A 57,671-nucleotide genomic window follows, 5' to 3' on the forward strand; every position below is an offset into this window, starting at 1 on the left:
AATTTAGTAAAAGAATAAATGTTGTACCTAACGTTGTACCTGAAACGAAAAAAGCCACCTAGCATTAAGCTAAGTGGCTGATTTTCAGTGTCGGGGTGGCAGGATTCGAACCTACGACCTCCTGCTCCCAAAGCAGGCGCGATACCGGGCTACGCTACACCCCGAAGGTTTACTCTTGTACTCAGCGGAGAGAGAGGGATTCGAACCCTCGGTACCGTTACCAGTACGACAGTTTAGCAAACTGTTCCTTTCGGCCACTCAGGCATCTCTCCGAAGCCAATCACTTCCTTCTTAAATGATTGGGACACAAAGGTAAGGCAATTAAATGCTTTAGTCAAGTAAAATCTCACAAAATCTTTTCTTAATCGCTAATTTTGCTCTGCCTAATGTGGTTACCCAGTGACTAAACTGGGTCAGCATCAGCCTGATACTTGCGCTAAATGAACTGGCTATATCCTTTTTCCCGCACCGATTTTTTTTTAATTACCCTGTTCGTCGGCCTTTATGCACTCTATATTTGGCGCACATTTCGATTGGCTCGTCAACTAAATACGTCGGCCTGGGGAGTGGTGCCTAAGTTTTTTCTTCGTGGTAGTTATTTGACTTTATTGATTATCGCATTACTTGGCCCCTCCTTCGGCGAAGTTGAAGGAGATCTCTCAACAACGGGCCATGACACGTTTCTGATTGTCGACATCTCGCGGTCGATGGATGCGAACGATGTCGTGCCAACCCGACTTGAACGGGTCAAATATGACATTCAACAACTTTGCGATACGCTCCCTTCCGGTCGATTTGGGCTTATATTGGCGTCTTCAGAATCATTTATTTTATCCCCTCTCACTGCCGATCAAGATGCCCTTAATCAATTCCTGCGAGAAGTGCATTCGAATATTACGCCGACAGGAGGAACAGACCTGTGTAGTGCAATCGAACTGGCCTATCAAAAACTAATTACAGACTCCTCGACTCACCAGAGTGTTCGGTCAATTGTATTGTTTAGCGATGGTGAAAATTTCGCCCCCTGTGAACGGACGACATTAACTCGCTTACGAGCCCAGGGAATTCCACTCATCACAGTTGGTGTCGGAACGGAAGCGGGATCGTCAATTCGAAAAGGACACGATTTTGTTCGAGATGAGGATCACCAGATTGTTCGTAGTCGACTGAATCGCCCATTCTTACAGGATCTAGCCCGCGACGGCCGTGGCCAATATATTGAAGCGGATGCTAATAATCGATATGTGAATGAGTTAGCAGATATTTTACGATCGCTGAAAGGGGGAATAATTAACCAGCATCATATAACAGTCTCCACCAATAAATACTATTATTTCCTACTGGCTGCATTAGGATTAATAGTAATCGACTTAATTCTGACGATCCGAACGTTTCGGCTGTGAGTTGGTCTCAAGGTTTCGTCTTATTTTTGGGCAGCCGTACGTTATGTCTTTATGATTTACTTAGTCATTGCTGCCTGGCTTTGGTTGAATGAACTGCTTCCGCTAAACCAGATTACTCAGAACAATCAAGCTCGACAGGAAGCCCAGATAGCTTATCAGGCTGGGCAGTATAATCGTGCTCTGGCTCTATATGTCTACCTAAGCAAAACAACGACAACGATTGATCCGGCAGTCCGCCTGAATCTCGGCCATACCTATTTTAAATTAAAGCAATACGCGAAAGCTAAACCACAATACGAAACGCTGCTTCGATCTGATCGATCTGATTTACGGACAGCAGCTGCTACGCAATTAGGGGTAATGGCCTGTCTGGAAGGAGACAGTGTAGTTGCTTTGACTTTATTTCAGCAGGCGCTACTTGAAAATGCCGATAATGAATCAGCACGTTATAATTTTGAATTAATTAAAACGCATTACTCAGGAAAAGTGCCTGCTAAAAATGCACATCACCAATCATCAACTCAAAAACCGAAGCTGGTCAATAAGCCTCGTCCTATGGGTGGCCAGCAGGTCGAACAGTCAGACCGGCAGGATGAGCTGTTGCGCCGTTTTCAACGCATGAACCTAAGTGAAGAACAGGCGTTGCAGCTCCTGGATGCTATGCGAAGCAATGACCTTCCGTATGCGCTGACGCGTTCAGCCCGACATGCAGAAACGAAGCCTAAAGAGGGCGAAAATCGATGGTAAGCATTACTAAAGTTTCAGGTTCAAGGGTCTGCTAACGTATTGGAACTTGAAACGTCGAACCTGAAACAACAAAAAGATGAACATGAATGAAGTCGTTATTATTTCTGCAGTTCGGACACCCATTGGTGGTTTTGGGGGCGTCTTATCAACTCTATCAGCTGTCGATCTGGGTGCAGCTGCCATTCGGGGGGCGCTAAGTCGTGCAGGAGTACAACCCGATCAGGTGCAGGAAGTGTATATGGGCAATGTCGTGTCTGCAAACGTTGGGCAGGCTCCCGCCAAGCAGGCTGCTCTTAAAGCAGGCCTACCCGCCAACATTCCCTGCACGACCATCAACAAAGTGTGCGCATCAGGCACAAAAGCTATTATGCTGGCGGCTCAGACAATTCAGCTCGGGCAGGCCGATATCATTGTGGCTGGGGGAATGGAAAGTATGTCGAATACGCCTTATTATGTCCCAAAAGCTCGTTTTGGCTATAAATACGGCAATGCCGAACTCGTCGATGGCCTCGCACGTGATGGACTTGTTGATGCCTACGACCAGTGTGCTATGGGCGTTTTTGCGGATCAGACTGCTCAAACGTATGCCATTAGCCGCGAGGAGCAGGATGCTTATACAGTTCAGTCATACCGCCGGGCCGAAGCCAGTACACAAAGCGGCCGGTTCAGGGCCGAAATCATCCCCATCGAAGTAGCTGGTCGGAAAGGTAGCGTGACGGTGAGCGAAGATGAAGAGTATAAGAACGTTATTTACGACAAAGTCCCAACCCTAAAAGCGGCTTTTACACCCGATGGAACAGTCACTCCTGCCAGTTCATCGCCCATCAGTGATGGCGCTTCTGCGCTGGTAGTCATGAGCCGACGAAAAGCCGACGAACTGGGACTGAAACCGATTGCCCGGATTCTGGCCTACGCCGACGCCGAACAGGAACCTCAGTGGTTTACGACAGCCCCAACCAAAGCGGTTCCCCTTGCTCTCGAACGAGCTGGCTTAACAGCTGAAGACATCGATTTTTTTGAAGTAAACGAAGCTTTTTCCGTTGTTCCGCTTGTATTCAGTAAAGTATTGAATGTGCCGCAGGAAAAACTAAACGCGTTCGGAGGGGCCGTATCAATTGGTCATCCGCTAGGTGCATCAGGCGCCCGAATTGTGACAACACTCACCAACGTATTGCAACAAAACGGCGGGCGCTATGGAGCGGTCGGTATTTGCAACGGGGGCGGGGGTGCTTCGGCAATTGTTATTGAAAAACTCTAATAGCTTCAGGTTTACTATTCAACGTTGCCATTTCTTGCACTGAGTTATTGAACAGTAAACCTGAAGTTTTGAACTTGAAATAGAATAAATGAACGCCATTCAAGAAACTAATTTTCAATTTCCCGGCCAGACGGGCTTTTATCGCGGTAAAGTTCGGGATGTGTACGCGTTTCCCGATAAACTTGTCATGATCGCATCAGACCGTATTTCGGCCTTCGACGTGGTACTGCCCCGCCCGATTCCGTTTAAAGGACAGGTACTGAATCAAACAGCCGAATACTTTCTTCGGGCCACATCGGACATAGTACCAAACTGGCTCCTGGCTGCCCCCGACCCTAATGTAAGCATCGGCCTGAAGTGCGAGCCCTATGCTGTCGAAATGGTTGTTCGGGGGTATTTGGCTGGTCACGCCTGGCGAGAATACCGCGATGGGCATCGAATACTCTGTGGTGTTGCCTTACCCGATGGATTGCACGAAAATGACCGGCTACCTACGCCCATTGTTACTCCGTCGACCAAAGCCCACGAGGGCCATGATGAAGACATTAGTCGCGACGAAATTCTGGAACGAGGTATTGTTCAGGAAAGTGATTACGTTCAATTAGAGCAGTATGCACTGGCTCTTTTTGCTCGTGGTACTGAAATGGCAGCCAGCCAAGGCCTGATTCTGGTCGATACGAAATATGAATTCGGCAATTTAAACGGCAAGGTGTATCTGATCGATGAGGTTCATACACCCGATTCCTCTCGGTATTTCTACGCGGATACCTACGAGCAGAAGCAGCAAGCCGGGGAATCGCAAAAACAATTATCGAAAGAATTCGTTAGAGAATGGCTTATCGCCAACGGTTTTCAGGGGAAAACCGGCCAGTCAGTACCTGTGATGTCTGATGAATGGGTGAATCAAATTTCCAAACGCTATATTGAACTATTCGAGACAGTTACGGGTCAGTCTTTTCAACCAGATAATGCTGCCGATCCGCTCGTACGCATCGAAAACAATATTTTACAGGCTTTAACTAATGTAGAATAAGTGAATGAGCAACTGATAGACTGAATGATTTTTGGCTCTATTCTCTCAGTCGCTCTTCGAAAATTAATTATACATGAATTACACAATCGAGAAAAACGAACAGTACGCTCTTATCCGATTAGCCGAAAATACGTTTGGCGACGAGGTACCCGCCAAGTTCGAAACCCTCAGTCGTGGATTATTCCGCGAAGGCTACAGTAATATCATTGTGGATATGGCCCCCGTTCAGTCAGTTGATCAGATGGGCGTTATGGCCCTTCGGAAAGTCAGTCGACAATGCACGAATGAGGAAGGGCTACTCGTTACCGTTACCAAAAACGATGATCTAATCGAGTTTCTAGACAAGGCTAATCTCACCGACCTAACGATTATGCCAACTGTTGAAGAAGCTGTAGATGCTGTTTTTATGAATGAATTGGAAAATGATTTTCGAAGCGAAGAAGACGATGAGTACGACGTCGGAGGGAGCGTCGAAGCCTAACGTGGCCACAATGACCCATCCCGAATCGGAACATCATCGTCCAACTCATTTACCATTTGCCCTCACCATTCTGGGGGCAGGCTCTGCTACACCTACCCTTCGGCTTCACCAAACCGCCCAGTTGCTAACTATTGGGAACGATTATGTGCTTATCGACTGTGGCGAAGGCACTCAGTTTCGGCTAATTGAGCAACGAATTCGACCGGGACGGTTACGCTATATATTTATTAGCCATCTACACGGTGATCATTACTTTGGGCTCGCACCTCTCCTATCATCACTAAATATGGCCGGGCGTACCGAAGATTTGTACCTGTTTGGACCGCGTGGGCTGGATGAGGTATTGACGACTATTTTTCGCGTGTCGGATTCTCGTTTAGGGTATAAACTGCATTTTCAGGTCGTTGAGCCTGACCAACCGGCATTTTTACTCGATCATCCACTCATGAGTGTACGGTCGATTCCGCTTCAGCATCGCATCGACTGTACGGGGTACCTGTTTCGGGAAAAACCGACTAAGCCCCATTTGTTACGTGAGAAGCTTCCCGACGATGTTCCGATAGCGTATCTGAAACAACTAAAAGACGGGCAGGATATTCTGGATGCCGACGGCCAGCTACTCTATGCTGCAGCCGATTATACTGAACCCGGCCCTGCTCCCCGCTCCTACGCCTTTTGTTCTGATACTCGCTATGTAGAAGAATTAATTCCACAACTACAGGGTGTCGATTTACTCTATCATGAAGCAACGTTTTTGCAGGATAATGCGATAAGAGCTGCCGAAGTTTACCATTCTACCGCCGAACAGGCAGCTACTATTGCCGCCAAAGCAGGTGTTGGACGTTTATTAATTGGTCATTTCTCGTCGCGCTATAAACAGTTTGAGCCATTTTTAGACGAAGCGCGGGCCGTTTTTCCCGAAACCTACCTGGCTATCGAAGGACAGACGACTGATATTTGACTTATCAGGGGACTTTAAATTCTGTGGATTCTAAGATTCTATTGATGTAAATTGGGAGGTTCAATCAAGTCTTAGAATCCACAGAATTTATTCCAAATGCGCCCTCTGGTTGATATTGCGAATCAAGTACATATCCTCGAAAAAAAGGCAGAAAAAGATAAACTGTCTGGTAACACTTACAGTCGCCCGCTGCAACGGATTCGCCAAGCGCTCCTGGAGCTTGGTATAAGCTACCACAGTCCCGATGGAGAACCCTACTCCGAAACTCGTACGGATGTCGAAGCCAGTGTAACCGGCGATTTGACAGATAATCTGGTCATTACGCAGGTTATTAAACCCATCGTTACCTATAATGGTCAAATTATTCAGACAGGAATTGTTATTGTAGAGAGCTTATAAATCAACCCTTTATGCAGACGATCAATTTCGGAATAGATTTAGGGACGACGAATTCGCTCATTGCCCGTTTTACAGGTACACAGGTAGAGGTTTTTAAGAATCCAATCGGTTTAAAAGAGACACTGCCCAGTTGTGTCGCTTTTCGTAAAGAGCGGGTGTTTGTCGGCGATAAAGCGCGCGAGTGGCTGTTGAAAGATCCACTGAACGTGTTTTCGAGCTTTAAACGCAAAATGGGCACCAGCGAAACTTACCACATTCAATCGCGTAACGAAGATATTAGTCCGATTGACCTGTCAGCACTTGTACTGAAAGAACTAAAAAACTTTATTCATACGGGCGATATACCCCAATCTATAGTCGTTACCATACCCGCCAGTTTCGATACTGTTCAAAGCAATGCGACCAAGCAGGCTGGGCTGGATGCGGGTTTCCAGGAGGTAGTTTTACTACAGGAGCCCATCGCGGCTTCGTTGGCTTACTTCAATAAATATACGACCGAAAAAGAGGCTGGTAAATGGCTGGTTTATGACCTTGGTGGCGGCACATTCGACGTAGCGTTGATTGGCATAGAGGATAATGAAATGCGCGTTCTAGATCATCAGGGCGACAATTATCTTGGTGGACTCGACTTCGATCATAGTCTGGTGATAGACGTTCTGATACCGGAACTAATCCGGCAAACTGGACTAACCGATCTAGCCAGTCAACTGCTGACCCGGAATGCCCGCTACGAAAAATTATACTACATTCTCCTGCTCAAAGCCGAAGAAGCAAAGAAAGAACTGAGCGCCCGCCTGACAACCGAAATCGAATTGACGATTGAAGGAGAAGATGGCGACGAAATCGACGTGTTAATCACGGTTGGGCGAGAAGCCTTTAACGCCATCATTTGCGACCGGATCGACGCAACGATTAAAATGCTGGAAACGATCATGGTGCGCAATAACCTGAGCGCCGATGACATTACGGAAATCATATTGATTGGCGGCAGTACCTATATTCCTTATGTACGAACAACGCTGGCCGAACAAACGGGTTTGCACGTCAATACCGAAGCCGACCCGACTACGGCGGTAGCTGTTGGTGCAGCCTACTTTGCTGGAAATACACCCAGTCGGCAAGTGACAACGCCTACCGATCAGACATCTGATCTGGCCACTTCATTGCAGATTCAAACGGGTTACAGCAAAACAACCAAAGATCTGGAAGAATACATTTCAGCGAATGTGATCAACTTTCGGGATGGACTCTTTTACCGAATTACGCGCCTTGACGGTGGTTTTGATACTGCGCTACGGCCACTTACTACTCGTTTCGGTGAGTTTGTAGGCTTACTCCCCAATCGGATTAACACGTTTACGATCAGCCTCTTCGATGCGTACAACAATCCTGTGCCTGTAGAGGTCGAACCGGTTTCGATTACGCACGGTTTATTCAGTCTCTACGGTCAGCCATTGCCTGAGGATATTTGTCTTGAGATTGATGATGTACACAATAATGCCACTCGTTGCGAATTAGTATTCAGCCGGAATAGTGTGCTGCCGCTGACGAAAACCATCTATCGGGAAATTAGTCGTACGATTCGTAAAGGTTCCGACGAAAGCCTGATTATCAATCTACTGGAAGGTGATGCGACTCAGCATCCGAGTACCAATAAGAATATTGGCGTTATTGAGGTTCGCGCTGTCGATCTGCCCACCGATTTGATAAAAGGATCGGATGTGGAGCTTAAAATTGAGATGAGTGAATCTCGGGATGTCAAGGTCAGTATGCACCTTGGCATGACCGATCAGCAATTTGGTGAGGTTTTCAGTCCTACCAAACGCTACGTTAGCCTGACCAAACTACGCGACGAATTAACCGAATTACGAACGCAACTCGAACTGGATTTAGAGAAGGCCCTGCAAAACGAAGATTATGAAGCCGCTGCCCGAATGCAGGAATTGACAGATCGGGCACGAACGCTTCAGGAACAGGCAAAGGCACTACAACCGGCAGCGCTTACCGACGAGAAATACCAACTCGACGAAGCCAAACGCAAACTGGCACGTCAGCTTTACGCCAATGGGCCAGTCAATAATCGGGTCCTGCGAACAAAAGAACGATATTATAACCTGATGGACTCGCTCCAGTATTGGACCGATACGTTACAGGATTTCTCACCCAAACTACGCCATGACTTTCAGCAGTTAAAAGCTGATGAACCAGAAGTCATGCGGGGCAATAATTACTTTCGCGTAGAAAGTCATCATGCCAAATGTCGCCGGATATACAATAATGCGGTGTTGTATACGCCAACACTTCTAGCCCATTTCTTCCATATATACGCCAATCAAACACCCGAAGAGTATACTGACTACCAACGGGCACAGGCCGAAATCAAACGGGGTGAAAAAGCGCTCGATCGGCAGAATAATGACGAATTGCGGGGTGTGTTGCTCAATTTGTTCGGTTTGACTAAAAACAGTGAAGCTATTGAAACTAAAATTAGAGGTACTGGACTGGGTTAACTGCTGCTTTCGACTATGTCTTATCAATCGCCTTTACATTTATTAGATAGCCTGCAGATTCAGCCTGATCAGCTAAACCCGGCTGGTCTGATTCAAATACGGAAAAAATTACTGGCGGAGTTCAATTTAACCGCTGCCATTACCATTTCGGTAGGTGATAAGCAGTACACGAAAGATGAAGCGCTAAAAGCTATTGATCAGCTAAAAGAAGTACAGTACCTGAATGATCATGCTGTTATTTTTCAGGATAAATCTTTACTCGCATGGCTTGAACACCCGACGACGGCAGCTTTCCCAGCTCAATCGATTAGTAAACTACGTTGGAGCGGCCAGCAAAATCCTTTTTTTGATGAAATTCTGGCAGAAGCACTAGAAACCTATTGTTCATTCCTACTGAAGCATCGACAGTTTTCAATGATTAAAGAGCCCTTGTCAGTAGCCATGTCGTTACCTGTTCAATGGCAATATGGCGTTCAGGAGATTATTTACAAGCAGATAAAAGATATAACAGCGCTCATTGACGAAGCCCAGAAAAGACCTGATCACAAACAGGATCGGGAAATCTTTGGCTTTATTGTGTACGGTAATTGGGCTGATTTATTAAATAGCCTGCCCGAAGAATCGTTTTGGCGCATCATCAATGACTACTGCGTTGCGGCAGTAAACTATACCGTTGTCGTTCAACACAATCAACGGCACTTTGTCTATGAAATTACGCATCAGCTCGTTCGAATCAATTGTGATTCAGGGCTTAAAACAACCATACAGAACAACTACCAGATATACAAAGAGAACTACCATACGAAGACTAAATCAAAAAATAAAAACTGGTCTTCCTGGTGGTTCTGGGCTTTGATTGTGCTTGCGCAAGCCCTGGCTAGATCTTGTGATAACTAACTCCCAATAATCCATAAACCAGTAAGTTCTGTTTATCTTTAGCCCCGAAACTTTCTTCTCGTATTCATGCTGGCATTTCGCCTGGGATTTTTAGACATTGGTTGGCTCGACCTGCTCGACATTGGGCTGGTCGCTCTGTTAATTTACCAAATTTACAACCTCGTTCGGGGGAGTGTTGCCAGTCGGGTATTTATAGGATATCTGCTCGTATACCTGGCTTATTTGCTGGTGAAGGCGCTCGGACTGAATCTGATGACGACCATTCTGGAGTATTTCATCAGTGTAGGCGCCCTGGCCTTAATCATTATCTTTCAACACGAAATTCGACGCTTTCTGCTGCTTATCGGCAAATCGACCAACCTAACGAACAGCCGTCTGTTTAGGCGCTGGCTGCTCCGTGATAATGAAACGGTAGAAACACAAACACCGCTAAAGCCCATTCTGGATACCTGCAAAGCGCTAAGTGGCGAATTTTCGGGCGGATTGCTTGTACTACAGAAGAACGACGATCTGGAAAAATTTGCGCAATCGGGCGAAGTTATTGATGCCGAAATATCAAAACCTCTTCTCCTCGCTATTTTCAGCCAGTATAGTCCGTTGCATGATGGTGCTGTTATTATTAGCGATGGGCGAATACGAGCCGCTCGCTGTATTCTGCCTGTATCTGAAGATGATGAATTGCCGCCCTCGCTGGGTTTCCGCCACCGAGCGGCTCTGGGCATGAGTGAAGCTACAGACGCAGCCGTCATTGCGGTTTCAGAAGAGAGTGGGCGTCTATCGCTGGCCCTTAATGGCGAGTTATTTACGAACCTGAGCCAACCTGAGTTAGAGAGCCGCCTGGAAAACTACCTGCGGGAGCCTGGCGTAAAAGCCATATAAATAAGAAAGGGGGCGTAAGCTTACACCCCCTTTCTTAATATTCCAGCATTCTGGGCAGACTTTTGGCCTGCTCCACAAAATCCCCAATTTGCTCAACTGAGGGTGGTCGTTGTGTAAACTGCCGAACACTGTTAATTTGAATCAGTTTAGCGTGCAGGTTTTCAGCTGATCGTTGAGCCAGTTCTTTTACGGTATCAACACCAGCTTCTTCCATAAGGTCGCTGTAGACCCGTCCAATGCCTTTGATACGGGCTAGATCAGCCCGGTTGGCCAGCTCCAAAATGATGGTTCCATCAACACCACTCGCAACAGATAGTTCTTTGCGATCTTTTGGTGTTTTGGTTGCTTCGAGCAGTGAGTCACCATCACTAATGCCTTGTGCCTTCAGGGCATTCAGAACGGCGTCGGTAATGCCACGTAGTTCTCCTAATGTAAGGCTCATGAAGAAAAGTTGAGGATTAGAATACAAAGGCAGTCTGACCTTCAGACCGACCGCTTAATACATTTTTAATGGACAAGGTACTTCCTTCGGATATCATTCAAAAGAAATTTCTTTTGAGCGGTAAAGCTTTCCGGATGCATGTAACTGAATTCACGCTTCCATTCACTAAACCGGGCTGACTCACTTTTCTGGAACAGTTCCGCGTCGATTTTCTTTTGACTTAAGTACGCTTCAAAGGTCATGTAGTGCTGCCATTTTAACCGAAAACAACACAAATAAAGTAATCAAACTACTCCTAAAAAACAGTTATCCTGCATAAAATGACAAAATGGCTGATAGACAACGGGGTTATCAGCTTAAAATTTCTCTGGAACAAATCGTGATAGCTACTTCAACTTTACGTAATAACTTATCTTATGGATACGCAATTTGTGACATTCTCCGACACGGCTTCGCAGCCAGGTGGGGCATCTGAGCAGGATGCAGCCTTACTGGATGCTTATTCGACTACCGTTGTAAGCGTAGCTAAAAAAGTCAGCCAGTCTGTTGTTCAGATAAAGGTTAGCGGGCGAACAACAGCGAATCAGGAAAGTCGGAATCCAGGCCCTCCGCAACGACGGGCACCCGGTGGGGGCGATGCAGACGGTGGTACAGGCTCTGGTTTTATTATCTCTACCGATGGCTATATCATTACCAATAACCATGTTGTGGCTGGGGCTACGAAAATTACGGTTTCCCTACCGGATTCCCGCGATTATGAGGCTACCCTCATTGGTCGTGACCCTTCTACCGATATAGCCGTTATTAAAATCTATGCTGATGGCCTAAAAGCCATTCGTTTTACCGACTCAAAGCAGGTGCAGGTAGGGCAAATTGCTATTGCTATCGGCAACCCATATGGGTTTCAATATTCGCTGACGGCGGGTGTTGTGAGTGCTCTCGGTAGAACGTTACGGTCTGAATCAGGGCGATTGATCGACGATGTAATCCAGACGGATGCGTCGTTAAATCCAGGCAATTCGGGTGGCCCTTTGGTCAACTCAAGCGGTGATGTTATTGGGGTAAACACAGCTGTCATTCTACCTGCGCAGGGGATTTGCTTTGCGGTATCGTCGAACCTGACGGCTTTAGTAGCTGGCAAGCTCATTATGCACGGTCGCGTACGACGAGGCTATCTCGGCATTGGTGGTCAGCTTATTAACCTTACTGAGCGCATCAAACAATACAACCAACTTACGGCAAAAACAGGCGTAATGGTTGCTAGTGTGGAGCCTGATGGTATAGCCGGTAATGGTGAACTGATGCAGGGCGATATTATTGTCAGTTTCAATGGGCACCCCGTGACAAGTGTTGATGACCTCCATCTGCTGCTAACGGATGATACCATTGGCCAGAAAATTCCCGTTACGATTCTTCGTCAAAATCGACAGAAAGCAATTACAGTAACGCCAGGTGAAATGAAGTGACTAGTAAAAAGGCTAAACGCAGAGATACGGAGAGTGTGGAGTTAATAATCTCTGTGCTCTCCGTATTTCTGCGTTTAATAACCTTTACTCTTTGGGTAGTATAAGCGGGTGAAATCGTAGTCCCTTTACACGGTTGAATTCCAGCGATGGGGCCGGAATTTTAAAAAACTGTGCCGTACCAATGAATCGTTGAAGCGATGGAGAGAATGTACCAATACGCGATAGATCAGCGTCGGGTGAGATAAAGAATTGGCGGTAGCGGGTGAATTTCACTTCGTTCCCATCTTTATCAAACGTCACAGGATTTTCGTGTCCACCCGTCATACCGCTCCCGCTATAGCCTAAATCCAGATTAAGCCAGCGTGGAAAATCCGGGCCAACCGGCAACACCGACGCTAGATTGACCGAGAACCAATACTGCTGCCCATTGTAATCTTTGAGCATTTGCTGCCCTGTCGTTTTACCCAATAAATTCGGGCGATAAGGCGGGAAAATCGTTTTCCGAAAACCGTATTTCATACTCACCACCTGCTGACCCGGCCCGAACTGCTGCCCCATAAACAGAGCCGTTCCGGCAACATTGGCCAACATATCCCCTTTCGAAAAACCCCAACCTTCAGCGTGGCCATCGTAGACTTCAAGGGTGGTTTGAAATAACAGCGCAAGCAAACCGCCCGTCAGGATACTGGCTCGTTCATCAACTCCACTCCAGCGCATCAATTCGTAGCCCCCCCGGCTCATGCAATAAGCCGTGGCCGCATGGCCAACTTTGTCCATCTGGAGCCACTCTCCATTATCGTTAAAGCTATGAAAAGGGACTTTTTTCTTATACCATTGCTTTCGCAGCATTAGCAATGTAATGGTATAAAAAGCCGCTGTACCTACTAAAACACCAATAAATCGACCCTGATTAATGCCCGATTGGTCGGGGATGACCGGCGGAGCGGGCATTGGCTGTGCCTGAATAGCCTGACAGAGCATAAGCCAACATAAGGCAATCCATCCTGCGCTCCGAATCTGGTTCTTCATCCGCCAAAAGTACCCAACACTGCTTATTTTTTGACAGGATTTACAGGATAAAACAGGATTTTTCTTCTAGTCTTACATCCTGTTTTATCCTGTAAATCCTGTCGAAAAGTCTTTTAGCTGTAGCTTTGCATCAAATTCATTACCTACTTCATGAACCTCGTTCCTTCTCCTCCCCTCACCCGCGCACAGGAATCGCGCGTGGCCATTGAGCGACTATATATTACTATGCGCCATTTGTTCAATCGGGGATTTTATAAACCATCAGGCGTATCTGGTGAAGAGATCCGACGGGCTCTACTTACCCTTCAACCCGAAATTTATGGGTTGGTCGGCGATCCGCAACGCGTTGAATTAGATGGTCTTGTCTATGTTATGGATCGACTTCCGAAAGGCATAGAAGCGTGTCGGGTTATTTCGCTGGCTTCGCGGGAAGGGTTTGAACATTCTCATTTTCCGGTGCTGGTACCCGCTAAACGTCGTCGAAACTGTTACCGTATCGACAGCGAACAAATGGTAATCGAAGTAACCAATGGCCGTAGCGAAATCTACGATATTCTGACCCACCTAACATTTATGTTTATGGAAGCCGATAAAATTCGGCGCAACGCTTTCCAGGAAAAAGGTGGTCGAATTCGTGAATGGGAGAAATTGGAAGCCATCATTCAGTCGGGAGGCACGGTAAACGACGATGAGCGTGAATTAGCGCTTACCTATCTGAGTTCTATTTTGGGCCGAACTTTTGAAGAAACTCAGCAGGCATATAGTCGATTTGAGGAAACAGCGGGGACAAACAATGGCTTGTTTCAGATCGTGTATGGATTAGGCAGCGTATCAATGCGTGAGGTTGGCGAACCGAAACTGGGTCGCGAAATTAACTTCACCCCCATGCTTCGGGAGCGCGTCGGTCAACACTTGTATGGCGAACGTTGGGCCACCCGTCTGAAGCAATACATTTGGGAGCATAATTTACAGGAACGCCCAATCCATATCATCAGTGCCAATCCGCACAGCGTTATGAATTGTCTGTATGCATCCGGTGCGTTGGCAGACACAACGACCTGGGATAATCTGTACGACCTGGCGTTAAAATTAAGTCAGCCCGCTCAGCGAGAACTTCGAAAGCGAGTCATTGAGTACGCCAAAGAACATGGTATGCACGTACTGGAAGATATAGCCGGTACTAGTTTGATGGTCCAATTAATTGATACAGCTCATCTGGACGCGACACAATTATCAACAGAAATTGCCCACGATCCAGAACATATTCGAGCTGCTCAACCGCTACTTCTAGTGATGGATTACGCGTTCGGTGAGCAGGCATTTGAAACAATGGACGAGCTGTTGAAACCCTACGAACACAATGAAAAATCGGCTCCCTTGAACGTAGCGTCGATATCAGTGGTCGGAAAAGCGGGTATCCTGACTGGTGAAAAAGGCGATCTGATGATTCCTACCTCACACATATTTGAAGGTACAGCCGACAATTATCCGCTGGATAATGATTTCAGCAAAGAGGATTTTGAGGGGCATGGCATCGACGTGTACGAAGGAGCTATGATTACAGTATTGGGCACCTCCCTGCAAAACAAAGATGTATTGAGTTATTTCCGAAATTCCTCCTGGAAAGCCATTGGCCTGGAAATGGAAGGGGCTCATTATCAGAAAGCCATTCAGGCTCAGTCGAAAATCAGGGGCAGCGTTCCGACTAACATCAAAGTACGTTATGCTTATTATGCGTCTGATAATCCGCTACTTACGGGTGCTACATTGGCATCAGGAAGCCTCGGTACTCTGGGTGTGAAACCTACGTATCTGATTACGATGAAATGCCTGGAGAAAATTTTCCAGGCAGAATAAATCGTTTTTCTGACCGGATTTGCCGGATGAACAGGATTTTTCTATAAATAATGATTCTGTTCATCCGGCAAATCCGGTCAGAAAATAGTTCAACAATTACGCCCCTAGGAGTTCATTCAACTGGTAAATATCCTATTTTATTGAAGCTTGCGGAACAACCTATCTATCAATTTTGTAGATATATACGAATACATACCTGCCTATTTATATCATGGCGAAACGAAAAAAATCTACCGAAAAAGGCCCCGATGTTGTTTTGATTGGAGCCGGTATTATGAGCGCTACGTTGGGCGTGTTGCTGAAAGAACTGCAACCCGACTTAACCATTGAAATCTATGAGCGTTTAGATAGCGCAGCCGCTGAGAGTTCCGACGCCTGGAACAACGCGGGAACGGGTCACTCGGCCTTCTGCGAACTGAACTACACACCCGAAAAAGAAGACGGCTCCATCGACCCATCGAAAGCGATTAAAATTGCAGAATCGTTTGAGCAGTCAAAGCAGTTCTGGTCGTACCTGATTCAGCAGGGTTTTCTGCACGATGCCCCTAATTTCATCCGGTCCATTCCGCACATGAGCTTTGTTTGGGGTGACGACAACGTAGAATACCTCCGCAAACGTTTCGATGCTCTCCAACAGAACTACCTCTTCCACGGCATGCAGTATTCCGAAGATCCAGCACAACTGGCCGGTTGGATGCCTCTCGTCATGGAAGATCGCGACCCAGATCAGCCTGTGGCCGCTACTCGCATGGACATTGGTACCGATGTGAACTTTGGGGCCTTAACCCGTGCTATGTTTCGGCGATTGTCCGATATGCCGGGAGTTCGGTTATACTTCGCCCATGAAGTTCGCGACCTTTGGCGATCTAAATCGCTCGGTGGCTGGAAACTAAAAGTTGAGAACGTAACGACGAATCAGGAGCGCGAAATTCAAACCGACTTCCTGTTTATTGGTGCCGGTGGCGGTTCGCTGCGCTTACTTGAAAAATCCGATATTCCCGAAAGCCGGGGATTTGGTGGCTTTCCCGTGAGTGGTCAATGGCTCAAATGCGTGAACCGGGAAGTAGTAGAACGGCATCAGGCAAAAGTGTATGGCAAAGCGTCGGTGGGTGCCCCGCCCATGTCGGTGCCGCATTTGGACACCCGTATGATTGATGGCAAGCGCGAATTGCTGTTTGGACCCTACGCTGGCTTTTCGACCAAATTCCTGAAAAGCGGCTCCTATATGGATCTGCCAAAGTCTATTCAGTTGAGCAATATGGCGCCCATGCTCATGGCGGGTCTGCACAATGTTCCGCTAACTAGATACCTCATCCAGCAGGTTATGCAATCGCCGGAAGATCGACTGAATGCCTTACGGGAATATTATCCTGATGCGAAACTAGAGGATTGGGAGCTGGAGATTGCCGGCCAACGGGTGCAGGTTATCAAAAAAGACGAACATGAAGGGGGCGTACTTGAATTTGGTACCGAAGTAGTTAGTGCTGCCGACGGCAGTATTGCGGCTCTTTTGGGTGCCTCGCCCGGTGCCTCAACTGCCGTTTCGATCATGCTCGATTTATTAAAGCGTTGCTACCCGGAAAAACTCGCAACCGAAGCGTGGCAAACTAAATTAAAGAAAATGATTCCGAGTTACGGTCAGGTTTTGGCCAACAATCCAGAACTCGGGAAGGAACTCCGGAAACAAACGAGTGAGGTACTAGGCTTAGGCACCTATGAATATACCTCTGAAGTTACGCAATAGCTTTAGCAATCTTTCCCGAAAGCGTTGAACCTCCGGAAAGGGTTAATTTATAATGACCCTGAAAGGGTCGAATGTTTATAGAAAGTGAGGTAGTGTGTGCGGGCATGCCGTAGGTATGCAACAAACATAGTCTAGGTCAAATAGCATACCTACGGCATGCCCGCACACACTACCTCACTTTCTATAAACATTCGATACCTAACGGCATCGTAAGCGTCATCTATCGCACCCTCAATTATACCGAAGCATTGTTGATGCCTGGCAAGCCTTGTCGGCTTTAAACCGAATCCAACGGGCCTGAAAATCCCTGGGAAATTCATAATTGGTGGTTTTTCCTGGCTCAACCGTAATTGTCTTATAGGCCATCCAGGGGCCATTGCCCACGGGATCGGCTTCAATAGTGAACGTTACCGGTACGGTTGACTTGTGAGAAAGCTGCAAACTCCGTCGGTCATAAAACCCAATTAAGTACGGATCGGAGACTTCATCAGCTTTCACGGCTGTGTTGTTCCAGGGGCCACCGTGACCCGTTGGCTTGCCTAGTTTCCACAAATCATCAATGGCTCCAGCCCAGACGGCTGCTTTTTTATCATCCGATACAATAATGTGCTCATTTTTTGCCGCCGATTGCAGATCAATGCCCGTCATAACCAGCAGACCACGGTAGGAAGCATAATCATTAATACGAAGGTTGTGAGAAGCGATTGGGCGTATCTTGGCGTATCCATCAGCATTTTCGGCAGGGAGTTCATAAAACGTACCGTGGCAGTTGAACATATCCCGCTCCGTGGCCACTTCCCGGCAAATCCGTAAGGCACCCTGATTTGTTAGATTGGTATACGTATCGTTGCCCAACGGTAGTCGCCAGCGTCGTCCTTTATCATCCACCACCAGAATACTCGCTTCATCGACTGTTACAGCTTTCTGCGGGATGGCGAATTTATCGTTAATGAACTTCAGCATGTCAGCATCGTCTTTCCGGCGTAAGTTCATGCTGCCATCCAGTTCATAATAGCCTACATCGGAAGGTTGGCCGCCTTTGTACGTCAGCGCGGCCATGCCCAACGCCCGTCTATTTTTGCCCAATCCGTATAGCAAACCGCCCGCTGTATTCGCCGTATTAACGCTGCTCAGGCCAGAAAAAAGCGAGTTGGTTGCGGAGGTTCGGGTATCAGTATCCGCGTAAAAGAAATGCGCCGATAGGTTAGCCGTTTTGCCAGGCTTAATACGAATCCACTCACCAGAAGCATCTGCCGCGAACGCAACATGGGCAGCACTTCGGGCACCAACAGTCGTTGTTTGCAATGGGACCCAGTTCCCTTTACCGGTTTTATCGACTTCAAACGTAACGACTACCTCGCCATCGCTGTTGTTTTGCACCCAGGCCGAGCGGTTGGACCAGCCGGCAAACAAAAATGGGTCTGAAGTTTCGTTGGCTTTGATTGCCTCATTCAACCAAACGGCACCTTCGGCGGTGTTAGGACCAAGTTGGTCGGGTAAGGTAAGAGAGGTAAACCATAGATTTGAATTCGATTGACCAGGGCCTTCGAGGTTGCCTTTGGCTTTTCGCTTGTTCAGAAATTCCTTTTGCGCCGAGTCGTCACAGCCAAACACCAGTTGTTCATTCCAGCGGGTGTAGTCGCCAATCACTTTCAGGTAGGCCGACCGGGGACGAATACCAGCCGTACTACTGGCCGTAAACGTTTCAGGGAATCGCCAGAACATACCGTGCATTGTCATCAGATAATCAGCCTTTTGTACTGTACCGACGTCTCGAATACGCGGCCATTCGGTATTCCAGCCGTGCGCGCCATCGTAGGAATGGCTGGCTTTGGGCAACCGAAAAAAATGCCAGCCCGTCTTCGCATCCCGAGTTCCCAATAGAACAGATTTATGATCCCAGCCAGTAGCCCAAATCGGGTCAGTTTCGGGGTTCTTATTGCCATAAATACCGCCGGGGCCAGTCACTTCGACAAACTGGTTTCGGCGTACGACTGTCCAGTCTTTACCATTCCACTCCGAGAGTGATCCAGAAGGAATATCGAACTGCTCAAGCGCTTTTTGACCTGGCTCTCCATTGTTTGAGTACACCGTTACACCCTGTCCCGAATAGAATCCTTTCCCATGAGCACCCGGCAATAGGGACGAGTGCTGATTATTCGACTCGTCAGTTCCTTTTGGATTCTTGACGTTATTATCCTCATAGAGCATCGTGGGAGTCAGGGTGTTTACGTCCACTTCGTAAAAACCCTCCTCCATGGTTGCATAATAAATTTTCCCCTTTGGATCGGTCAGATGGCGGGCATTGCCGGTATGGCGACCAGGCATTACTTTGTAAGGAATAACCCGCACATTCGCCTTACTATCAATGGCGTAGGGGCCAATAAAAAGCTGGTTGCTTTCCGGGTGAATCATCCGATTGGCAGGTGTACCGCCAATGCTTTCAGTCCGAACGATCTGCTTCAAATCCGGATTTATTTCGTACAATTTATCTGATGATCCGAAAGGTAAATGCGGGCCATACGTAACAACCCAGAGTTTGTTGGCCCAGGGAACAACGGCCCCCGTCCCACATTCTCCTTCGTTATTGTACATCGCCAGGTGCGGATAAATACCACTATAAGACGGCAACTTCGACTGGGCATTTACCGACTGATGAAGCCCCATAAGCCATCCCAAAACAGCGGCTAAACGAATATATTTTTTCATTGAAATCGAAAAGTTTCTTTCTCACAGGATTTACAGGATGAACAGGATTTCCTTTTTCTAAATAATAATCCTGTTCATCCTGTAAATCCTGTCAGAAAAGTTTGAATTAAATAAATAACTATTCCCAACCGGCATTCTGCGTCAATTTCGGGTTAGCCTGGATTTCTTCCAGCGGAATAGGGTAATAGCGGTGTTTGGCTTGCGGAGTGCGCGTTGGATAAACGTCGTTTACTGCTTTGGGAATAACCGTCAGGAACATATTGGTCCGGGTGAGATCGAACCAGCGGTCGGCTTCGGCGAAGAGCTCCCAGGAGCGTTCCTGAAGAACGGCAGCAATAAAGTCGTCTTTGCTGAGTCCCGGCGTCAGATCGGCCATACCCGCCCGTTTGCGAATGGTGTTGATGTAGCCATAAGCGGTGGCCGTTGCCCCATTCTGACGCGCTTCAGCCTCTGCAGCAATCAGATACACATCGGCCAGCCGAATGATCGGGAAGTTACAGTTGTTGGCTTCGGCAATCGAATTAGGGTCGCGGTACTTACGGATCAGAACACCTTTGGGCGTAATGGGCGTGACGTCTTTTTGGTGAACGATACTACCCGAAACATCCCGATAGGTCGTATCCAACAATTGGCGACGTTTATCTTTAGGATCGAAGGAATCGAAGAAAGCCTGATAGGCGAACCAGGAACCATACGATACTTTGGCATAATCGGGTCCACTACTGTTTTTGGGGCCCGCAATACCCATAACGGTTAACCAGCGGCTGGGCGTTACCCGATCAGCCTCAACAGCCCACATATTTTCGACACGGGCCGCATCCTCTTTGTCGACATCGAATACATCCAGCACGTTCGTCATCAGTGAATATTTACCCGAATTGATGACGGCCTGCGCCAGCTGCAACGACTTCGCCCAGTCTTCATTATACAGTGCAACTTTGGCGTAAAGCCCCTGAATCGCTTCTTTCGACGGGCGCCCTTTTACCAAACTGGCTGAGTAAGAAGGCAGTCCGGCAATCGCTTGATCCAAATCGTTGTAAATCTGCTTGTATACATCGGCACGTGGACTTTTAACAACGAGTGCTTCGGTTTCGCTCGTGCTGGCTTTTGTTTTTATAGGGACTTCGTTGAACGTCTTGGTCAGCGTCCAGTGATAAAGACCACGTAGCGCGTAAGCTTCGGCTACAATTTCCGTCCGGCGCTGTGCATCCATCTGAATCGAGGGCACTTTTTCGATTACCCAGTTGGCATTTTCAATACCCTTGTAACTGAATCGCCAGACACCCTGTGGCCCTTCCGTTTCATGGCGACCTGAATTTCGTTGCGCCGTGAAATAAGGATCGTACGTAAACAAGGTGATCGTATTGCGACCAACCACACCACGAGGATAAGCTTGATCGGCCGCAAAATCTGAAGCGGCCACTAACGGAAACCCATATAGGTTGATCAGCGAACCAGCGCTCGACGTAAGTCCGGCTTCCGCATCCGACGCCGTTTTATAAAAATTAGTCGTAAAAATGGACGAATACACCGATTCTTCCAGTTTGCTGCACGACAACGTCAGGCCCGACAAAGCCATCAGCAGCAGGGTTTGTTTTTTCATGGGAAAACAATGAGTGAAAGAGTGAATGAGCGAAAGAGTGCGTGAGTAAAAGGGCAGTTTAGTAGCCTATAACAGCTCTTCATCGCAATGGAGAAGCGCTCATTCACTCATTCGCTCTTTAAAAGGTTATCTGTAAACCGCCCAGATACGACCGGGCAATGGGGTATGTTCCGTTATCGATGAACTGCGTAGTCGCGTTGCCGAAATTGTTCACTTCCGGATCGTAGCCAGAATAATTCGTGATGGTAAATGCATTATTGGCACTTACGTAAATCCGAAGTTGACTAATGCCTTTGATTTTGGCCGGGCCGACGTTCGGGAATGTGTAACCCAGTGAAATGTTTTTCAACCGAACGAATGAAGCATCCTCAACGTATCGATCCGAAATGGGTAACCGGCCGCCCTGAAATCCACTGGCATATTCATTATTCGGATTCGTTGGTGACCAGCGATTCGCCAGACCCGCCAGCACATTCTGCTGGCCCAGCGCTGTTTCGAACGTATAGCGGAACAGATTCATGAGCTTGTTACCCTGCACACCCTGCACAAACAGGTTCAGGTCGAAGCCCCGATAGCGGAGGGACGATGAGAAGCCGAAAATGTATTTGGGTTGCGAATTGCCCACGATTAGTTGATCGGCTGCGGTAATGGTGCCATCGCCATTGATGTCCTTTACTTTTTGACCACCCAGACGTCCATCATAACCCGGCACAATCGCATCACCGGTTTGACTGATGCCATCGAATATATACGTCCGGTAAAGTCCCATTGGATACCCAACTTTGAGCAATGCATAAGCCGAACGCGGTAGTTCATCCAGAATCCCGTCGAGAGCCAGTACCTGATTTTTATTGAAGGTAATATTGGCCGACGCATCCCATTGTAGATTCCGGCCACCACCCGGCAGAATCCGGCCATTGACGGCTAGTTCAACGCCACGATTCTGAATTGAACCGAAGTTTCCGGTCAGTGCTGTGTAGCCTGATGACATAGGTAATACTTTCTGAAACAGCAGGTTATCAGTGCGTTTGTTGTAATAATCGGCAACAAGCGACAGGCGATTGTGGAACAGGCTAACATCCAGCCCAATATCGACCTGTGTTGATCGCTCCCACTTCAAATCCGGATTCGGAATGGCGGCAGGGTTGATGCCCGTAACGGGGTTATGATTGTAGTTGTAGTTCAAACCCGATGCGCTAACTGTAGCCAATGACTGATAGGGATCAATGGCTCCGGCATTCCCGGTAATCCCCCAGCTTCCACGCAGTTTTAAGTCAGAAATAACCGGCACCGATTTCATAAACGATTCTTCCACAATGCGCCACGCACCGGCTACTGCGGGGAAAAATCCGTACTTATTATTCTCGCCAAACTTGCTGGAGCCATCGGCACGAGCCGTCAAATCCAGAAAATATTTGTCCTTATAGCCATAGTTAATCCGGCCCAGGTACGAATCCAGCCTGGACTTACTTTTGTCACTATTAATACGTTGATTTACGGCCAACCCAACCGAATTATTCTCGGTTACATCGTTGGGAAAATTAGATGCGGTTTGATTATAGTTCTGATTTACATTGGCTTGTGTAGCTAACACAGCCGTAACCGTAAGGGTATGATGTTCAGCCAATCGGGTTCGGTACGTAAAAATGCTTTCGTGCAGCAGCGTCCGGCTATACGAACTGGTATTCGAGGCATTGCCACCACCCGATGCCAGTTGGGACTGACTCAGCAGCGATAAAGGCGAGTAATATTCCGAGAGTGTATTCCCCAGATCGGCGTTAAAGCTGGGGCGATACGTTAAGCCCTTCAGCAGTGAAAACTCAATATATACATTCGCCAGAATTCGCTGGGTCGTCTGCCGATTGATGGGCGTAATGTAGTTCAGTGGGTTTGAGACCTCCTGATACTGGCCATTCATCTGATCCTGAAAGGGAAACACGCTGCCATCTGCCCGATATGGTACCAGCGTTGGTGGAGCAGCAACGGCCGCCCCCAATACCCCCGCCCGGCTGCTGGTCACGTCGGAACCCGTTCCGCCTACGCCAACGCCGTTGTTCACCGAGTAGCCATAGTATAAACTGGTGCCAACCCGAACACGGTCTGACAGGCGGTGGTCGATGTTTGACCGGAATGAATATCGGGTAAAGTTTGAGTTTTTAATGATCCCGTCCTGATTGAAATAGTTCAATGAAAGGGCCAGTTGCGTTTTCTGATTACCGCCCGATACTGAGAGTTGGTGACTTTGCATAGCGGCTTTCCGGAAAATCAAATCCTGCCAGTTCGTCCCTTGCCCAAGCGTTGTGGGATCGGCATAAATGGCCCGTTTATAGACTTCATTTTCGAGTTGGGCAAATTGCTGGGCGTTCAACACATCCAGTGTTTTGTTAACCTGTTGCACACCACCGTAGCCATCGTAACTAACCCGCGTGCCTCCATCTTTACCACGTTTTGTCGTGATCAGCACGACACCATTTGCGCCCCGAGCGCCATAAATGGCTGTCGTTGAGGCATCTTTTAGTACTTCAATCGACTCAATATCATTGGGATTAATTTGCGAAAGCGGGCTCACGTCAGAAATACCGCCACTATTGGAAATCTGAATACCGTCAATCACATACAATGGTTCAGAGCTGCCGTTAATCGAGTTCGTTCCCCGAATTCGTACGCTGACATTGCCGCCCGGAGCACCTGAATTTTGGGTGATTTGTACCCCAGCTACGCGTGCCTGCAATCCCTGCGCTACGTTCGCAACGGGCGTTTGTAGTAGGTCAGCGGCTTTAACGGAAGCAATTGAGCCCGTTGTTTCAATTTTCCGTTGCGTACCATAGCCAACCACAATCACTTCTTCCAGGGCTTTTGTATCGGGCGTAAGTTGTATGTCGATAGTTGTACGGTTACCAACGGTTATTTCCTGACTCAGATAACCCACAAAACTGATTACGAAGACAGCTGTATTCGTTGGAACGGCCAGTTGAAACTGACCTTTGCTATCGGTAACCGTTCCGCGTTGTGTACCCTTAAGCAATACACTCACACCGGGTAGCGTCACTCCTTTTTCGTCGGTAATTGTTCCCGAAACGATTCGGTCATCAGCCAGGATTGTTTCGGCGGTGATGTTACCGATATGTGGGCTTCCCTGGGTAATAAGGGGCAAAAACCACCCGGAAAAAACAAGGCAGTACAGTAAAAGTTTTTGTCGCATAATATTCAGATATTTATAGTTTCTATGCCAATTGTTCTCGCAGATTGATTCAAGCCAAATGCGATGATGCAAAGGTAATTTTGGACTATATGGTGATTGGTACGTGAGGTTGCTCATTTTGTTGATCGAAATTATGGACAACTTAACTAGCTAAAGTACAGCGGATTAGCGCATATGATTACGGAGAATGGACAACAAGGCAAGGCCGAAATCTTTTATTATATAGAAGTTTGTTGTCAGCGGGTAAGCGAAACCTACGGGAAGCCCGACCGGGACAAGTGGATTAATAGCGACTACGTTAGCCTGAGCCACATCCTGTTTAAGAAAACGCACGTACGCATTAGCCCGAATACGTTGAAGCGTATTTTCGGAAAGATCAAGACCGATGTACGGTATTATCCTCAAAAAGCGACTCGGGATGCGCTGGCCATCTACCTCGGCCATCCCGACTGGGAACATTTTGTACAGGTTCAGGAATGGGCGGAACGACACCCTGAACAAAAATCCGAGGAACCAATCAGGGAGCCACTTCCTGTTATCCTGGAACACCATCCCCCAACAGTAGCCCCGACCAGAAAATGGCCATTGCCTGTTTTGACTGGTGTTGTTTTACTAGCAATCCTCGGCTTTTTCTTTTTCCGATCAACAGTTGAAACCGCTGAACCAGCAAAACTGACTTGCCTGAATCCGCTTGGCGAGAACCCACATTCGGCTGTTTTCAAACTCCAGCGCCCAACCCTCACGAACGACGAATCCGACCAGTATATGATTCAGTTTGGGGATGGTAAAAAGGAAATCATAAACTCAACCGATAGCCTGTATACGCACTATTATGAGCGGCCGGGTCGGTATTTCGCCATTCTGCAACGGAATGGTCAGTCAGTAGATACGGCCACAGTTTATTTGCAGACCAAAGGCTGGACTGTCACTGCCAATATGATGCATGACACGACACGGGTTTATCCAATTGAGGTCCGAAATCTTTTTGTCAATGGGCAACGAAGTGTCAGTACGCTTGAAGCGGCCCATGCCGGTGTCGATACCAATCGGACATTTTTTATGGAGTTCATTAACAGCCATCCAACCACCATAAACGGAGATAATTTTGAATTAACGACTCATGTTCAAACCTCACCTGACCGGGCGGGTGTTCGTTGTTCGCAGGTGGGGCTTACGGTTTGGGGCGAGTCGTCACAGCATTTGTTCGATGTCATGAAGCCCGGTTGTGTTCACTGGATTGACTTACAAACGTCCGACATCCATAAAAACGGGCATCGTGACGATCTGAGTTTTATGGGGGCCGACTTTCGGGCAGGTGGGATGCTAAAATTGCAAGTCGTCAATAAACGAGCCCGAATATTTATTGATGGTCGACAGGTTTACGAAGCGACCTACACCAAGCCACTGCATCAGGTGTACGGCGTCAAAGTTGAATTTTCTGGCATTGGAACCGTCAATTCATTTTTATTGAAAGACCTGAAAACAGGGCAGGTATTCGATGGCAGTTTTTGATTGGGCATAAGCTACTCGCCCGCCAGTTGCTCCGCAACGTATCGTTTATACACTCGCCCGATTCGCAGTTCTTTTGCCCCAATCCAGAAGGCGTCCGGCTCTCGTTTATCCACTTGCGCCATATGCACAATGTACGATCGGCTGATGCGGATAAACTGGCGTTTGGGCAATCGTTCCTCGGCTTCTTTTAGTGTTAGTCGAGTGACGTAGACTTTCTGCTTCGTAAAAATCTTCAGGTAGTTTTCAAGGCTTTCAAGGTATTGAATCTCGGCATAAGCAATGTTCTGACGAACGCCGTCTACCATACAGGAAAAATAACCTGTTTCCTCAGGTAATGCAGGCATGGCTGGAGGTAGCAGTTTTACTGTCCCGGAAACTGGATTAAGGTAACGATAGGTAACGAAAACGCCTAAGCCTGTTACGGTATACACCCAATAATTAACAATGAAGGGCAATGATCGGGAGATACTAAATTCAGTATGTAGAATGAAATTCATGTTGAACGAACCAATCACCATCAACAGAAACAGGCAACCAAAATAAAGGGCTTTTTTGCCTTGAAGAAACAGTCGCTCAAACAGAATCCGGTTGTGAAAAACGATCCATCCGTAGAGCAACAGCAAGTATAAATAAGGCGATACTTTCGAAAAACCCGGCCGTTGCTCAATCGCATACAGGTCGGTGAGGTAGTGAACGGCCAGTAGAGCGCCCAACCCGATCAGGTTGCGAATGACGAAATGATCTAGAAGTCGTGGACGTTGCATAGGGCAATTTACGACCTGGAATTAGCAACACCATCGACTCCGTGACAAACGGTTTTCGTCACAGGCGACCGTAGTTGGTCACGTTTGTCTTTTGCCACAGATTTTACCGGATCAATTTTGAAAACGCCCCGGCAATTCACTAACCCCGGTGCCCTGTTTTCATGCAAACGCTTCACACGATCAATATCATTGTTCACGTACTTTTGGGCACGATTGGCTTACTCATCGGTCTGGTTGCTCTGTTCTATAAAAATCGCCCTCGACAGCATATTCGCTACGGTCGTTATTTCCTGTACCTACTCACTGTCGTTGTCGGAACGGCATTTATTGGCATTCTTTTCTTCCGATCAAGCTCTTTTTTAGTCATTCTAACACTGTTAGGTGGTTACGTTGGATACTCAGGTTATCGCGCCGTTCGGCTTCGTGAGCGCCCATCCTCTACCATTGATGTACTGATTACGAGTGGAGTACTTATAGCGGGTGGACTGTATCTGATATCGATGCAATTAACTGGCGGCAACTGGTCTCCAGCGGTCGTTTACCCAACATTATCGGCTTTAGTTCTCGTTGCGGGATACGATTTACTAAAGCATTTCTGGCTTCATGAGCGACTCAAAACCTGGTGGTTATACGAGCATATTTACAAAATGCTGTCAGCCTACAGCGCGCTTCTTTCGGCCTTTTCGGGTACGGTATTGTCGCAGTATAAACCGTATAGCCAGATTCTGCCAAGCGCAATTTGTGTGGGAGCAATTATTTATTTCATTTGGCAACAAGCGCGAAAGCGATATTTTTTGACAGGATTTACAGGATAAAACAGGATTTCTGTGATGTCTAATCCTGTTTTATCCTGTAAATCCTGTCAAAAAAATGGGCATTTTGTTATCTTGTGCCACGGTCTAACCACTGTGGCACAACCGTTTAGAACTTCATACAACCTCTTCATGAAAAAAGCTATCCTCCTCTCCTGTTTTCTGTTTAGTCTAGGCTTGTCCACTTTTGCGCAGGATCGGCTCATGGGTAAAGCCTTTGCTACTCGTTCTGTTGTGATGGCTCAACACGGTATGGTCTGCACGTCACACCCTCTTTCGACCCAGGCTGGTATTGATGTACTTCGGTCAGGTGGGAATGCGATTGATGCGGCTATTGCAGCCAACGCGATGGAAGGGCTGGTCGAACCGCACGTTAATGGCATCGGGGGCGATTTGTTTGCTATTGTCTGGGATGCAAAAACCAAAAAACTGTATGGACTGAACGCATCGGGCAGGTCGCCTTACAGCCTGACACTAGCCGAATTTCAGAAACGAGGACTAACGCATATTCCATCCGATGGCCCGCTGCCCGTTTCGACGCCGGGCTGCGTGGATGGTTGGTTTGAGTTACACAAGCGATTTGGGAAAACACCCATGCCGAAAATTCTGTCGCACGCTATTCGTTATGCGCGCGAAGGCTATCCCGTTCACGACGAAGCGTCCATTTCCTGGGCCTCTATGATTGCCCGATTCGGCAAGTATCCAAACGTAAAGGAGACCTATGCACCCAACGGAGCGGCACCGAAACGGGGCGAAATCTTTAAAAATCCAGCGCTGGCCAATACGTTAGAGAAAATCGCAAAAGGGGGCCGCGACGCCTTTTATAAAGGTGAGATTGCTCAAACGATTGATGCCTTCATGAAAAAAGTGGGCGGCTATTTGAGTGCTAAAGACCTGGCCGATCACACCTCCGAATGGGTGGAACCTGTTTCAACCAACTATCGGGGTTACGATGTTTGGGAATTACCACCAAATAGCCAGGGAATTGCGACGCTGCAAATCCTGAATCTGCTGGAACCTTATGATTTCTCGAAAGTTGCCTGGGGTAGTCCTGAACACATTCATCAGTTTGTAGAAGCAAAAAAACTAGCATTCGAAGACCGCGCCAAATACTACGCCGATCCCGCATTTGCCAAAATTCCTGTTAATGAGCTGATCAGCAAATCGTACGCAGCCGAACGGCGCAAACTCATCGACCCAAACCGGGCAGCCAGTCGCGTGGATGCGGGCAATCCAGCCCTGCGCCAGGGTGATACCATTTACTTAACTGTAGCCGACGAAGAAGGCAACATGGTTTCGCTGATTCAAAGCAATTATCGGGGGTTTGGCTCTGGTATGGTGGCCGATGGACTAGGGTTCATGTTTCAGGATCGGGGAGAATTATATAGCCTGATCGATGGGCAGAATAATACGTTTGCCCCACACAAGCGCCCTTTCCAGACAATCATTCCTGCTTTTATCACCAAAGATGGGCAGCCGTTTATGAGCTTCGGGGTGATGGGTGGAAGTTTTCAGCCGTTGGGTCATGCAGAGATCATTATAAACATGATTGACTTCGGCATGAATCCGCAGGAAGCCGGAGATGCCCCTCGCATTGACCATCAGGGATCATCGGAACCAACGGGCGAGAAGATGGTCGATTCAGGACAAATCACACTAGAATCGGGCTATCCCTACGAAACTATCCGTGATCTGATGCGCAAGGGCCATAAAATAGGTTACGGACTGGGCGGTTATGGTGGTTATCAGGCCATTATGTACGACGCTAAAAACAAAGTCTACCACGGCGCTACAGAGTCGCGGAAAGATGGGCAGGCCGCGGGGTTTTAATTAGGCTATTGTCTACCCCACCCCAACCCCTCCCCTTGAAATAAGGAGAGGGGCCAATACCGTCACTTTTAGCCCCTCTCCTGGTTTTCAGGAGAGGGGTTGGGGTGAGGTCAAATACTGCAGAATTATAATCGTCTACTCAACGCTGACATTGCGCAAGGAAGATTTCCGGGCCATTAAACTCGTCTTTAATACATTGCTGATTGGTGTTGTGTATTTACCCGGATTTTTGATCAGATTAATCAAGAGTTCGGCGGCCGACCGACCCATCTCAAACGCGGGTTGCGCCACTGAACTCAGTGGCGGGTTTAACAACGCGGAGATTGGCAGGTCCGAAAAGCCGATTAGTGCAATCTCATCGGGCATTGACAAACCCGCTTCAATGATGGCAGCATGGCAACCAATGGCAATATTATCGCTGGAAGCAAAAATACCATCAGGTCGCTCAGGCTTCGCTAATAACTCGCGGGCTACTTCCAGTGAATTATTGGCATTGTAGGCTGAGGATACGACCCAATCGTCCTGAATAGGTTTGCCATAATCCAACAGGGCGGCCCGGTAGCCATGTAATCGCCGACGGCTGATAAGCAGATGATCTGGTCCCGCTACATGAAAAATACGTTCACAGCCTTGCTTGATCAGGTGTTCGGTGGCTGAGTAAGCGCCCTCAAAGTCATCGACCAATACTTTATGCGTGTCGATTTCATCACAAATTCGATCAAAGAACACAATCGGGAACCCGCGTTCATGTAAGCTTTTGAAGTGGGAGTAATCTTTTGTTGCCGTGGCGATCGACACCAAAAGTCCATCCTTTCGTCGGTTGGAAATATGTTTTACGTTCAACACCTCTCGCTCATAATCTTCGTGACTTTGGTAAATAACGACGTGGTAACCTTGTGCAAAAGCGACATCTTCAATACCGGCAATTACGATAGCAAAGAACGGATTGGCTATTTCCGGCACAATAACGCCAATATCGTGGCTCTGGCTACTAAGCAAACTCAACGCCACCGGATTTGGGTTATAATCCAGTCGCTGAGCCAGTTCCAGGACTCGTTTTTTCGTTTCAATACCAATTTCCGAACTATCCCGTAAAGCCCTCGACACTGTTGATGTGGACAGGTTTAACTCACGGGCAATGTCTTTTATGGTAATTGTTCTCATGCCCTCGTTGAATCAGAATACGTTTATTTTCTTAAGCGATTGATGGTTGACGGTATGTTGATAAAGCGATAACTTCTTTACGCATACTACTTAGGACTTTCGCTCAGAGCCGTGCCACGGTTATCCAGGCAGATCAATTGAACCGTGGCACGGCTCCGAGCGAAAGTCCTATTACTATTTCTCCCAGGAGAAACGAGCCGATGCGGTAAGGTCGCCTATATCAGTTATATTCAATCCCTGAGCGTTAAGCAATCCGACTGTATTGATGCAACCACTCATCACCAACGACGCCATTGTTCTGGGCATTTTTCTGGTAGTACTGACCCTTATCTTCAAAACGTCGCAGTCGGCTCACCCATTCTGGGTGCGGGCCTACACGTATGTACCTGCCTTACTGCTCTGTTATATTTTTCCGGCCACGATGAATAGCCTTGGCATCATCTCGGGCGAGCAATCGAGTCTGTATAAAGTCTCCACCAATTATTTGCTACCAGCAGCTTTAGTACTCCTGACCTCGACCGCCGATTTACGGTCAATCATGCGGTTAGGTAAAAAAGCGCTGATTACGTTTTTGTCAGGCACAATCGGTATTATCGTTGGAGCACCTATCGCTTTTTATATGGTTATGTGGCTACTTCCCGGCTTTCGGGAGCAAGCTATTACCAATGAATACTGGAAAGGCTTGGTGACTATTTCAGGGAGTTGGATTGGTGGCAGCAGTAGTCAGCTGGCGCTGAAAGAGATTTATGGTTGTAGTGAAGCACTCTTTGCTATTATTCTGGTTGTCGATGCCGTGGTGTCAACAACCTGGACAGCCTGCCTGATTTATGGAGCTGCCTACCGGAATAAAATTGACAGATGGCTTCATGCCGACACAAGTTCAATTGACGAAGTAAAAGAGCGAATCCTGGCGTATAAAGAAGAGCCAGACCGTCCTGCTAACTTATTGGATTTGAGCACCATTTTAGCACTGGGATTCGGTGGTGGCGCTATTGCACATGCTCTGGCGTATGTGTTATCAACCACATTGCAGCCTTACAAAGCCTCGTTAGCAACCTATGGGTTAGACCCATTCACATCCAACTTTCTTTGGGTCGTTATTCTCTCCACGTCGCTTGGTATCGCCCTTTCATTCACCCGATTACGCAAATTGGAAAAGCTCGGCACTACCGATCTGGCAACCTTGTTTGTATATTTCCTCATCATGACCATCGGCATGCGGCTCGACCTCTCCAATCTGGGTGGAAACATGGGATTGTTTCTGGTGGCTGTGATCTGGATGCTGATTCACATCCTGTTTATGCTGGTTACGGCCCGAATCATTAAAGCGCCTTACTTTTTTGTGGCCGTTGGAAGTCAGGCCAATATTGGCGGGGTCTCAACTGCTCCGGCGGTGGCCTCAGTTTTCCATCCGGCCTTAGCGCCTGTTGGCGTTTTGCTCGCTGTATTGAGTCACGTGCTAGGCGTATATGGCGGACTGATTACCGGCTGGCTGATGCAGCTAATCAACTAGTAGCAATGCGACCATTTACCCACTACGAATCAATAACTTAAAACAACAATACAATCATAGCGATGACTATCTTCCTGAAAAAGGCGATGTTCTATTTAGCTTATGCCTTAATTCTGATTGTGGCTTTGTACGCCCTGACTTATTTTATTCCAAATCGCCCATCCCCTTTTCTAGAGCATAAACCGCTTCAGAATATCATCTGGCGAATTGCCTTCTGGACACATGTTGGCCTGGGTGCTGTAGCCTTAGCACTGGGCCCGTTTCAGTTATCAGTAAAACGTCGGCAACGTAATTTGTCTTTGCACAGGCAGTTGGGAAAAGTGTATGTGGTCAGTATTTTGCTGGCCAGCGTGGGCGCATTTTACGCTGCTTTTTTTTCCGATACGGGCTGGATAGCTGGTTTAGGTTTCGCCATGTTAGCTGTTGTCTGGTTTTATACAACCTTACGTGCCTATCAAACGATACGGCGTAAACAAGTTAATCAACATCGTGCCTGGATGTACCGAAGTTATGCCGTTACGTTAGCTGCCGTCACCCTACGTATCATTCTACCTGTCGAGCTAGCTCTCCTTAATCTGCCTTTTAGTATAGCCTACCCTATCGTTGCCTGGTTATGCTGGGTACCCAATTTGATCGTTGTAGAATGGTGGTTAACCCGAAGGTCTTATACGCCTATTTCTCAGTAGGTAGTAGGGTGTAAAGCAAAAAAACCGGAGGAAAATCCCCCGGTCTTTTATCAATCGAACCAAATAAAAAACCGTAATAGTTAGCCTCTACTCCATCACCATTTCGGTATGGGCAGGTGCTTCGATTTTCTTACCAACAAACAACAACAGTAGCGGTACACACACCAGGAAGAAGGCGCCGATAACCAGGAAGGTATCGGCATAAGTCATTACTAATGCCTGCCTCATAACGGCTCCCTGCATCATACCATAGGCTTTGCTCGTGGCGGCCATCAGGGCATCTCCTTTCGAGAGGAACAGACCCGTAAACTGCTTGATCCGTTCAACCGACAATGGGTTGTAAATCGAGACATTGTCTGACAATCGAGATGCATGAAACACCGTGCGTGTTGAGATATAAGTCGTCATAATTGCCGTTCCGAATGTACCACCCAACTGACGAATCATACCCGTTAAAGCCGAACCCTGAGGTATGTCGATATTTTTCAAATCGGCCAGCGTGATCGTTGTTAACGGTATAAAAATCAACCCCATACCAACACCACGAATGATCAAAGGCCAGAAGAAATCATCAGGACCAGCCACAAGGTTGATAGTCGACAAATCGAAACAAAAGCCGAAGAACATCAGAAAACCAATAGCCGCATACCAGATGGGTGAGATGAAATTCTTACCCATTAATGCCCCTACAATCGGCATCATTACACCCGTCATAATGGAACCGGGCATCAGCAATAAACCCGTCTGACTGGCCGTAAACCCTAGAATGGTCTGGCAGAAAACCGGAATAATGAAGACCGACGCAAACAGACCGAAGCCCAGAATAAAATTGAACAGTGTTCCCACCGCAAAGCGACGCTGGAGCAGCAACCGGAGGTTCAGAATGGGTATTTTAACGGCTAATTGACGCCAAATAAAACCAATCAATCCAACACCAGCTGCAATAGACATTCCCACGATGAAAGACGAGTCGAACCAGTCTTTTTCTTCGCCTTTTTCCAGAATGATCTGCAAGCCACCAATGCCCATCGTGAGCAATATTAGCGCTAGCCAGTCCATCTTACCGGCCGCTATCTTCTCGGCGGGTTCCTTAATGTAGGTATATGTCAGAAACGTAGCCAGAATCCCGAATGGAATGTTGATGTAAAACACCCAGTTCCACGACAAGTTGTCCGTGATGTATCCACCAAGGGTTGGTCCAATGGACGGCCCAATAATTACGCCCATCCCAAAAATAGCGTTGGCAATACCCAGGTCTTCTTTCGGAAAAGTTTGAATCAGAATGGATTGAGCCGTAGTTAACAACCCACCTCCACCGATACCCTGTACAACCCGGAAAAATACCAGTTCCCATACATTGGTAGACGTACCACAGAACACCGATGCGATGGTGAACATAATAATCGACGCGGCAAAGTAATTCCGACGACCAAGCTTAGCCGTTAACCAGCCTGACATGGTAATCATAACCGCACTGGCAGCTGCATAGCCTGTAACGACCCAGCTAATATCACCAAGTGATGCGCCAAGATTACCCATCATCTGGTTTAACGTAACGTTTACGATCGACGAGTCGATGGTTTGCAGCAGAGCGGCCGTCGTTACTGTTATGACGACGATCCATTTATCAAAGCCTAACTTATTCATAAAATTGATTGAAGTGGTGTCGGGTTCTTAAACCCGACATATTTACGTCAGCAACAGCGTCAGGTTCTCAAACCTGACGCCACGCACAAAACTTTACTTCTGTAAATCCACAGCTACCGTCGCACTCATACCGGGGCGAAGCTTAGCGTAGAGCGGGCTATTTTTATCCAGATCGATTCGAACCGGAATCCGTTGTACCACTTTCACGTAGTTGCCTGTAGCGTTGTCGGGAGGAAGCAGGGTGAATTTTGCACCTGTTGCACCAGCAAACGAGCCAACATGACCGACCAGTTTTTCGCCTTCAAACGCATCCACGTCAATATCCACGGTCTGTCCAGGCTGCATTTGTTTTAACTGCGTTTCTTTGAAGTTAGCCGTAACCCACAACGAAGAGTTACCAACAACCGAGCAAAGCGCCTGACCAGCCTGCACCAGTTGGCCTACCTGTACCGAACGTTTCGAAACAACACCCGAAGCCGGGGCCAACACAACCGTGTAGGATAATTGTAGTTTAGCCAGGTCCAGATCCGTCTGACGTTGTTTGATAGCTGCCTGTGCCACGGTAATCTGCCCTTCGGTTGCTTTCCGCTGCGAACTCGTTACACCCGTTTGGGTACCAGCCGCATTTACCTGTGACTGAGCCGTTTGTAACTGAGCCTGAGCAGCTTGTACTTGTGCCTGGGCGGCATCCCGTTCAGCCTGAATCGCGTCGAATTGCTGTTGTGGAACGGTTTTCTCAGCCAGCAATCGGCTGTAACGTTCAAAATCCAGATTGGCTTTGCGGGCACGAACCTGCGCAGCCACTACGTTAGCCTGCGCCGTAGCTACTTGATCACGAGCAGTTTGCACACTCGCCTGCGAGCTTTGTACACTTGCCGACGCTACGCTTACCTGAGAACGAGACACTCGGTCGGCAGCCATTGCGCTTTGTATAGCGGCTTCGGCCTGGGCTACCCGGATGCGGTAATCGGCATCGTCTAACACAATAAGGGTATCGCCTTCTTTTACAAACTGATTGTCTTTGAAGCGAATTGCTTTTACATATCCACTCGCTTTCGGAATAACGGGGTTTACGTCGCCGTCAATCTGGGCATCGTCGGTTGTTTCATGTCGTTGTAGGTACTTAAATTCGCTGTACCCAAAAAAGAGAGCAACTGCCAGAACGATGAGGCCCCCTATGCGGAATAAAGTTTTCTTGTCCATGATTTTTTCGTTCTTCGAAACGAGAGATTAATTGAGGTTATTACCCGTCGCTTTCAACAGGCGCTGATAAGCCAGTTGCGCATCTACGGTTGCATTGATTACATTAAGTTGTGCCTGTAACAGGAAGCTGTCGGCTTCGAGCAGATCGGTTGAACCAACCAGTCCATTGCGGAAGCGGGATTCGGTCAGGCGGTAATTTTCCTGCGCTTGCCCTACGGCGGTCCGAATCACATTCTGCTGTTCCAGAGCCAGTTGGTAATTGTTATAGGCCGTTACAACCTCCGACCGAATCTGATCGGTTTGTTGCTGACCTTGCAGGCTGGCCTGATCGATTGCCGTTTGAGCGCTGTGCACTTTGCCCTTCATGTTGTACAAAGAGCCAATGTTATACGTAAGTCCAAGGCCCACATTCCAGGCGCTAATGAATGAACTGGCTTCTGGAAAAACGCGGGCAGTTGGGTTAATGTAATTATAGCCCACTGATGCCCCCAGATGCGGATACATGACGCTTTTGGTATTCCGCAACAACTCCTGCGCCGATTGCACGCGTAACGCATTGGCTTCTACTTCGGGGCGTGTCTGCACCGCCTTATCCATAAATGAACTGAGCGGTTCAGCCGTCGCAGCAGGATTTGTCAGAACTGTATCGATAGCGATCACCTGATTCTCCGGTAGACCTACCAGCAGATTGAAATTATAGAGTGCTGTCTGACGAGCCTTTTCGACCTGTAAACGACTCAGTTGCAGGTTATTTTTCTGTAGCTGAATCTTCAGTACTTCATTGGCCGTTACCACGCCTTCTTTCTGAAGATTTTGAGCTTCGCGTTCTTTCTCATCGAACTGTTTGATACTCTGCTCAATGACGCCAATCGAACGAGCCAGTTTGACAATGTTATAATACGCATCGGACACAGTATAAACTAATTCCGAACGGTTACGTTTGGCATCAAGATGACTGGCTTTTGCCAATAAGTCCGCTGATTTTTCGGCTGATTTTTCAGCAAATCCGCCAAAAATCTCCTTGCTGATCGTAGCGCCACCCATTGTTGCGTTGAACGCGCCAGCCGGTATACCAAACAGCGCTTTCCCGTCATCGCCTTTTCCGAATGAAAACGGACCTGTCAGGCTATAGCGGGAATACGCCAATGATGCATTCGCCGTTGGCAAGCTACGATCCTTAGCTTCCTGCAAGCGCGACTCAGCCGACTCGGTTCGCAAATCAGCCAATTTAATCCCCTTATTGTTTTGCAAGGCCAATTGAATGGCTTTGTCCAGTGGCATGACCGCCGGTGCTGACTGGGCGTTCACCCATCCCAGACTCAGTACCCATAGCCCTGCTCCTATTATGTACTTTTTCATTTTACTGATTGATTTCTAATTTTTTCCAGGAGTGTATTCATAGTGCTTACTTCCTCGTCAGTCAGGTGGCTAACGATCGATTCAAAATTCTTGAAATCGGCGGCTACGGTTTCTACAAATCGATGCGATTCTTCGGTAAGTCGCAGATTAACGCGCCGACGATTTTGTGGATCTATCTCGCGAACGATCAGATTTTTTGCTACCAACCGGTCTGTCAATCGGGTCATATCAGAATTGATATCATTCATCTTTTCCTTTAACTCACCCGCTGTCAAACTATTCGGATAAACCTCCGACAGACGGCGTAAGGTGACGTATTGCTGAACCGACAAATCGAACGGAGCTAGCTTTTGTCCAAAATAGTTGAAGATGTAGCTATCCGTCTGATGTATATTCTTAATGAGCCGGTGGTATTCATTAAACAAATGCTCTTTCATGTCTTGTTTGCCATGTCAAAGGTATAACCAATATTCGTTTAAACAAATTTCGTTTAAACAATGAAAATAGTTGACCGATGCCTATACAAACAGGCTTAAAAGGAGATTAACTTTTATTAGTACAATAAAATCATTCCATTAGAATAATACAATTGGATTTCCAGGCAAAGAGAGCGGTTGATTAGTCTGAAGGTCTTTGGAAGTAATTTAAAATTTAATTGTATTTTAATTTTAAATTCTGATGGGCAAAATCACCTCCAGTCGCCTTACTAGCTCACTACAACTAGTATCTTACTCTTATCAGCGCAGTATTGAAAATATCCAGTGATAGAGCACTAATAGCCCGATTATGAAAGACTTTTCCCTAGTTTGTTTATCAGTATCAGCTGGCGTTAAACAGGCCCAACTTGCTTTGCAAAGCAAGTTGGCATGACTTAATCTTATCAATAGAAATTCGTCGGTTAGCAATACTCTCGCCTATTATAGTTCATATTCGGCATGGAAGCTATTTAGATCAAGGTAAGATTAGGCTAATCCTTGCTTTGACAAATCAGTAGTTTAATTATTCACACTTTAATAAATTAAAATATGCAGTACTGTGTCCGTATTCTACTAATCTTAACAATTTGGTTCAGTGATAGTATACAGGCTTTGCTTCTTGCTAAGCCAAATCCTACAGCAAACCTCGCCTACTCAGCAACGAAAAAGAAGAAAGTTGCCGGACTGACCATCTCAGGCTCTATTTACAATGATGCTAACGGCCTGACTGATGGCCTTGTCAACGGTCCCCTTCTGCTCAATAGCGCCTATGTCTGCCTGGTTGATCCCGTTTCGAATATTATTCTTACTTCTAGGCTGGTATATGGTACGGCTGTTTATAGCTTCTCGGACCTAACCCCTAACACGACGTATAAAGTCGTGTATTTCTGGCAGGAAGTGAACGTAGGAACTCAACAACCCTCAAATAATTACTCAGGTACTGCTTTCACCGGAGAGGGGACTGCTCCTGGGGGCGATGGCACACCGGATGGAATGACTTTAATCAGCCTAACTGATCAGGACGTGTCAGGAGTTAATTTTGGCATAGATTTTCTGCCTTATGCCTATAGAACAAAAACGTCGTCAATCAATCCTGGAGGTACTGTTCAGGTAAAAATACCGATATTAACCGGTACGGATACTGAGGACGGTTTTTACAATGGCGTCAGTGGAACGAATACGATTATTATTAATTCACTGCCAACGCCTGCCACTGGCATTCTTTATTATCAGGGGGTGCCAGTAAAGGCAGGTGATCTTATTCATAACTATAATCCAGCTCAATTGACAGTCGACCCAGCGGATGGGTTAGTGACAGTCAATTTCACCTTCAGCGTAGTTGATGCTGCTGGCCAGGCAAGTTTCCGGGAGGTCGGGGAGAATGTAACTATCAATGATGGGCCTGCTCAACTTATTTTAGATTTTGTCTTTCCTCCACCGACTATCTCTGGCCGAGTTTTCCACGATGCCAATGGTCTGACTGACAACACGGTGAATGGCACCCCGCTCAATGACGACCCTCCACTCCACGTCGTCATCCTCAATCCAAATCCAGGTTCCCTCACCTACTATAGTTTTACGCAAGTAGCTAAGGATGGAACTTACAAAATCACGGTAGATCCTAATACTACCTACCGGCTATGGCTTTATGAGGGCCCTATTCCCAGTTTCGCTCTATATGGCCTCTCTACGATACACCCTACGGGGGAACACATTGGGGCAGGCCCTGGTAGTGACGGTACGCCTGACGCAGGCATTCAAGTTACCGTAGGGCAAACGGGGGATGTTTCGGAGGTAAATTTTGGGGTCGATTATTGGCCTGTAACTAATTCAGTGACAGCCACCGTTCAACCTAACCCACTGGGTACAGCTCGGGTACAAGTACCAACCCTAACGGGGTCTGATCCAGAAGATGGAGTTTATGACGGCATCAGTGGTACTAACACCATCTTGATTTCCAAGCTGTTTGGGACAGATTTTTGCACATTTTATTATGATAATATTCCAGTTACCGAAGGACAGACTATACCTAATTATAATCCAGCCAAATTAACGGTAGATCCTAAGGATGGGAATGTTATAGCCAGGTTTCTCTATGGTCATGTCGATGCTGCTGGTCTCCAAAGCAATACCTTCGCCCAAATGACTATGCCTTTCAGCGACACGGTCACTCAGCTAGACTTTGGTGATGCTCCTGCTGCGTATGGCACTTGGCTAAATGAGTCTAATGGCCCTCGCCATGTTATCACAAACGGGTTACGGATCGGAAATTTGATTGATGCTGAACCGAATGGGCTTCTTTACGATAATGGTCCTTTACTTGATCGGAGTGCTACTGGGGACGATATTACTGGTGATGACGACGAAGACGGCATCACTTCTTTCCCAGAATTACATGCCAACCAAACTGGGTATGTGCTTAGTGTCACAGTAACGAATACAACAGGTTCAGATGCGACTCTAAATGGCTGGATTGACTTTAACAGGGATCAGCAGTTTTCGACCAATGAACGAGCTCAGGTAGTCGTCCCTACAGGCGCAACCAGTGCTACCCTAATCTGGTCCTCGATTACCTGGACAGGTGGGGGATTCGGAGCGGTAGGGCCTAGTTTTGCCCGTTTTCGGTTAGCTAGCGCAGCCAATGAAATAGTGGATACAGGCGGGCAGGCGAATTCAGGCGAAGTGGAAGACTATGCGCTTACTATTCAGACACCGCTTCCAGCCCTATCAGCAGGGGCTTCGTTGCCGCTGGCTAACGTGGGAATAGTTGTGAGTCTTACAGCCACGGGGGCTACTACTTACCAGTGGCAAGCACCATCCGGGGCACAGTTCACCACTTCAGCTACCAGTCCGTCCGTATCAGCCAGTCTGATCACGGCTGGCGTACAAACATTTACTCTAGTAGCTACGATAGGTGATTATAGCCAGACGCTGCTGGTAAGTGTAACGGCGGTATCTGGCCCTGATCTATCGGCCATTATCAGTCTGCCCGATGCTAACTTCCAGGCTGGAGATAGCAAAGATTTTCTCATCCAGCTCCAGGAGGTTAACGGGGAAACTGCCAGTGGCACCATCGTTATTACCATCACTGCGCCAGCAGGCTATACTGTCGATTTTAACAATTCGCTGACCAGTATCGATGTGGCAGGGGGCAGTAATAATCCCGTCGCCGTGCAGAATAGTAAGTGGCAAATCAGTAACAATGTGGGCAATCACCAATTGAGCCTCACTATCAACAGTGGTGAATCGGTAGAGGCTAACACAACGCTAAATCTAGGCTTTAGTGTCACTCGCACCACGGCTAATGCTGGTAGTACATCAAATATCACCATCAATGTAGCCGATGATGGAGGAGGCAGTTATGATGTCAACAGACTTAATAACGTTTACGCCCGTATCATTAGTGGCTTGTAACCTCTGTAAACCCTAAGGAATGAAGATGAATATTTTAGAGCCCGGCTTGACAAGCTGGGCTCTATTCTTATAGACTAACTGTATACAAAAAAGGCCTCATTGCTGAGGCCAAAGAATAAGTATGTTTTAAAAATAATTATTTCTAGCTAAGGCAGTGGGCTAAAACTTACTTGATCTCTCCAACCATATCTTCCGGCTTCACCCATTCATTAAACTCTTCTTCCGTCAGATAGCCGAGTTTCAGTGCGGTTTCTTTTAAGGTCGAGCCGTTCTTGTGGGCGGTCTGGGCAATTTCGGCGGCTTTATAATAGCCGATTTTGGTGTTCAGCGCCGTTACCAGCATTAGTGACGAATCAACGTGTTTTTTGATGTTCGCTTCGATGGGTTCGATGCCTTCAGCGCATTTGTCGTTGAACGATACACAGACGTCGCCAATCAATCGTGCCGAGTGCAGGAAATTGTAGATCATGACCGGCTTGAACACGTTTAATTCAAAGTGGCCCATGGCACCACCAAAGTTGATTGCCACATCGTTGCCCATTACCTGTGCGGCTACCATTGTCATAGCTTCGCATTGGGTTGGATTCACTTTACCCGGCATGATCGACGAACCCGGCTCATTATCAGGAATGTGCAATTCGCCGATACCTGCACGAGGGCCACTCGACAGCATGCGAATGTCGTTCCCGATTTTCATCAGGCTAGCGGCTACAGTTTTCAAAGCACCGTGGGCTTCTACAATGGCATCGTGTGCGGCCAGGGCTTCAAACTTATTTTCGGCCGTGATGAATGGCAGGCCCGTTACGTCGGCAATGTGCTTCGCTACATTCTCCGAATAATTCGGGGGGGTGTTGATTCCCGTCCCAACAGCGGTTCCGCCTAAGGCCAGTTCGCTCAGGTGAGCCAGTGAGTTATTGATAGCCCGCAGACCGTGGTCGAGTTGCGAAACGTAGCCCGAAAACTCCTGCCCAACCGTAAGGGGAGTTGCATCCATGAAGTGCGTCCGACCGATTTTGACGATGTGCATGAACTGTTTCGACTTGGCAGCCAGCGTATCGCGCAACTTGGTGATACCCGGAATGGTAACGTCGAGCAGGATTTTATAAGCCGCGATGTGCATAGCCGTCGGGAACGTATCGTTACTCGACTGCGACTTGTTCACATCGTCATTGGGGTGCAAAAACTTCTTTTCATCGGTAAGCTGACCGCCGTGCAGTACATGCCCACGATAGGCCACAACTTCGTTGACGTTCATGTTCGACTGCGTACCCGAACCCGTTTGCCAAACTACCAATGGGAATTGATCGTCCAGTTTACCTTCCAGAATTTCGTCGCAGGCCTGACCGATAAGGTCGCTTTTTTCTTTTGGTAATACGCCAGCATCGAGGTTGGTTAATGCAGCCGCTTTTTTGAGATAAGCAAATGCCCGGATAATCTCGCGGGGCATTTTATTGATGTCCTGAGCAATTTTGAAGTTCTCGATAGAGCGCTGGGTTTGAGCGCCCCAATAAACGTTGGCCGGTACTTGCACCTGGCCCATCGTGTCTTTTTCGATGCGGTATTCCATGAATAAATGAGCGAATTAGTGAATGAGTGATTGAATGAATGAGAAAGGAAGCCTATTCGCTCGATCACTCATTCGTTAATTCACTCATCAGATTTTCTGCAAAGGTAGAAAGGGGCTCGTGTTTTACCATGCTGTCTGGCAGTTTTACCCACGAACCTGACGCCACGCAACACTAGGTTAAAAAGTAGCATAAAAAATAAACGCCAAACAAGGTTTGTCTATACCCTATCTGGCGTTTATCGTACTACTTATAAATCGGATATAGCCTTATGCAGGCCAAACGGATTACACTTTCAATTTCTCAACATTCTTGTAGCTAATTGCAATCGATTCGAGCGGTGGAAGCTTACAAACATCCTGCTCCACAAAGTAATGCGTCATACCTGCCGTTGCCTTCGCATCGAAAATACGTTGAAAGTTAATGGAGCCCGTTCCAACCGGCGCAAACGCACGTTCGGCTGTTTTTTCCATGTCCTTGATATGCCAAAGCGGGAAACGACCGGGGTGTTTTTTGAATAGAGCAACGGGGTCCTGATTGGCGAACGTAGCCCAATAAAGATCAAGTTCGAGTTTTACCAGGTTCTTATCGGTACCACCTAACAGCACATCATAGGGTAGTTTACCGTCCATTTCCTTAAACTCAAAATCGTGGTTGTGGTAACAGAACTGCATGCCAGCAGCTTTAACCACTTCCGCCGACTTATTGAACAGCTCGGCAAATTGCTTGTAGTCATCTAATTTCTTCCGCTCATCGGGGAACAAGTAGGCGCAAACCATGTATTTCTGTCCAATGGCAGCTGCATCGTCGACGGCACGCTTCCAGTCGTTGGTAAGCGTTCCTTTCGCATTAGGCATCGTTTTGCCCGTTGTATAGTGTCCGCTGGGCACCGATAGACCCAGACTTTTCAGCTGGTCAGCAAACACTTTAGGCGTTTTTCCAAAGAATTTACCATCCGAATAACCAAACAACTCAACTTCTTTGTAGCCTATCTCAGCTACTTTTTTCAATGTTCCATCGGGGTCTTTCCCCATCAAATCCCGCAGGGTATACAATTGCAAACCAACCTTTTTCGAAGAGGCAGCAAACGCATCTATCTGGGGTAATAAAGCCGCCGACGTCGCAAGAGCCCCTAATTTAAGAAACTGTTGGCGGGTAATCTTTTCGGAGTAATTCATAAAACAATAGGTCGGTTAATGAGCAACAAACAAAGTGTCTGTGCATGGGTGTAAAGGTACAGATTGATTAGGTTTACTGTTCAGGGTAGGCGCATTCGAGATTGTCGCAACGCCGATACCTGTTAGCCTACTATCCAACCTAGTGTTTCGGATATGCATAAATTAAGTAGTACGTGACATTTATAACTTACTACTTAATTACTTCCCAGCACCCAATCGGTTTATTTCTTCAAATAAAATCCTCAAAATCAAGTCAATAACTCTAATCTTCCTTAAATACCAGCTATTGACAGGATGATTAATGAAGTTGAAGCCATGCGAAATACTCCTTTTCTACAGTAACCCCATTGTAGACTTTATCAATAACCCTCCCCTTCGCATCATAAGTTAGTTTGTAATATGTATGGTCATGATTGGGATATGCCTTTAGAGTAAGATTCGTTTTCCCGCGACGGGCAAATTCAAGGGGTAAAATATCGTTCGAGGTTGACCCTACATCAGCAGTGCCATAGATCACACGAATTGGTATGGTTAGCGCAAGTAGATAGTCTAGGTTATGACCGTGCGAAAATGAATACATGGTGCGCCTTGGGTCACCTATGGTCGACGTAGCATTGAGCGAATCTTTACAGATGGTAACCCATTCGCGCTGTAATTCCTCGACACTCCGTTGAGCCTCTTCCTGCGTATACTCGCCCGTATATCCTTTCATTCGCTCAATACGCATGATGGATTGATGCCGCCCCTCCAACCCACCCGATGATACGATTAAATGGGTAACCCTACGATTTGTATACGCTGTTTTAATGGCCACATGGTAGCCTTCCGACCCACCAGCGAGTACAACCCGTTTGGTATCTGCCCAAGGTTGTTTAAGAACAAAATCAAAAACAGCATTGGTCTGACGAACGTAATAATCAAGATAGTTGTGATGCTGGTATTTTTCTGGGTACATCGCTGGCTTAGGATTAGTACGTGTATTAAAGAGTGTATCTAAATACGCATCGTCGACAACGAGAGGAACACCCGGTTTGGCAATCATAATCGCATAATAGTCTGCTTCGTGGTCGTAGCAGGTGATGGGAAGTTCCGTTAACGAAGGTTTATTAGTCTTCGGATTAATGGTAGCAGAGAACCCTGCCTAAATAGAAAAATCGGCTTGCGCTTCGTCAGTTCACCTTTTCGGGCGACCACCGCGAATGTAATTGAGTCTCCTTCGAACGGAATAGTAAAAACAGTATAATCGCCGATATGTCGTTGAGTATGTTGACCAATTGCCAGATTGACGATAAGACTGGAAAGTAAAACTGTCAGAACTAGATAACGCATCGTTTAGCAGGAACTTTGTACATCATAAAGATTCATTGTCAGGCACATCCTTCCAAGTTAATGTTTGTTAAAAGTCCGGTCAAAGCCATAAACCCAAGCACACAAAAAGCCACCTGCTCGCGCAGATGGCTTTTGTAAATTATTGGTGATATCGTCAATTACTTCTTCTTCGAAGCCGTCATTGCTTTCTGGCTTTTTGCAGAATTCTGATAGCTAATTTTAAACAAGGTTCCATTTAAATCATCGGTCACATATAACGATCCATCGGGGCCCTGAGCTAATCCACAGGGACGATGCTGAACAGGTCCTGCCGGTTTCTCCAGGTCAACTCCGGCGAAATTATTTGCAAAAATCTCCCACGGACCCGATGGCTTGCCATTTTTAAATGGCACAAAACCAACCAGGTAGCCTTTATGTATCGGCTGTGATTGAGAATGGAAGGCAACAAACGCCCCATTCCGATAGCGTTCAGGAAACGCGGTTCCGGTATAGAACAATAATCCATTGGGAGCCATATGAGCAGGAAAAGCAACTACTGGGTTTATCGCTTTTTCGCCACCCGTTTTTTTGCCATCTCCTCCATATTCAGGCGCTAGAATTTTCTTTTTCTGAATGGGATCGTAATAAATATAAGGCCAGCCGGCATCATCGCCCTGATGGACTTCATACATCGTTTCGGCAGGCAACTCGGCGCTTTGCTGTGGCGTATAATATTGCGGGTAAAAATCATCGAATCTGCCCCGGCCGTGTTGCAGAACAAACAGGGAATTGGTTTTGGCATTCCAATCCAGGCCCACTACATTTTTCAAACCGGTTGCATACCGAGTCCCAGTGGCAAAAGCCTGATCAGGAACGTTCGCTTTAAAACGCCAGATGCCAGCCGCCGAATCCAGAAGCGGGCAGGGCATTAAGCCTTTCCCCGTTCCGGTCTCACGACAGGCATCGTTATCTGAGGCTATATTGACATACAGATTATTCTGATTATCGACCGCAATTGACTTCGATTTATCCCGATCTTTTTCACGCAGGCCTGATACCAGTTTTTCGGGCTGATCGGCGTTAATTACCTCTTGATTCGCATTGAGTTTATACCGATAAATACTGTTGTTCGAGGACGCATATAAATACCCATTGTTGATAAAAATACCCGTTCCAGGGTAATCACCAAAGCCTGTGGTTTCGTCAATAAGACCATCTTTGTCGGTATCCCGAAGCCGATAAATCCCTTTCCCGTCCTTGAGTTTAGCCAGTTTCACATAGATATCGCCGGTTTTGGTGATAGCGATGTGGCGGGCCGAGCCTAAATCCTGAGCAATTATAGTCCCAGAAAAGCCTGACGGAAGCTTTAATTCCGTTGGTGTGTCTGCCTTCTTTACTGTACGAACAAATGGCTTTGGATGCTTGCCAGTATGGTTTTCGGCCAGGCTATTTAGTGCCAGCACTGAAGCCATCAGACAGGTGATTCCGAAAAAGGATTTAGTCATGGTTTGTAAACTAGGAATGTATAATTTAATGGTTTGCATTAAAAGTTAATTAATCCACGGAAATACTTCTGGCGCGTGCGAATACCCGCTCCAGATACACTAAAGGCCAGTCGTGAAAGCGACTGGCCTTTAGTGTATTAACTAGGTCGATAAATAATTACACTAAGCCTTTCTTCATTGCTTTCACGGCATAATCGGCAGCACGGGCCGTTAGTGCCATATACGTCAGCGATGGGTTTTGTGTGGAAGTTGACGTCATAGAGGCTCCATCTGTCACAAATACGTTTTTCACGGCATGAAGTTGATTCCATTTATTGAGCATCGACGTTTTAGGATCTTTGCCCATCCGAACGCCCCCCATTTCGTGAATATCGAGACCAGGTGCCGCATGGCTGTCGCGCACCCGGATATTTTTGAAACCGGCTTCCGTAAACATTTCTGTCAATTGCTCCTGGTAGTCCTTCACCATCTTGTCGTCGTTGTCGTCGTAGGCGATGGAAATTTTCAGTTGCGGAATGCCAAACGGATCTTTCAATGTCGGATCGAGGGCGAGGTAATTTGTTTCTTTCGGGATGGTTTCACCCATCATGTGCGAACCCACATACCAGCCCCCAAGTTTAGGATTCAACAGACTTTCTTTCAGATCGGCTCCTACTCCGCTTTGATCAGAGCGCGACATTCGTCCAGCTGAAAAACCAGAAGCATAGCCCCGTAAAAAGTTCGTTTCCTGTTTCAATACATTTCGGAAACGCGGAATATAAGGGCTATTCGGTCGCCGACCATCGGTTGTCGAATCAAGATTTCCGTCGTACTCACCTGAGATACCCGCCCGGTAATTATGGAAGGCGACGTATTTACCTAGTATTCCGCTGTCATTACCCAGACCATTTGGGAACCGATGCGATGTTGAGTTTAGCAACACTAAGTTTGAGTTCAGGGCAGCAGCATTCAGGAAAATGATACGGGCATAAAACTCCTGCATCTGTTTTGTATTGGCATCAATCACACGAACGCCAGTAGCCCGACCTTTCTTCTCGTCATAAATTATTGAGTGCACAACCGAATGCGGCCGTAACGTCATTTTACCCGTTTTAGCTGCCCAGGGTATGGTCGACGAATTACTGCTGAAATACCCTCCAAATGGGCAGCCACGCTCACAAATGGTTCGATGCTGACATTGTGCCCGCCCCTGCTGGAAATGAATCGGCTGGGGTTGCGTCAAATGAGCTGCCCGCCCCATAATCACATGGCGATCTTTATATTTAGCCGCCACTTTTTGTTGAAAATGTTTCTCTACGCAATTCCATTCATGGGGTGGCAAAAATTCGCCATCGGGCAATGTCGCCAGGCCATCTTTATTGCCCGTAATTCCGGCGAAACGCTCTACGTAGCTGTACCAAGGTGCAATATCGGCATACCGGATGGGCCAGTCGACGGCGAATCCGTCACGGGCAGGGCCTTCAAAATCGAAGTCACTCCAGCGTTGGGTTTGTCGTGCCCACATCAGCGATTTTCCGCCAACCTGATAGCCCCGAATCCAATCAAAGGGTTTATCCTGAACATAGGGATGTTCGGCATCTTTCACAAAAAACTGCTCAGTACCTTCGTAGAATGCATAGCATTTACTAATAATTGGGTTGGCCTCCCGTACTTCCTGCTTAAGCTGGTTCCGATGTTCGAACTCCCAGGGCTGTTTGTTGGTCGTCGGATAATCCGTTACGTGCCGCACATCACGACCCCGTTCGAGTACCAGGGTACGAAGACCTTTACCCGTTAATTCTTTCGCGGCCCAGCCTCCACTAATACCTGAGCCAATGACGATGGCATCATAGGTATTTTGGGCTTGAGCGTCTATATTTAAGTAAGACATTTTTCTGTTTGTAGTTTACGGTTTATAGTATTCGATTTACGCTAACTGATGCGTTAGCCATCGTAAACCGAATACCATAAACAGACTATCTATTTTCCTTGAGAAGATGCTTTTGCTGGCACCGGTACACAACCGTGGTAGCGGCCCGGAATAAATTCATAATGCGTGAGATTGGTCATCACATATTCCGATGTCATGTATCCCCGAATAGTTAAGTTCTTCACCAACGAATAAAAATCTTTCTGCGCCGAATCCGTTGATTGCGACAGTTGCGTTAAAAGGGCTGTTCGTTGGGCTGTATCGCCTTCAGCAAAGGGTTTGCTGAAAGACTTCTGGGCCAGATCATTTAACGTATCGAGTCCCTTACCAAGGTTTTCCTGCGCAGTCTTGGGATAGCAGTCTGCCACCATTTTCTGAACGAATTGATGAACATTCAGGGTTTTTGCACCAGGAGTATCGGTAACTGGTATTATCGTTTCGACTATCTCGGCCAAAAGTTCAGTCTGACTTCCAGAAAGAATTTGCCGAGTCGCACGGACAGTTTCAGTCGTCCAGCCATTGGCCCAGGCAGGCAGGCTAATAAGCCCCCCAACAGCCCCAGCCATTGTTTTTAACGCATTACGTCTTTCCACAGGTTTGTTATACTACTAGGGTTTTATAAAACATATTATCAAAGATACAACATAACTGCAACTACTTATCGTCCTCCAGGCTGCTCTAAAGCCTATTGATTCGGAATAAAATTTCATGACTACCTGCCAAGAATAGCCATTGCGTTTTGCATTTTCTGAACCATCATCAAGCCATACTGGCCCAGAAAATCAGCAGTTTACTCACTGGCAAGTCCTCGGCGAATATCCCACCCAGCCGAATTAAATGACTATTAAATTCTAGTAGCCGGATTACTTACTGCAACAATCAGTATTTCGGTCGCGTAATCATTATAGATTAAGACAGCTTTTTATTCAACTTACTCTATAGACAAGAACGATATGAATTTCGTACTTACAACAACAAAAGAGTTACTTTCTTCCCGGATTTGGTCAATACTTCTACTGGCAGGTTTCGCCATGTCGTTGTCGGCCTGTAAGAAGAGTACTGATGATGTTACCCCGCAAACGTCGGCCACAACCAGTGAGAATCAGACTATTGACTCCTGGATTTTATCGAATATGCGGGAGGTGTATTACTGGAACGCCAAAATTCCGGCAAACCCCGATACAACCCTGGCTCCTGATGTTTTTTTCGACTCCATTCTGAATACATACAATGTTACTACTAACCCAGATGGTGACCGGTTTTCATGGATTGAAAATGATGCCAATACGCTGACAGCGGAACTGAGTGGGCAAACGACAACAACTGGCATGGAGTATAATTTATACCTGCGTGCGTCGGGCTCCACGGATGTTATTGCTCAGGTATTGTATGTGCTCCCCGGATCACCAGCCCAACTAGCTGGCATTAAGCGGGGTGATATTATCTCGAAAGTAAATGGTCAGTCGCTCAACACGACCAACTATTCGGACTTACTGTTTACGGGAACAACCTATACATTTGGATTCGCCAGTATCAGCGGATCTTCGTTGGTCGATACCGATAAAACCATCAGTGTAACGGCCACAACATTTCAGGAAAACCCGGTATTTCTGGATTCAGTGTATACGGTAGGGAGCAAAAAAGTGGGCTATTTAGTTTACAACCAGTTTGTTCCAGGCGCTAATGGAAGCACTGCCGATGAATATGATGCCCAGGTAGATGCCGTCTTCAGTAATTTTAAAGCGCAGGGCGTAACTGAGCTTGTTCTTGATTTACGCTACAATCCAGGTGGCTATACATCTTCCTCTGCGAACCTGGCGAGCCTGATCGGGAAAGGAATCAGTTCCAGTAAATTGTACTTCCGTGAAGAATGGAATACTACGATTACTCCGCTATTGCAACAGGAATATGGCTCCAGCTTCTTTGTGCAGAATTTCCTCGATAAATCGCAGAATATCGGTAGTAATCTCTCCCGGGTATTCGTTCTCACAACCGACCATACGGCGTCGGCCAGCGAGCTTATCATCAATGGATTACGGCCATACATGACTGTAACGACGATTGGTACAACCACCTATGGTAAAAACGTAGGCTCTATTACTATAACGGATGATTCTGGACAGATTAAATGGGGAATGCAGCCTATTGTATTTAAATCGTATAACAGCGCAGGGCAGTCAGACTATTCGACAGGGTTTACACCCAGTATAGAAGTTGACGAACCGATTAATCTGTTACCCCTGGGCGATATAAATGAAGCCTACTTAAGCACAGCGCTCGGTCAGATTTCGGGTAGTGTGGCCAGCGGCCGACGGGCAACAACGAGTGGTAATCCACTGATTACGCTGGGGTCATCTATCCAACGCAAGGCCGGTGGTAAGTCGATGATTCGGCAGCTTAAGAGCCTGAAATTTTAAGTTTTTTTAAGGAATCTGATTCCAACGACTATGACACAAAGCGAGTCTTTGTCTCATAGTCGTTTCGATTTTATCATAAGTGTCTTTAAACCACTACGAATAATTAAGAATTTTTATGAGGAAAACACGTTGGTAAGTAAGACCCCTTTGGCTTAATTTTGCACGACCTATTTGATACACAACTCCACCTGAGTTAGGCCCTTAATCTGTCGACTCGTATCAGTAAGACTATCAAAATCGTCGTTCTTAACGCAAATTACTGTAACTTTACGTTTTAATTCGTTCGTTCACGCTCGTTTTTCATGATTCATTTACCATTTCGATTCCTTTCGACTAAGAGCTCACAGTCGAAAGCTGTATCTTCCGAGACTACCCTCTCTAACGCTACAAAGAAGACCAAACGCGTCAACTGGATATTGGGTCTAATCAGCATTGGCTGGGCAGGGCTCCTTATTGGTTGCAACACCTCCAGCACAGTAGTCATTCTGGGTGACTGGACGTCAAAATCTGAATTAGAAGGCCCGGCCCGCTTTGGCGCTTCCAGTTTCGTCATCGGTACGATTGCGTATATGGGAACTGGAACTGACGTCAGCAATAACCGTCTGAAAGACTTCTGGGCCTATGATCCCACTCGAAATGCCTGGACGCAGAAGGCTGACTTTGCGGGTATAGCCCGCAACGTGGGCGTAGGTTTCTCTGTTGGTACGAAAGGCTATATTGGTACTGGTCTTGATGCGAACTCCACCCGCTTAAAGGATTTCTGGGAATATGATCCGGCAGCTAACAGTTGGAAGCAGGTCGCTGACTTTGGAGGTACAGCCCGCCAAACAGCAACAGCTTTTTCGATTGGCACAAAAGGCTATGTAACGTGTGGTTTCGATGGTAACTACCTGAAGGATATGTGGTCGTATGATCCTACGCAGAATGCATGGACGAAAGTGGCTAGTTACGGCGGTTCGAAGCGTGTAGGTGCTATTGCTTTTGTCATTAATAATATGGCTTATGTGGGTACGGGTAACAACAACAATTCAGCGCAGCTGGACTGGTATGTGTATGACCCTTCACAGGATTTGTGGACCCAAAAACTTAACTTTATTACTGATCAGACGAGCATTGCCCGGAGTTATGCCGTTGGATTTGCAATCAATGGCAAAGGGTATATTACCGGTGGTGATGCGTCGACCAAAGATGTTTGGGAATATGATCCAACTACAGATCTATGGACTGCCAGAGGTGTATTTGAAGGCGCTTCCCGAACTTATGCTGTAGGCTGGGCAATTGGCAATAAAGGTTATGTTACAACGGGTAGCAATGGCACCAGTCGTTTCGATGATCTGTGGGATTTCGATCCGACTATAGAACAAGTCATTCCCTAAACCGCACTCACAACTGGTGCCATTTGATTTGGGCGATAGTTGTGCAGGTACAGTTAATGATGACAACCGATTCGCAACCACGGTCGCGACCATCCCTAGTTCGACTGGGCCTACTCCTTTTATTGATTTGTTTAGCTATTGCGACTGTTTATATGGTCTACCCTAAGCAACCTCATTATCAGGTTCAGGTATTTAAAACAGCAGGCGGTTGGGGGTATGATATACTGAATAACGATAAGCTGATTATTCATCAGCCTACTATACCAGGGCAATCTGGTATAGTAGGCTTTGCCAGCCAGGAACAGGCTCACCGGGTTGGTGACTGGGTGGCCGAAAAAATGAAGCAGACGCAGGCTATGCCTACGCTGACAAAAGAAGACTTACGCCAGTTGGGCGTAAAAATCCCCTGAATTAGTTAGATTATGCGTACTCTCTGGTACGCCGGTTTGCTACTGCTAACCGGTATAGTGCTATTTTCTTGTCAATCGGGCGATCTCAACGTGGGGCAGTCAGTCATCAGTCCAAAGGAATTGGCGGTGCAAACTGTTGATACGCTGACGCTTAAAACCTCAACGGTGATGCGTCCGGATTCCTTCCTAACATCGGGAGATAATAATATAGTGGTTGGCCGCTGGACAGACGCCCAAACGGGTACAATGACAGCACGATGCTTTGCCGCTATTAATTACGCCAGTAATTCTTTTCTGGGGCAAACCAATCAGCGCTTAGATTCGCTGGTGCTGGAAATGAGCTATGCCTTTGTCTATGGCGATACAACCTCTGCGTTTAATATCAGTGTACATACTCTGAACAAGCCACTCATTTATCAGGCTTATTACAACACGAATTCCGTTGCGTATTCCAGCAAGCCTTATTTCCAGAAAACGGTTCTTCCTCAGCCGCTGACGCTGACTAAGAAAATATCATTTCGGATGCCCGCCGATGTTGAACAGTCATTTTTTAACAAACTGGTCAATGGGGATATTGTAGATGCAACAACTTTAGCCGAGTACATTCCAGGCTTTGCCTTTAATTGTAATTCATCGGGAAATGCATTTGCTGGTTTTGTAGCCGCCGGTAGTGGATTGCGGCTCTATTATCATGCGACGGATGTCGATCTGACACAATCAAATATTTTATTTCCCATGTCGGCAGGTTATTTCTCGCAGATAACCAACGATCTTAGCGGTACACCGTTGAGCACTCTGAAAAATCGATCCGATGCGGTTAGTAGTCGTTTAACCAACAACACAACGTTTATCGTACCGGGCGCTCTGCTTCATACTCGCCTGGAACTTCCATATCTGGATCAGTTTGCCCGACCCGACGGTTTTGCGGATCTTAACAAAGCGCAGCTAGTCATTAGCCCTGTTCGAAATTCGTTGAAAGATAATAGTCCGCCACCAGCTAATCTGGCACTTTTTTTCACCAACACTCAGAACGATATTCTGCCTTCTGCCCTACCTGGGGGCCCAGGCGGTACAACATCAGCTATTGCGACCTATACCAGACTTCAGGACACTCAGTTTGGTCCTGATCCAGGTGCGCTAATCCTTTACGATACCTATACATTTGATTTAACTTATTATATCGGCCAGATTATAAAGCGAAAGCTCCCGAATCAGCCGCTTCTAATATCGATTCCAACAGAAACTCAGACTGGAGTCACTCTCACTCTACAGCAGCGCCTGCAACGGGTAACGATTGGCGATCAGTTTAAGGCAAATGATCAAATGAAGGTGCAATTGTTTCTTACCTCAGGAAATTAGCCGAATTAACAGAATCAACTCATACATAAAAAGAGGGCAGATCTAACGAGTCTGCCCTCTTTTTTATGGATGAGTACGTGTCAGATATCGACAATCAATGATTTACCCTATTTACGACTACCTCATAAGCCTAACAATTCATATTTAGCACCCTTTTGGGTAGCAAATGAAGTAATATAGCCCAGGTTGGCTTGCTTCGATTCAGCCTGGATGCCCTTTATTTTTACGGGTCGCATAGTTCTGATTTTACAAATTCCTCCGTTGAGCGATTTGATCGTAGCTGTCGTTAACCGGTGATTTTTCCATTGAATGCCAATGTCGAACCCACCGCGAGCCTTCAAACCCGACACACTACCCTCTTTCCAGGCATCGGGCAGAGCCGCTAGTAAATGAATATCGTTTAAATGGCTCTGAATTAGCATTTCTGCCATACCAGCCGTTCCACCAAAATTACCGTCGATCTGGAACGGTGGATGCGCATCGAAAAAATTAGGGTACGTACCGCCCCCTTCCCGACTACCATAGTTTGTTGCAGTTTGACTGGTATAGTTTAGCAACTGTCTTAGCAACAGATAGGCATGGTTGCCGTCCAGTAATCGCGCCCAGAAGTTGATTTTCCAAGCCCGGCTCCAGCCCGTTCCTGCATCGCCCCGGAGTTCCAGTGTTTTCCGGGCTGCAGTGGCAAACTCAGGTGTTGTGACCGGAGCAATTTGCCGGCCCGGATGCAATCCAAACAGGTGTGATACGTGCCGATGCTGGGGATCTACGTCCTCATAATCTTTATTCCACTCCTGAAGATTGCCCTTATGACCAATGTGCAGCGGGTAAAATTTCTTCCGCTTCTCAATCAATAGATTACGGAATTCGGCATCCGTATTCAGGGCAGTTGATGCATCAATCAGGTTAGTGAATAAATCCCACATGATCGACATATCCATCGTAGTGGCTACTGAAACAGATGCGTGTTGTCCCTTCTCATCAATAAAATCATTTTCGGGCGATAACGATGGGGCCGCCACTAAATACCCATCCTTATCTTCAATGAGCCAGTCTAAATAAAACTGGGCTGCTCCTTTCATGAGCGGGTAAGCACGTTCGCTCAGAAATGTTTTGTCGCCCGTAAATCGATAATGCTCCCAAAGATGCTGGCACAACCACCCTGCCCCCTGATTCCAGTTGGCCCATTTCGGATCACCCTGCCCCTTATCGCCAACTGGATTAGCAATTGCCCAGATGTCGCTGTTATGGTGGGCTACCCAACCGTGCATGTTGTAGAACTCCTTGGCAACCCCTACGCCATTTTTAGACAGTGATCCTATAAAACTAAGCAAAGGCTGATGAAGCTCCGACAGGTTTGTTACCTCAACCGGCCAGTAGTTCATCTGTGTGTTAATATTGATCGTGTAATTGGAACTCCAGGGCGCACGAAGCTCTTTATTCCAAATTCCCTGCAGGTTGGCGGGCACACCGGTCACGCGCGAACTGGAGATTAAGAGATACCGACCGTATTGGCAAAACAGAGTTTCCAAGCCAGGGTCATAGGCTCCATTACTATAACCTTGTAAACGCTGATCGGAAGGTAGGCTCGAGTTTGGATTTGTAGTTACTGAATCAGCTAATTGAAACGAAAATCGATTAAAATAAGACTGATAATCTAAAGTATGACTACTTAACAGTGTTAGATAGTCTTTTTTGGATACTTTTTCAATAATTTCTTCGGCCAGCCTATTTTCATCTTTCCCGTCTTTATCCGGGCATTTGTCATAGCCGTTGAAACTGGTCGTTGCAGCAACCAACAGTAATACTTCTGAGGCATTGCGAACATGAATACCAGCCGTATCCGTTTTCACAGTACCGCCTTTATTCAACGCCTTTATGCGTAGCTGAAATCGCATTCCCTTACAACCAGTTGCGTCTTCATAAACGACGTGTTCCCGGTCTTTTGGGTTATAGTAATTAGGCTCAACCTGCGAGGGAGCTTTCCCTTTCATAATCCACTCGCTGTTTCCATTACCTACATTCTGAACATGTAGTTGACTTCGGGTTGCAACATCGAAACTGAGTTGCCCAGGCTTGCTGGCCGTTAATCGAATGACCATGGCCTGATCGGGGGCCGAAGAGAATATCTCCCGTTTATACTCCGTACCATTTACGGTAAACCGCGTTGTGGCAACAGCTTTCTGAATATCCAAATCCCGATAGTAGGCCGAGGGTTTGGCACCCTTAACGTCCTGTTTTAAAATCAAGTCACCCAGCGGCATGTACGATTGGGTATACAACCCCTGCATTTTCTTTGCCAGGGCCACTGCCTGTTTATAGTCATCCTGCGCCAACGCCTGCCGAATCTGCGGCAGATAAGTGGGTGCTTCTGGGTTGACGTTTCCACTAACCGGTCCGCCCGACCAGAGTGTACTCTCATTTAGTTGAATCAATTCTTCATCCACGCGTCCGAAGATCATTCCGCCGATGCGCCCATTACCGACTGGTAAAGCCTCCGTCCAGACGGCAGCGGGCTGGTTGTACCAGATCTTTAGATTCTTTTGTGCAAACAGAGGGGTCGATAGTAAAAGTAAAAGGAACAGGAACAACCAGCGATTTCGAATCATAACAGGTAAAGGAGTTTTCAGGCAAAAGTACATTAGTCTCAAAAATTACCAGCTAGTATAGAAAGCAGAAATTGCGGTATTATCGGGGCTTCTACCGAAAAGGAGATAATTCGCCACCGCAGCTCATTCAGTAGCATCGTATGCTACTATTACCTATTTGTTACGACAACATTATCATTGGTTGAGTTAACCAAAGCTTAACACAAATCGGGTTAGATACTTATAAATATTGCTCAGCTTAGCGAACCTCAAGGAGCACCTGGCTTGTATGGCTAAGCAGATCAATTTCCGTTTGCAAAAAATCGTTACCAATCCTATTTGGGTGCTTGTCGCTGCGTTTGGCACCTATTTTTGTATGTATGGTTTCAGAAAACCCTACACAGCGGCTTCCTTCAAGGATGTGTTGGTTTTGGGTGTGAGTTATAAATTCCTGCTGATCATCGCGCAAACCGTTGGCTATGTTGCGGCAAAATGGATCGGCATAAAATTCGTATCCGAAATAAAACCAGAGCAACGCATTCGCGCCATCGTACTGTTGATGGGCTTTGCGGAATTAATGCTTCTGTTCTTTGGTATTACTCCCCGCCCATGGAGTATGGTCTGTATGCTGCTGAATGGGTTACCACTGGGCGTTATATTTGGGCTGGTACTTAGCTTTGTGGAGGGCCGCAAGAATACGGAGTTTTTAATTGCAGGCTTATGCGCCAGCTTTATCGTGTCGGATGGTGTTTCCAAATCGATTGGGGCCATGTTGCTTTCATGGGGTATATCCGAAAATTGGATGCCCTTTCTGGCGGGCTTAATTTTTATGGTGCCTATACTTGTATGTATAGGTATGCTATCAGTTGTACCGCTGCCCTCTGCTGCGGATATTGAAAAGCGGTCGGCACGGTTGCCAATGACCGGTGCCGATCGTACATATTTCTTTCGGAAGTATATGCCAGGTCTTCTGGGCATTATTCTCATCTATCTGTTCGCTACCCTTCTGCGTAGCATACGAGCTGATTTTGCAGTTGAACTTTGGAGTGGCCTGGGATA

The 57,671-nt window shown here is 47.0% G+C and carries 43 protein-coding genes and 2 tRNA genes (1 of these 45 running past the window's edge); 24 read left to right on the forward strand and 21 right to left on the reverse strand.

Going from position 1 to position 57,671, the window contains the following annotated elements:
• Positions 1-90: 90 nt before the first annotated feature.
• A tRNA-Pro gene (locus GO755_RS34305) sits at positions 91-164 on the reverse strand.
• A 21-nt stretch (positions 165-185) separates the two neighbouring features.
• Positions 186-272: transfer RNA gene (locus tag GO755_RS34310), tRNA-Ser, on the reverse strand.
• A gap of 168 nt (positions 273-440) precedes the next feature.
• On the opposite strand from GO755_RS34310, the gene GO755_RS34315 reads away from it, so the two are divergent.
• The 10 genes from GO755_RS34315 (at position 441) to cdaA (ending at position 10,568) form a co-directional block, all read left to right on the forward strand.
• Positions 441-1,403 carry a vWA domain-containing protein gene (locus GO755_RS34315; RefSeq protein ID WP_157589963.1) on the forward strand — a complete coding sequence of 321 codons (963 nt, stop codon included), beginning with the start codon at positions 441-443 and terminating at the stop codon, positions 1,401-1,403.
• A gap of 51 nt (positions 1,404-1,454) precedes the next feature.
• Complete coding sequence (locus tag GO755_RS34320) at positions 1,455-2,150, forward strand: tetratricopeptide repeat protein (RefSeq protein WP_157589964.1); 696 nt, start codon at positions 1,455-1,457, stop codon at positions 2,148-2,150.
• Positions 2,151-2,232: 82 nt separating this feature from the next.
• Entirely contained in the window at positions 2,233-3,408 is a 1,176-nt protein-coding gene (locus GO755_RS34325) for an acetyl-CoA C-acyltransferase (RefSeq protein ID WP_157589965.1), read from the forward strand.
• Between the two features lie 88 nt (positions 3,409-3,496).
• Positions 3,497-4,441, forward strand: a complete 945-nt coding sequence (locus GO755_RS34330) for a phosphoribosylaminoimidazolesuccinocarboxamide synthase (protein WP_157589966.1) — start codon at positions 3,497-3,499, stop codon at positions 4,439-4,441.
• Between the two features lie 73 nt (positions 4,442-4,514).
• The gene (locus GO755_RS34335) at positions 4,515-4,922 is read left to right on the forward strand and encodes an STAS domain-containing protein (RefSeq protein WP_157589967.1); all 408 of its coding nucleotides are present in this window, start codon (positions 4,515-4,517) and stop codon (positions 4,920-4,922) included.
• A gap of 10 nt (positions 4,923-4,932) precedes the next feature.
• Positions 4,933-5,883, forward strand: coding sequence for a ribonuclease Z (locus GO755_RS34340; protein ID WP_157590089.1), 951 nt, complete (start codon positions 4,933-4,935; stop codon positions 5,881-5,883).
• A gap of 96 nt (positions 5,884-5,979) precedes the next feature.
• On the forward strand, positions 5,980-6,282 hold the full coding sequence (locus GO755_RS34345; protein ID WP_157589968.1) for a hypothetical protein: 303 nt from the start codon (positions 5,980-5,982) through the stop codon (positions 6,280-6,282).
• Between the two features lie 11 nt (positions 6,283-6,293).
• Positions 6,294-8,792: an Hsp70 family protein gene (locus GO755_RS34350; RefSeq protein ID WP_157589969.1), complete on the forward strand. Its 2,499-nt coding sequence runs from the start codon at positions 6,294-6,296 to the stop codon at positions 8,790-8,792.
• Between the two features lie 15 nt (positions 8,793-8,807).
• Positions 8,808-9,689 (forward strand): hypothetical protein, encoded by an 882-nt coding sequence (locus GO755_RS34355; protein ID WP_157589970.1) that lies wholly within the window; start codon positions 8,808-8,810, stop codon positions 9,687-9,689.
• A 66-nt stretch (positions 9,690-9,755) separates the two neighbouring features.
• Complete coding sequence (gene cdaA / locus GO755_RS34360) at positions 9,756-10,568, forward strand: diadenylate cyclase CdaA (protein ID WP_157589971.1); 813 nt, start codon at positions 9,756-9,758, stop codon at positions 10,566-10,568.
• Positions 10,569-10,602: 34 nt separating this feature from the next.
• Here the strand turns inward: cdaA and GO755_RS34365 are convergent, their stop codons facing one another.
• Positions 10,603-11,010, reverse strand: coding sequence for a DUF4332 domain-containing protein (locus tag GO755_RS34365; RefSeq protein ID WP_157589972.1), 408 nt, complete (start codon positions 11,008-11,010; stop codon positions 10,603-10,605).
• 416 nt (positions 11,011-11,426) lie between these two features.
• On the opposite strand from GO755_RS34365, the gene GO755_RS34370 reads away from it, so the two are divergent.
• On the forward strand, positions 11,427-12,476 hold the full coding sequence (locus GO755_RS34370) for a S1C family serine protease (RefSeq protein WP_157589973.1): 1,050 nt from the start codon (positions 11,427-11,429) through the stop codon (positions 12,474-12,476).
• 84 nt (positions 12,477-12,560) lie between these two features.
• On the opposite strand, the gene GO755_RS34375 is transcribed toward GO755_RS34370, so the two are convergent.
• Positions 12,561-13,505: a DUF2279 domain-containing protein gene (locus tag GO755_RS34375; RefSeq protein ID WP_227687197.1), complete on the reverse strand. Its 945-nt coding sequence runs from the start codon at positions 13,503-13,505 to the stop codon at positions 12,561-12,563.
• A 150-nt stretch (positions 13,506-13,655) separates the two neighbouring features.
• Between GO755_RS34375 and GO755_RS34380 the strand changes: the two genes are divergently transcribed.
• Both GO755_RS34380 and GO755_RS34385 read left to right on the forward strand, forming a co-directional pair.
• On the forward strand, positions 13,656-15,362 hold the full coding sequence (locus GO755_RS34380) for a DUF6909 family protein (protein WP_157589974.1): 1,707 nt from the start codon (positions 13,656-13,658) through the stop codon (positions 15,360-15,362).
• A gap of 208 nt (positions 15,363-15,570) precedes the next feature.
• Entirely contained in the window at positions 15,571-17,106 is a 1,536-nt protein-coding gene (locus tag GO755_RS34385; protein WP_317166019.1) for a malate:quinone oxidoreductase, read from the forward strand.
• Between the two features lie 231 nt (positions 17,107-17,337).
• Here GO755_RS34385 and GO755_RS34390 read toward each other — a convergent pair whose 3' ends face one another.
• From GO755_RS34390 to GO755_RS34400, 3 genes are all read right to left on the reverse strand, one after another.
• Positions 17,338-19,815: a hypothetical protein gene (locus GO755_RS34390; RefSeq protein WP_157589976.1), complete on the reverse strand. Its 2,478-nt coding sequence runs from the start codon at positions 19,813-19,815 to the stop codon at positions 17,338-17,340.
• Positions 19,816-19,933: 118 nt separating this feature from the next.
• Positions 19,934-21,418, reverse strand: coding sequence for a RagB/SusD family nutrient uptake outer membrane protein (locus tag GO755_RS34395; protein ID WP_157589977.1), 1,485 nt, complete (start codon positions 21,416-21,418; stop codon positions 19,934-19,936).
• A 118-nt stretch (positions 21,419-21,536) separates the two neighbouring features.
• Positions 21,537-24,620 carry a SusC/RagA family TonB-linked outer membrane protein gene (locus GO755_RS34400; protein WP_157589978.1) on the reverse strand — a complete coding sequence of 1,028 codons (3,084 nt, stop codon included), beginning with the start codon at positions 24,618-24,620 and terminating at the stop codon, positions 21,537-21,539.
• A 174-nt stretch (positions 24,621-24,794) separates the two neighbouring features.
• Between GO755_RS34400 and GO755_RS34405 the strand changes: the two genes are divergently transcribed.
• Positions 24,795-26,132: a hypothetical protein gene (locus tag GO755_RS34405; protein ID WP_157589979.1), complete on the forward strand. Its 1,338-nt coding sequence runs from the start codon at positions 24,795-24,797 to the stop codon at positions 26,130-26,132.
• A gap of 11 nt (positions 26,133-26,143) precedes the next feature.
• On the opposite strand, the gene GO755_RS34410 is transcribed toward GO755_RS34405, so the two are convergent.
• Positions 26,144-26,896, reverse strand: coding sequence for a LytR/AlgR family response regulator transcription factor (locus GO755_RS34410; protein WP_157589980.1), 753 nt, complete (start codon positions 26,894-26,896; stop codon positions 26,144-26,146).
• 161 nt (positions 26,897-27,057) lie between these two features.
• Here GO755_RS34410 and GO755_RS34415 point away from each other — a divergent pair, with 161 nt between their 5' ends.
• Positions 27,058-27,711: a hypothetical protein gene (locus GO755_RS34415; protein ID WP_157589981.1), complete on the forward strand. Its 654-nt coding sequence runs from the start codon at positions 27,058-27,060 to the stop codon at positions 27,709-27,711.
• 129 nt (positions 27,712-27,840) lie between these two features.
• Positions 27,841-29,538: a gamma-glutamyltransferase gene (ggt, locus tag GO755_RS34420; RefSeq protein ID WP_157589982.1), complete on the forward strand. Its 1,698-nt coding sequence runs from the start codon at positions 27,841-27,843 to the stop codon at positions 29,536-29,538.
• 135 nt (positions 29,539-29,673) lie between these two features.
• Here ggt and GO755_RS34425 read toward each other — a convergent pair whose 3' ends face one another.
• Positions 29,674-30,702: a LacI family DNA-binding transcriptional regulator gene (locus GO755_RS34425; protein WP_157589983.1), complete on the reverse strand. Its 1,029-nt coding sequence runs from the start codon at positions 30,700-30,702 to the stop codon at positions 29,674-29,676.
• Between the two features lie 265 nt (positions 30,703-30,967).
• Here GO755_RS34425 and GO755_RS34430 point away from each other — a divergent pair, with 265 nt between their 5' ends.
• The gene (locus tag GO755_RS34430; protein WP_157589984.1) at positions 30,968-32,215 is read left to right on the forward strand and encodes a DUF819 family protein; all 1,248 of its coding nucleotides are present in this window, start codon (positions 30,968-30,970) and stop codon (positions 32,213-32,215) included.
• 62 nt (positions 32,216-32,277) lie between these two features.
• The gene (locus GO755_RS34435) at positions 32,278-32,901 is read left to right on the forward strand and encodes a DUF2306 domain-containing protein (RefSeq protein ID WP_157589985.1); all 624 of its coding nucleotides are present in this window, start codon (positions 32,278-32,280) and stop codon (positions 32,899-32,901) included.
• An 87-nt stretch (positions 32,902-32,988) separates the two neighbouring features.
• Here GO755_RS34435 and GO755_RS34440 read toward each other — a convergent pair whose 3' ends face one another.
• From GO755_RS34440 to GO755_RS34455, 4 genes are all read right to left on the reverse strand, one after another.
• Entirely contained in the window at positions 32,989-34,548 is a 1,560-nt protein-coding gene (locus tag GO755_RS34440; RefSeq protein ID WP_157589986.1) for a DHA2 family efflux MFS transporter permease subunit, read from the reverse strand.
• Positions 34,549-34,641: 93 nt separating this feature from the next.
• Entirely contained in the window at positions 34,642-35,751 is a 1,110-nt protein-coding gene (locus GO755_RS34445; RefSeq protein WP_157589987.1) for an HlyD family secretion protein, read from the reverse strand.
• A 27-nt stretch (positions 35,752-35,778) separates the two neighbouring features.
• Positions 35,779-37,110 (reverse strand): TolC family protein, encoded by a 1,332-nt coding sequence (locus GO755_RS34450; protein ID WP_157589988.1) that lies wholly within the window; start codon positions 37,108-37,110, stop codon positions 35,779-35,781.
• Complete coding sequence (locus GO755_RS34455; protein ID WP_157589989.1) at positions 37,107-37,547, reverse strand: MarR family winged helix-turn-helix transcriptional regulator; 441 nt, start codon at positions 37,545-37,547, stop codon at positions 37,107-37,109. Before GO755_RS34455 ends, GO755_RS34450 begins: the two co-directional genes overlap by 4 nt.
• A gap of 588 nt (positions 37,548-38,135) precedes the next feature.
• Here GO755_RS34455 and GO755_RS34460 point away from each other — a divergent pair.
• Entirely contained in the window at positions 38,136-41,000 is a 2,865-nt protein-coding gene (locus GO755_RS34460) for a GEVED domain-containing protein (RefSeq protein ID WP_157589990.1), read from the forward strand.
• A 166-nt stretch (positions 41,001-41,166) separates the two neighbouring features.
• Here GO755_RS34460 and fumC read toward each other — a convergent pair whose 3' ends face one another.
• The 7 genes from fumC to GO755_RS34495 all read right to left on the reverse strand — a co-directional run bounded on the left by fumC (position 41,167) and on the right by GO755_RS34495 (position 49,031).
• Positions 41,167-42,567 (reverse strand): class II fumarate hydratase, encoded by a 1,401-nt coding sequence (fumC, locus tag GO755_RS34465; RefSeq protein ID WP_157589991.1) that lies wholly within the window; start codon positions 42,565-42,567, stop codon positions 41,167-41,169.
• A gap of 285 nt (positions 42,568-42,852) precedes the next feature.
• The gene (locus GO755_RS34470) at positions 42,853-43,743 is read right to left on the reverse strand and encodes a sugar phosphate isomerase/epimerase family protein (RefSeq protein ID WP_157589992.1); all 891 of its coding nucleotides are present in this window, start codon (positions 43,741-43,743) and stop codon (positions 42,853-42,855) included.
• A gap of 298 nt (positions 43,744-44,041) precedes the next feature.
• Positions 44,042-44,785: an alpha/beta hydrolase gene (locus GO755_RS34475; RefSeq protein WP_157589993.1), complete on the reverse strand. Its 744-nt coding sequence runs from the start codon at positions 44,783-44,785 to the stop codon at positions 44,042-44,044.
• Between the two features lie 50 nt (positions 44,786-44,835).
• A complete protein-coding gene (locus GO755_RS34480; protein ID WP_157589994.1) occupies positions 44,836-45,072 on the reverse strand; it encodes a hypothetical protein in 237 nt (78 codons plus the stop codon).
• Positions 45,073-45,230: 158 nt separating this feature from the next.
• Complete coding sequence (locus GO755_RS34485; protein ID WP_157589995.1) at positions 45,231-46,556, reverse strand: PQQ-dependent sugar dehydrogenase; 1,326 nt, start codon at positions 46,554-46,556, stop codon at positions 45,231-45,233.
• 157 nt (positions 46,557-46,713) lie between these two features.
• Positions 46,714-48,426 carry a GMC oxidoreductase gene (locus tag GO755_RS34490; RefSeq protein WP_157589996.1) on the reverse strand — a complete coding sequence of 571 codons (1,713 nt, stop codon included), beginning with the start codon at positions 48,424-48,426 and terminating at the stop codon, positions 46,714-46,716.
• An 89-nt stretch (positions 48,427-48,515) separates the two neighbouring features.
• Complete coding sequence (locus GO755_RS34495; protein WP_157590091.1) at positions 48,516-49,031, reverse strand: gluconate 2-dehydrogenase subunit 3 family protein; 516 nt, start codon at positions 49,029-49,031, stop codon at positions 48,516-48,518.
• 387 nt (positions 49,032-49,418) lie between these two features.
• Here GO755_RS34495 and GO755_RS34500 point away from each other — a divergent pair, with 387 nt between their 5' ends.
• The 4 genes from GO755_RS34500 (at position 49,419) to GO755_RS34515 (ending at position 54,027) form a co-directional block, all read left to right on the forward strand.
• Entirely contained in the window at positions 49,419-50,882 is a 1,464-nt protein-coding gene (locus GO755_RS34500; protein WP_157589997.1) for a S41 family peptidase, read from the forward strand.
• Between the two features lie 302 nt (positions 50,883-51,184).
• Complete coding sequence (locus GO755_RS34505) at positions 51,185-52,258, forward strand: Kelch repeat-containing protein (protein WP_157589998.1); 1,074 nt, start codon at positions 51,185-51,187, stop codon at positions 52,256-52,258.
• Positions 52,259-52,410: 152 nt separating this feature from the next.
• A complete protein-coding gene (locus tag GO755_RS34510) occupies positions 52,411-52,668 on the forward strand; it encodes a DUF4907 domain-containing protein (RefSeq protein ID WP_227687198.1) in 258 nt (85 codons plus the stop codon).
• Between the two features lie 12 nt (positions 52,669-52,680).
• Entirely contained in the window at positions 52,681-54,027 is a 1,347-nt protein-coding gene (locus GO755_RS34515; RefSeq protein ID WP_157589999.1) for a DUF4270 family protein, read from the forward strand.
• A gap of 122 nt (positions 54,028-54,149) precedes the next feature.
• Here GO755_RS34515 and GO755_RS34520 read toward each other — a convergent pair whose 3' ends face one another.
• A complete protein-coding gene (locus GO755_RS34520) occupies positions 54,150-56,633 on the reverse strand; it encodes a glycoside hydrolase family 95 protein (RefSeq protein ID WP_157590000.1) in 2,484 nt (827 codons plus the stop codon).
• A 268-nt stretch (positions 56,634-56,901) separates the two neighbouring features.
• Between GO755_RS34520 and GO755_RS34525 the strand changes: the two genes are divergently transcribed.
• Positions 56,902-57,671, forward strand: the 5' portion of a protein-coding gene (locus GO755_RS34525) for a DUF5690 family protein (RefSeq protein WP_157590001.1). 547 nt of this gene lie beyond the right edge of the window; 770 of the gene's 1,317 nt are visible here — the first part of the coding sequence; it begins with the start codon at positions 56,902-56,904; its stop codon lies beyond the right edge, outside the window.

This window comes from Spirosoma arboris, assembly GCF_009754945.1.
Taxonomy (GTDB): Bacteria; Bacteroidota; Bacteroidia; order Cytophagales; family Spirosomataceae; genus Spirosoma; species Spirosoma arboris.

What these genes read in the sequence shown, in the direction of transcription:
- GO755_RS34435 (WP_157589985.1), top strand. Translation starts at nt 32,278, where the DNA reads ATGACTATCTTCCTGAAAAAGGCGATGTTCTATTTAGCTTATGCCTTA.
- GO755_RS34335 (WP_157589967.1), top strand. Translation starts at nt 4,515, where the DNA reads ATGAATTACACAATCGAGAAAAACGAACAGTACGCTCTTATCCGATTA.
- GO755_RS34330 (WP_157589966.1), top strand. Translation starts at nt 3,497, where the DNA reads ATGAACGCCATTCAAGAAACTAATTTTCAATTTCCCGGCCAGACGGGC.
- GO755_RS34475 (WP_157589993.1), bottom strand. Translation starts at nt 44,785, where the DNA reads ATGATTGCCAAACCGGGTGTTCCTCTCGTTGTCGACGATGCGTATTTA.
- GO755_RS34355 (WP_157589970.1), top strand. Translation starts at nt 8,808, where the DNA reads ATGTCTTATCAATCGCCTTTACATTTATTAGATAGCCTGCAGATTCAG.
- GO755_RS34450 (WP_157589988.1), bottom strand. Translation starts at nt 37,110, where the DNA reads ATGAAAAAGTACATAATAGGAGCAGGGCTATGGGTACTGAGTCTGGGA.
- ggt (WP_157589982.1), top strand. Translation starts at nt 27,841, where the DNA reads ATGAAAAAAGCTATCCTCCTCTCCTGTTTTCTGTTTAGTCTAGGCTTG.
- GO755_RS34425 (WP_157589983.1), bottom strand. Translation starts at nt 30,702, where the DNA reads ATGAGAACAATTACCATAAAAGACATTGCCCGTGAGTTAAACCTGTCC.
- GO755_RS34460 (WP_157589990.1), top strand. Translation starts at nt 38,136, where the DNA reads ATGCAGTACTGTGTCCGTATTCTACTAATCTTAACAATTTGGTTCAGT.
- GO755_RS34395 (WP_157589977.1), bottom strand. Translation starts at nt 21,418, where the DNA reads ATGAAAAAACAAACCCTGCTGCTGATGGCTTTGTCGGGCCTGACGTTG.
- GO755_RS34500 (WP_157589997.1), top strand. Translation starts at nt 49,419, where the DNA reads ATGAATTTCGTACTTACAACAACAAAAGAGTTACTTTCTTCCCGGATT.
- GO755_RS34380 (WP_157589974.1), top strand. Translation starts at nt 13,656, where the DNA reads ATGAACCTCGTTCCTTCTCCTCCCCTCACCCGCGCACAGGAATCGCGC.
- GO755_RS34485 (WP_157589995.1), bottom strand. Translation starts at nt 46,556, where the DNA reads ATGACTAAATCCTTTTTCGGAATCACCTGTCTGATGGCTTCAGTGCTG.
- GO755_RS34375 (WP_227687197.1), bottom strand. Translation starts at nt 13,505, where the DNA reads ATGAAGAACCAGATTCGGAGCGCAGGATGGATTGCCTTATGTTGGCTT.
- GO755_RS34370 (WP_157589973.1), top strand. Translation starts at nt 11,427, where the DNA reads ATGGATACGCAATTTGTGACATTCTCCGACACGGCTTCGCAGCCAGGT.
- GO755_RS34470 (WP_157589992.1), bottom strand. Translation starts at nt 43,743, where the DNA reads ATGAATTACTCCGAAAAGATTACCCGCCAACAGTTTCTTAAATTAGGG.
- GO755_RS34410 (WP_157589980.1), bottom strand. Translation starts at nt 26,896, where the DNA reads ATGCAACGTCCACGACTTCTAGATCATTTCGTCATTCGCAACCTGATC.
- GO755_RS34345 (WP_157589968.1), top strand. Translation starts at nt 5,980, where the DNA reads ATGCGCCCTCTGGTTGATATTGCGAATCAAGTACATATCCTCGAAAAA.
- GO755_RS34520 (WP_157590000.1), bottom strand. Translation starts at nt 56,633, where the DNA reads ATGATTCGAAATCGCTGGTTGTTCCTGTTCCTTTTACTTTTACTATCG.
- GO755_RS34405 (WP_157589979.1), top strand. Translation starts at nt 24,795, where the DNA reads ATGATTACGGAGAATGGACAACAAGGCAAGGCCGAAATCTTTTATTAT.
- GO755_RS34515 (WP_157589999.1), top strand. Translation starts at nt 52,681, where the DNA reads ATGCGTACTCTCTGGTACGCCGGTTTGCTACTGCTAACCGGTATAGTG.
- GO755_RS34325 (WP_157589965.1), top strand. Translation starts at nt 2,233, where the DNA reads ATGAATGAAGTCGTTATTATTTCTGCAGTTCGGACACCCATTGGTGGT.
- GO755_RS34350 (WP_157589969.1), top strand. Translation starts at nt 6,294, where the DNA reads ATGCAGACGATCAATTTCGGAATAGATTTAGGGACGACGAATTCGCTC.
- GO755_RS34510 (WP_227687198.1), top strand. Translation starts at nt 52,411, where the DNA reads ATGGTCTACCCTAAGCAACCTCATTATCAGGTTCAGGTATTTAAAACA.
- cdaA (WP_157589971.1), top strand. Translation starts at nt 9,756, where the DNA reads ATGCTGGCATTTCGCCTGGGATTTTTAGACATTGGTTGGCTCGACCTG.
- GO755_RS34480 (WP_157589994.1), bottom strand. Translation starts at nt 45,072, where the DNA reads ATGCGTTATCTAGTTCTGACAGTTTTACTTTCCAGTCTTATCGTCAAT.
- GO755_RS34430 (WP_157589984.1), top strand. Translation starts at nt 30,968, where the DNA reads ATGCAACCACTCATCACCAACGACGCCATTGTTCTGGGCATTTTTCTG.
- GO755_RS34315 (WP_157589963.1), top strand. Translation starts at nt 441, where the DNA reads ATGAACTGGCTATATCCTTTTTCCCGCACCGATTTTTTTTTAATTACC.
- GO755_RS34505 (WP_157589998.1), top strand. Translation starts at nt 51,185, where the DNA reads ATGATTCATTTACCATTTCGATTCCTTTCGACTAAGAGCTCACAGTCG.
- GO755_RS34495 (WP_157590091.1), bottom strand. Translation starts at nt 49,031, where the DNA reads ATGGCTGGGGCTGTTGGGGGGCTTATTAGCCTGCCTGCCTGGGCCAAT.
- GO755_RS34490 (WP_157589996.1), bottom strand. Translation starts at nt 48,426, where the DNA reads ATGTCTTACTTAAATATAGACGCTCAAGCCCAAAATACCTATGATGCC.
- GO755_RS34440 (WP_157589986.1), bottom strand. Translation starts at nt 34,548, where the DNA reads ATGAATAAGTTAGGCTTTGATAAATGGATCGTCGTCATAACAGTAACG.
- GO755_RS34390 (WP_157589976.1), bottom strand. Translation starts at nt 19,815, where the DNA reads ATGAAAAAATATATTCGTTTAGCCGCTGTTTTGGGATGGCTTATGGGG.
- fumC (WP_157589991.1), bottom strand. Translation starts at nt 42,567, where the DNA reads ATGGAATACCGCATCGAAAAAGACACGATGGGCCAGGTGCAAGTACCG.
- GO755_RS34320 (WP_157589964.1), top strand. Translation starts at nt 1,455, where the DNA reads ATGATTTACTTAGTCATTGCTGCCTGGCTTTGGTTGAATGAACTGCTT.
- GO755_RS34365 (WP_157589972.1), bottom strand. Translation starts at nt 11,010, where the DNA reads ATGAGCCTTACATTAGGAGAACTACGTGGCATTACCGACGCCGTTCTG.
- GO755_RS34340 (WP_157590089.1), top strand. Translation starts at nt 4,933, where the DNA reads ATGACCCATCCCGAATCGGAACATCATCGTCCAACTCATTTACCATTT.
- GO755_RS34400 (WP_157589978.1), bottom strand. Translation starts at nt 24,620, where the DNA reads ATGCGACAAAAACTTTTACTGTACTGCCTTGTTTTTTCCGGGTGGTTT.
- GO755_RS34455 (WP_157589989.1), bottom strand. Translation starts at nt 37,547, where the DNA reads ATGAAAGAGCATTTGTTTAATGAATACCACCGGCTCATTAAGAATATA.
- GO755_RS34415 (WP_157589981.1), top strand. Translation starts at nt 27,058, where the DNA reads ATGCAAACGCTTCACACGATCAATATCATTGTTCACGTACTTTTGGGC.
- GO755_RS34445 (WP_157589987.1), bottom strand. Translation starts at nt 35,751, where the DNA reads ATGGACAAGAAAACTTTATTCCGCATAGGGGGCCTCATCGTTCTGGCA.